This window comes from Sulfitobacter sp. G21635-S1 (genome assembly GCF_027213915.1).
Classification (GTDB): Bacteria; Pseudomonadota; Alphaproteobacteria; order Rhodobacterales; family Rhodobacteraceae; genus Sulfitobacter.
On the sequence record NZ_JAPWGV010000024.1, the window covers coordinates 1 to 56,692 of the forward strand.

General features: G+C 63.5%; 53 protein-coding genes, 1 other RNA gene and 2 pseudogenes (1 of these 56 cut by a window edge). 25 read left to right on the forward strand and 31 right to left on the reverse strand.

Translation table 11 applies throughout. The features are described from left to right. Positions 1-428: pseudogene (locus O4H53_RS20050) on the reverse strand (hypothetical protein); the annotation flags it as partial. Between the two features lie 334 nt (positions 429-762). Here O4H53_RS20050 and O4H53_RS20055 point away from each other — a divergent pair. Next, positions 763-1,797 carry a hypothetical protein gene (locus O4H53_RS20055; RefSeq protein ID WP_269366639.1) on the forward strand — a complete coding sequence of 345 codons (1,035 nt, stop codon included), beginning with the start codon at positions 763-765 and terminating at the stop codon, positions 1,795-1,797. Positions 1,798-1,821: 24 nt separating this feature from the next. On the opposite strand, the gene O4H53_RS20060 is transcribed toward O4H53_RS20055, so the two are convergent. From O4H53_RS20060 to mgtE, 6 genes are all read right to left on the reverse strand, one after another. Beyond that, a complete protein-coding gene (locus tag O4H53_RS20060) occupies positions 1,822-3,594 on the reverse strand; it encodes an SLC13 family permease (RefSeq protein ID WP_269366788.1) in 1,773 nt (590 codons plus the stop codon). Positions 3,595-3,714: 120 nt separating this feature from the next. Next, positions 3,715-4,527 (reverse strand): TIGR00282 family metallophosphoesterase, encoded by an 813-nt coding sequence (locus O4H53_RS20065; protein ID WP_269366641.1) that lies wholly within the window; start codon positions 4,525-4,527, stop codon positions 3,715-3,717. A 58-nt stretch (positions 4,528-4,585) separates the two neighbouring features. Further along, complete coding sequence (locus O4H53_RS20070; protein WP_269366643.1) at positions 4,586-5,776, reverse strand: hypothetical protein; 1,191 nt, start codon at positions 5,774-5,776, stop codon at positions 4,586-4,588. Between the two features lie 187 nt (positions 5,777-5,963). Then, the gene (locus O4H53_RS20075) at positions 5,964-6,452 is read right to left on the reverse strand and encodes a DUF2127 domain-containing protein (protein WP_269366645.1); all 489 of its coding nucleotides are present in this window, start codon (positions 6,450-6,452) and stop codon (positions 5,964-5,966) included. Beyond that, the gene (locus tag O4H53_RS20080; RefSeq protein ID WP_269366646.1) at positions 6,442-7,005 is read right to left on the reverse strand and encodes a 5-formyltetrahydrofolate cyclo-ligase; all 564 of its coding nucleotides are present in this window, start codon (positions 7,003-7,005) and stop codon (positions 6,442-6,444) included. Before O4H53_RS20080 ends, O4H53_RS20075 begins: the two co-directional genes overlap by 11 nt. After that, positions 7,002-8,405: a magnesium transporter gene (gene mgtE, locus O4H53_RS20085; protein ID WP_269366648.1), complete on the reverse strand. Its 1,404-nt coding sequence runs from the start codon at positions 8,403-8,405 to the stop codon at positions 7,002-7,004. Before mgtE ends, O4H53_RS20080 begins: the two co-directional genes overlap by 4 nt. A gap of 199 nt (positions 8,406-8,604) precedes the next feature. Between mgtE and guaD the strand changes: the two genes are divergently transcribed. After that, positions 8,605-9,909 (forward strand): guanine deaminase, encoded by a 1,305-nt coding sequence (guaD, locus tag O4H53_RS20090; protein WP_269366650.1) that lies wholly within the window; start codon positions 8,605-8,607, stop codon positions 9,907-9,909. A gap of 486 nt (positions 9,910-10,395) precedes the next feature. Here the strand turns inward: guaD and O4H53_RS20095 are convergent, their stop codons facing one another. The 4 genes and pseudogenes from O4H53_RS20095 to O4H53_RS20110 form a co-directional block, all read right to left on the reverse strand. After that, positions 10,396-11,736, reverse strand: a complete 1,341-nt coding sequence (locus O4H53_RS20095) for an 8-oxoguanine deaminase (protein ID WP_269366652.1) — start codon at positions 11,734-11,736, stop codon at positions 10,396-10,398. 114 nt (positions 11,737-11,850) lie between these two features. Further along, entirely contained in the window at positions 11,851-12,651 is an 801-nt protein-coding gene (hisN, locus tag O4H53_RS20100) for a histidinol-phosphatase (protein WP_269366654.1), read from the reverse strand. Between the two features lie 62 nt (positions 12,652-12,713). After that, positions 12,714-13,088, reverse strand: a pseudogene (locus O4H53_RS20105) (helix-turn-helix domain-containing protein). A 289-nt stretch (positions 13,089-13,377) separates the two neighbouring features. Further along, entirely contained in the window at positions 13,378-14,253 is an 876-nt protein-coding gene (locus O4H53_RS20110; protein ID WP_269366655.1) for a LysR family transcriptional regulator, read from the reverse strand. A 123-nt stretch (positions 14,254-14,376) separates the two neighbouring features. Here O4H53_RS20110 and O4H53_RS20115 point away from each other — a divergent pair, with 123 nt between their 5' ends. The 3 genes from O4H53_RS20115 (at position 14,377) to O4H53_RS20125 (ending at position 15,899) form a co-directional block, all read left to right on the forward strand. Next, the gene (locus O4H53_RS20115; RefSeq protein ID WP_269366657.1) at positions 14,377-14,607 is read left to right on the forward strand and encodes a DUF1127 domain-containing protein; all 231 of its coding nucleotides are present in this window, start codon (positions 14,377-14,379) and stop codon (positions 14,605-14,607) included. A gap of 138 nt (positions 14,608-14,745) precedes the next feature. Next, complete coding sequence (locus O4H53_RS20120; protein WP_269366659.1) at positions 14,746-15,522, forward strand: Bax inhibitor-1/YccA family protein; 777 nt, start codon at positions 14,746-14,748, stop codon at positions 15,520-15,522. A 68-nt stretch (positions 15,523-15,590) separates the two neighbouring features. Next, the gene (locus tag O4H53_RS20125; RefSeq protein WP_269366661.1) at positions 15,591-15,899 is read left to right on the forward strand and encodes a DUF1272 domain-containing protein; all 309 of its coding nucleotides are present in this window, start codon (positions 15,591-15,593) and stop codon (positions 15,897-15,899) included. A gap of 7 nt (positions 15,900-15,906) precedes the next feature. Here O4H53_RS20125 and O4H53_RS20130 read toward each other — a convergent pair whose 3' ends face one another. The 8 genes from O4H53_RS20130 to gatC all read right to left on the reverse strand — a co-directional run bounded on the left by O4H53_RS20130 (position 15,907) and on the right by gatC (position 21,712). After that, positions 15,907-16,053 (reverse strand): hypothetical protein, encoded by a 147-nt coding sequence (locus tag O4H53_RS20130; RefSeq protein WP_162792969.1) that lies wholly within the window; start codon positions 16,051-16,053, stop codon positions 15,907-15,909. A 106-nt stretch (positions 16,054-16,159) separates the two neighbouring features. After that, positions 16,160-17,242 (reverse strand): Hint domain-containing protein, encoded by a 1,083-nt coding sequence (locus O4H53_RS20135; RefSeq protein WP_269366664.1) that lies wholly within the window; start codon positions 17,240-17,242, stop codon positions 16,160-16,162. A 279-nt stretch (positions 17,243-17,521) separates the two neighbouring features. Then, positions 17,522-17,689 carry a 50S ribosomal protein L33 gene (gene rpmG / locus O4H53_RS20140; protein WP_067289923.1) on the reverse strand — a complete coding sequence of 56 codons (168 nt, stop codon included), beginning with the start codon at positions 17,687-17,689 and terminating at the stop codon, positions 17,522-17,524. Positions 17,690-17,879: 190 nt separating this feature from the next. Further along, positions 17,880-18,301: RNase P RNA component class A (gene rnpB, locus O4H53_RS20145), an RNA gene on the reverse strand. Positions 18,302-18,395: 94 nt separating this feature from the next. Continuing rightward, a complete protein-coding gene (locus O4H53_RS20150) occupies positions 18,396-19,037 on the reverse strand; it encodes an N-acetylmuramoyl-L-alanine amidase (RefSeq protein ID WP_269366668.1) in 642 nt (213 codons plus the stop codon). Between the two features lie 12 nt (positions 19,038-19,049). After that, entirely contained in the window at positions 19,050-19,808 is a 759-nt protein-coding gene (locus O4H53_RS20155) for a hypothetical protein (protein WP_269366670.1), read from the reverse strand. Positions 19,809-19,846: 38 nt separating this feature from the next. Next, positions 19,847-21,334: an Asp-tRNA(Asn)/Glu-tRNA(Gln) amidotransferase subunit GatA gene (gatA, locus tag O4H53_RS20160; RefSeq protein ID WP_269366672.1), complete on the reverse strand. Its 1,488-nt coding sequence runs from the start codon at positions 21,332-21,334 to the stop codon at positions 19,847-19,849. Positions 21,335-21,424: 90 nt separating this feature from the next. Continuing rightward, positions 21,425-21,712, reverse strand: coding sequence for an Asp-tRNA(Asn)/Glu-tRNA(Gln) amidotransferase subunit GatC (gene gatC, locus O4H53_RS20165; protein WP_114275882.1), 288 nt, complete (start codon positions 21,710-21,712; stop codon positions 21,425-21,427). A 161-nt stretch (positions 21,713-21,873) separates the two neighbouring features. On the opposite strand from gatC, the gene O4H53_RS20170 reads away from it, so the two are divergent. Continuing rightward, complete coding sequence (locus O4H53_RS20170; RefSeq protein WP_269366674.1) at positions 21,874-22,566, forward strand: metal-dependent hydrolase; 693 nt, start codon at positions 21,874-21,876, stop codon at positions 22,564-22,566. On the opposite strand, the gene O4H53_RS20175 is transcribed toward O4H53_RS20170, so the two are convergent. The 3 genes from O4H53_RS20175 to O4H53_RS20185 are packed head-to-tail and all read right to left on the reverse strand — an operon-like array spanning position 22,556 to position 24,078. Continuing rightward, positions 22,556-23,002 carry a hypothetical protein gene (locus tag O4H53_RS20175; RefSeq protein ID WP_269366676.1) on the reverse strand — a complete coding sequence of 149 codons (447 nt, stop codon included), beginning with the start codon at positions 23,000-23,002 and terminating at the stop codon, positions 22,556-22,558. The two genes, O4H53_RS20170 and O4H53_RS20175, sit on opposite strands and share 11 nt — an antisense overlap. Next, positions 22,999-23,619, reverse strand: a complete 621-nt coding sequence (locus tag O4H53_RS20180; RefSeq protein ID WP_269366677.1) for a DUF5671 domain-containing protein — start codon at positions 23,617-23,619, stop codon at positions 22,999-23,001. Before O4H53_RS20180 ends, O4H53_RS20175 begins: the two co-directional genes overlap by 4 nt. Beyond that, positions 23,620-24,078, reverse strand: coding sequence for a nucleoside deaminase (locus O4H53_RS20185; RefSeq protein WP_269366679.1), 459 nt, complete (start codon positions 24,076-24,078; stop codon positions 23,620-23,622). Between the two features lie 62 nt (positions 24,079-24,140). Here O4H53_RS20185 and O4H53_RS20190 point away from each other — a divergent pair, with 62 nt between their 5' ends. The 6 genes from O4H53_RS20190 (at position 24,141) to O4H53_RS20215 (ending at position 29,347) form a co-directional block, all read left to right on the forward strand. Next, positions 24,141-24,971, forward strand: a complete 831-nt coding sequence (locus O4H53_RS20190) for a pseudouridine synthase (protein ID WP_269366681.1) — start codon at positions 24,141-24,143, stop codon at positions 24,969-24,971. A gap of 186 nt (positions 24,972-25,157) precedes the next feature. Next, complete coding sequence (locus O4H53_RS20195; RefSeq protein ID WP_269366682.1) at positions 25,158-25,976, forward strand: TerC family protein; 819 nt, start codon at positions 25,158-25,160, stop codon at positions 25,974-25,976. Between the two features lie 44 nt (positions 25,977-26,020). Further along, positions 26,021-26,251: a hypothetical protein gene (locus O4H53_RS20200; protein WP_269366684.1), complete on the forward strand. Its 231-nt coding sequence runs from the start codon at positions 26,021-26,023 to the stop codon at positions 26,249-26,251. Between the two features lie 2 nt (positions 26,252-26,253). Next, positions 26,254-27,144, forward strand: a complete 891-nt coding sequence (locus tag O4H53_RS20205; protein ID WP_269366686.1) for a 5-bromo-4-chloroindolyl phosphate hydrolysis family protein — start codon at positions 26,254-26,256, stop codon at positions 27,142-27,144. Positions 27,145-27,183: 39 nt separating this feature from the next. After that, positions 27,184-28,380 carry a toxic anion resistance protein gene (locus tag O4H53_RS20210; protein WP_269366688.1) on the forward strand — a complete coding sequence of 399 codons (1,197 nt, stop codon included), beginning with the start codon at positions 27,184-27,186 and terminating at the stop codon, positions 28,378-28,380. A 25-nt stretch (positions 28,381-28,405) separates the two neighbouring features. After that, positions 28,406-29,347, forward strand: coding sequence for a DUF2927 domain-containing protein (locus O4H53_RS20215; RefSeq protein ID WP_269366690.1), 942 nt, complete (start codon positions 28,406-28,408; stop codon positions 29,345-29,347). 122 nt (positions 29,348-29,469) lie between these two features. On the opposite strand, the gene O4H53_RS20220 is transcribed toward O4H53_RS20215, so the two are convergent. Beyond that, positions 29,470-30,096 carry a CGNR zinc finger domain-containing protein gene (locus O4H53_RS20220; RefSeq protein WP_269366692.1) on the reverse strand — a complete coding sequence of 209 codons (627 nt, stop codon included), beginning with the start codon at positions 30,094-30,096 and terminating at the stop codon, positions 29,470-29,472. 88 nt (positions 30,097-30,184) lie between these two features. Between O4H53_RS20220 and O4H53_RS20225 the strand changes: the two genes are divergently transcribed. Further along, the gene (locus O4H53_RS20225) at positions 30,185-31,000 is read left to right on the forward strand and encodes an alpha/beta fold hydrolase (RefSeq protein ID WP_269366694.1); all 816 of its coding nucleotides are present in this window, start codon (positions 30,185-30,187) and stop codon (positions 30,998-31,000) included. A gap of 27 nt (positions 31,001-31,027) precedes the next feature. Here the strand turns inward: O4H53_RS20225 and O4H53_RS20230 are convergent, their stop codons facing one another. Next, entirely contained in the window at positions 31,028-31,741 is a 714-nt protein-coding gene (locus O4H53_RS20230) for an SDR family oxidoreductase (RefSeq protein WP_269366696.1), read from the reverse strand. 426 nt (positions 31,742-32,167) lie between these two features. Here O4H53_RS20230 and O4H53_RS20235 point away from each other — a divergent pair, with 426 nt between their 5' ends. The 6 genes from O4H53_RS20235 to dtd all read left to right on the forward strand — a co-directional run bounded on the left by O4H53_RS20235 (position 32,168) and on the right by dtd (position 36,971). Next, positions 32,168-33,292, forward strand: coding sequence for an SPFH domain-containing protein (locus O4H53_RS20235; protein WP_269366698.1), 1,125 nt, complete (start codon positions 32,168-32,170; stop codon positions 33,290-33,292). Between the two features lie 96 nt (positions 33,293-33,388). Next, positions 33,389-33,877: a cytochrome b gene (locus O4H53_RS20240; protein ID WP_269366700.1), complete on the forward strand. Its 489-nt coding sequence runs from the start codon at positions 33,389-33,391 to the stop codon at positions 33,875-33,877. A gap of 252 nt (positions 33,878-34,129) precedes the next feature. Further along, complete coding sequence (locus O4H53_RS20245; protein WP_269366702.1) at positions 34,130-34,684, forward strand: cytochrome b/b6 domain-containing protein; 555 nt, start codon at positions 34,130-34,132, stop codon at positions 34,682-34,684. 63 nt (positions 34,685-34,747) lie between these two features. Next, the gene (locus O4H53_RS20250; RefSeq protein ID WP_269366704.1) at positions 34,748-35,854 is read left to right on the forward strand and encodes a TFIIB-type zinc finger domain-containing protein; all 1,107 of its coding nucleotides are present in this window, start codon (positions 34,748-34,750) and stop codon (positions 35,852-35,854) included. After that, positions 35,851-36,525, forward strand: coding sequence for a nitroreductase (locus tag O4H53_RS20255; protein ID WP_269366706.1), 675 nt, complete (start codon positions 35,851-35,853; stop codon positions 36,523-36,525). Before O4H53_RS20250 ends, O4H53_RS20255 begins: the two co-directional genes overlap by 4 nt. Further along, positions 36,525-36,971 (forward strand): D-aminoacyl-tRNA deacylase, encoded by a 447-nt coding sequence (dtd, locus tag O4H53_RS20260; protein WP_269366708.1) that lies wholly within the window; start codon positions 36,525-36,527, stop codon positions 36,969-36,971. Before O4H53_RS20255 ends, dtd begins: the two co-directional genes overlap by 1 nt. A 265-nt stretch (positions 36,972-37,236) precedes the next feature. Here the strand turns inward: dtd and O4H53_RS20265 are convergent, their stop codons facing one another. The 4 genes from O4H53_RS20265 to O4H53_RS20280 form a co-directional block, all read right to left on the reverse strand. Beyond that, positions 37,237-38,427, reverse strand: a complete 1,191-nt coding sequence (locus O4H53_RS20265; protein WP_269366710.1) for an HlyD family type I secretion periplasmic adaptor subunit — start codon at positions 38,425-38,427, stop codon at positions 37,237-37,239. Beyond that, positions 38,424-40,655, reverse strand: a complete 2,232-nt coding sequence (locus O4H53_RS20270; RefSeq protein WP_269366713.1) for an ATP-binding cassette domain-containing protein — start codon at positions 40,653-40,655, stop codon at positions 38,424-38,426. The genes O4H53_RS20265 and O4H53_RS20270 overlap by 4 nt, the downstream gene beginning before the upstream one ends. Next, entirely contained in the window at positions 40,652-41,974 is a 1,323-nt protein-coding gene (locus tag O4H53_RS20275) for a TolC family protein (protein WP_269366715.1), read from the reverse strand. Before O4H53_RS20275 ends, O4H53_RS20270 begins: the two co-directional genes overlap by 4 nt. Positions 41,975-42,050: 76 nt before the next feature. Next, positions 42,051-45,857, reverse strand: coding sequence for an Ig-like domain-containing protein (locus O4H53_RS20280; protein ID WP_269366717.1), 3,807 nt, complete (start codon positions 45,855-45,857; stop codon positions 42,051-42,053). Between the two features lie 307 nt (positions 45,858-46,164). On the opposite strand from O4H53_RS20280, the gene O4H53_RS20285 reads away from it, so the two are divergent. From O4H53_RS20285 to O4H53_RS20305, 5 genes are all read left to right on the forward strand, one after another. Further along, the gene (locus O4H53_RS20285; protein ID WP_269366719.1) at positions 46,165-48,159 is read left to right on the forward strand and encodes a CocE/NonD family hydrolase; all 1,995 of its coding nucleotides are present in this window, start codon (positions 46,165-46,167) and stop codon (positions 48,157-48,159) included. Between the two features lie 121 nt (positions 48,160-48,280). Further along, a complete protein-coding gene (locus O4H53_RS20290; protein ID WP_269366721.1) occupies positions 48,281-49,879 on the forward strand; it encodes an ABC transporter substrate-binding protein in 1,599 nt (532 codons plus the stop codon). 16 nt (positions 49,880-49,895) lie between these two features. Beyond that, the gene (locus O4H53_RS20295) at positions 49,896-50,852 is read left to right on the forward strand and encodes an ABC transporter permease (RefSeq protein WP_269366723.1); all 957 of its coding nucleotides are present in this window, start codon (positions 49,896-49,898) and stop codon (positions 50,850-50,852) included. A 52-nt stretch (positions 50,853-50,904) separates the two neighbouring features. Continuing rightward, entirely contained in the window at positions 50,905-51,720 is an 816-nt protein-coding gene (locus tag O4H53_RS20300) for an ABC transporter permease (protein WP_269366725.1), read from the forward strand. After that, the gene (locus O4H53_RS20305; protein WP_269366727.1) at positions 51,717-53,354 is read left to right on the forward strand and encodes an ABC transporter ATP-binding protein; all 1,638 of its coding nucleotides are present in this window, start codon (positions 51,717-51,719) and stop codon (positions 53,352-53,354) included. The genes O4H53_RS20300 and O4H53_RS20305 overlap by 4 nt, the downstream gene beginning before the upstream one ends. A 793-nt stretch (positions 53,355-54,147) precedes the next feature. On the opposite strand, the gene O4H53_RS20310 is transcribed toward O4H53_RS20305, so the two are convergent. Both O4H53_RS20310 and O4H53_RS20315 read right to left on the reverse strand, forming a co-directional pair. Further along, entirely contained in the window at positions 54,148-54,981 is an 834-nt protein-coding gene (locus tag O4H53_RS20310; RefSeq protein ID WP_269366728.1) for a hypothetical protein, read from the reverse strand. Between the two features lie 6 nt (positions 54,982-54,987). Then, positions 54,988-55,179 carry a hypothetical protein gene (locus O4H53_RS20315; protein ID WP_114275911.1) on the reverse strand — a complete coding sequence of 64 codons (192 nt, stop codon included), beginning with the start codon at positions 55,177-55,179 and terminating at the stop codon, positions 54,988-54,990. A 193-nt stretch (positions 55,180-55,372) separates the two neighbouring features. On the opposite strand from O4H53_RS20315, the gene O4H53_RS20320 reads away from it, so the two are divergent. Next, positions 55,373-56,209: an alkaline phosphatase family protein gene (locus O4H53_RS20320; RefSeq protein ID WP_269366731.1), complete on the forward strand. Its 837-nt coding sequence runs from the start codon at positions 55,373-55,375 to the stop codon at positions 56,207-56,209. A 147-nt stretch (positions 56,210-56,356) separates the two neighbouring features. Here O4H53_RS20320 and O4H53_RS20325 read toward each other — a convergent pair whose 3' ends face one another. Next, on the reverse strand, positions 56,357-56,692 hold the 3' portion of the coding sequence (locus O4H53_RS20325) for an alpha/beta hydrolase (RefSeq protein WP_443069621.1). The gene runs 627 nt beyond the window's last position; 336 of the gene's 963 nt are visible here — the last part of the coding sequence; its start codon lies off the right edge, out of view; it ends in the stop codon at positions 56,357-56,359.

A 56,692-nucleotide genomic window follows, 5' to 3' on the forward strand; every position in this document is an offset into this window, starting at 1 on the left:
CCTTGCGACCCCTTCCCGGTGCCGTCGGAGCCTGAGCCCGTGCCATCCGAGCCGTAGCCGGTGCCTTTGCCGGTGCCTTTGCCGGTGCCGTCGGAGCCTTTGCCGGTGCCTTTGCCGGTGCCGTCGGAGCCTTTGCCGGTGCCGTCGGAGCCTTTGCCGGTGCCGTCGGAGCCTTTGCCGCTGCCGTCCGACCCCTTGCCTGTGCCTTTGCCGGTGCCGTCGGAGCCTTTGCCGCTGCCGTTGAACCAGTCGAAACCTTTGCCGGAGCCGTCAGAGCCCTTGCCGGTCCCATCGGAGCCTTTTCCGGTTCCGTCGGACCCATGGCCCCAGGTATGGCCAAAGAACTTGTTGGTATGGCTATGCGTGTTCCACGACGCCTTTACCGGCGTTTTCCCCCACGAGCCAAAGCTCGAAAATCTGAATGTCATATCTACTTCCCTCTTAAGAACAACTGGTCAACGCTCAAGGGCGTGCCAGAAGGGTCTGGCGCGCGGATGGAGTCCTGATCGTCAAGCGATGGTCTTGGTTACCTCAGGGCACTTGAATCGAACAAACATTTTGACGAATTTTGCCTTATTTATATGGTTTTGCCGCCTCAATCAGAAACAGTTCAGACGCATCTCCCAACATTGTTTTGCGAACCCGGCCAATGGGATTCATCCTTCCGCGAATCATCTGCATCCCCGGCCCGGGAAAGGCCATATTGTCGCCATGAAGCTGGTCTAACCGCTGTGACAAAGCGCAGATGCACAGGAAGACCCGATGACCGAAGACGCCAAGACCACCACGCGCGAGCATATTGTCAGCACCGCCGAGACCTTCTTTGGCCGCCCGGTCGAGGATGTGACGGCACCGGGCGGTGAAAGCCGGTCCAGCTTCCGTTTGCGGATCGGCGGGCGCAGCGTGATTGCCACATTACGCCCCAACTTCCGCCGCACCCACCTTGAGGCTCATGTCCTGCAGTCGCTGAACGCGCATTGCGACGACCTGCCGGTCTGCCTTGGGGTCGTGGGCGAGGTGATGTTCCAGTCCGACGTGGGCGCGCGCCGGCTGAACACCCTGATCCCGACGCTTGACAGCACCCGCCAGCTCGACCTCGCCGCAGAGGCGGTCGCGGCCCTGTTCCGCATCCACGCCGCGGCCCGCAAGACCGACCTGCACGAGATCATGCCGCATCTGGGCGCGACGGATGCCTGGGTCGAGAACTTCATCGGCGGGATCGACCAGTTGCAAGAGCTGACCGGCGGCATCCCCGACAGCTTTGACCGCAATGCCGCCTGCGCGGCGGTTGCCATCACCGGCCATCAGTTCGTCAAATGGGACTGCCGGTCCGGCAATGCGGCCATGGGCGATGACGACCGCCTGCGCTGGTTCGATTTCGAATATGCCGGGATGCGCCACGGCGCCGAGGATTTCGCCTGGCTGATCGGAGATGAAGCCTGGCCCATCGCGCCGGACCAGATGGTCGATGTGATGATCGACAGCTTCGACGCCTCCTGTGGCATCCCGCTGGAAGACTACATGCATTACCTGGCGATCTACACGACGTTCCATGCCATCCAGCGGCTGAACCTTGTCACGCGCGAGGCCGGCAGGCGCGGCTGGGCCAGCAAGCATCACATCCGCAAATATGACGACGCAGGCCGCAACCCCGCCTTTGCCGTGCATATCGCCGAGGTCGGGGCCTATTTCTCGGACCAGACCACCCTGACCGCGCCGCTGACGCAGAATTTCATCACCGCGCGCGACGGCTTTGCCGAAATCCTGGCCGAGCGGTTGGAAAAGCGCAGCGCCTGACCCCAGAACGTCCGGCGCGCCCGGTCAGAAAAAGACCGGGATCGCCAGGCTCGCCATGACCGACATCAGCAGGTTGAGCGGAACACCGATGCGCAGGAAGTCGGTAAAGCGATAGCCGCCGGGACCATAGACCAGCGTGTTGGTCTGATACCCGATGGGCGTGGCAAAGGCACAGGAAGCCGCGATCATCACCGCGACCACCAATGGGCGCGGGTCCATCCCCAGCGCCGTTGCCAGCGAAATCGCAATCGGTGTCATGATCACCGCCACCGCGTTGTTCGAGACCACCTCGGTCAGGATGGTGGTCAGCAGGAAAACGGCAAAGAGCACGGCGCCGGGCGGCAGGGTTCCCAGCGTCGGCGCTATGGCATCCACCAGCAGGGCGATGGCGCCGGAGTTCTGCAACCCGGCACCCACCGCAAGCATGGCGAAAATCAGCGCCAGCAGCCGCCCGTCGATAAAGGAAAACGCCTCTTCCGCGTCGATGCAGCCGGTGACAAGCACCAGCGCCACGGCGATCACCGCCAGCAACAGGATGGGGGCGACGTTCAGCGCCGCCAGCACCACGATCCCGACCAGCGCGCCGATTGCAATCGGCGCATGGCCGCGCCGGAACGCCCGGGCAGAGGGATGGCTGACGTCGACCATCTCCATGTCGGCGGCCAGACGCTGGATGTCCGCAGGCGCGCCTTCCAGCAGCAGGGTATCGCCCACCTTGACGATCAGATCGTCCAGCTGCCGTCCGATGTTCTGGTTCCGCCGGTGCACGGCCAGCGGATAGACCCCGTAGCGGCGGCGCAGACGCATGGAGCCCAGCGAGCGCCCCACCATCCGGCAGCCCGGCGTGATCAGCACTTCCACCGTGCGGGTCTCCACCGCCGACAGCTGATCGACGCGCTTGAGTTCCTTGTTGTTCTGCAGGCTCAGCAGTTCGGTCATCTCGGTGCGCAGCACCACCCGGTCACCGACCTGCAGTTCAACCCCCCGCAACGCGCGGCGCAGCGACTGGTCGCCCCGGATCACGTCGATCAGGCGCACACCTTCGCGTTTGAACAGGTTCACGTCCAGAACCTCGCGGCCGATCAGGTTGCTTTCGGGCGGGATCACGGCCTCGGTAAAGAACTTCATCCTGGACCGGTCGCTCAGCATGGTGGCCATGCTGTCGCGCTCCGGCAGCAGCCTGCGCCCCAGCAGGCCCATGTAAACCAGCCCGGTGAAACAGACCACCAGCCCGATCGGCAGGATCTCGAAGATGCCGAAGGGTTCAAGCCCCTGCGACCGCGCCACACCATCCACCAGCAGGTTGGTCGATGTCCCGATCAGGGTCAGCGACCCGCCCATGATCGCCGCATAGCTGAGCGGGATCAGCAGCTTTGATGCCTTGGTGCCCAGGGTCTTGCTGAGCTGCACCACAACCGGGATCATCACCACCACCACGGGCGTGTTGTTCATGATCGCCGAGGCCCCCATCACCGACAGGATCACCCCGATCACCGCCGTCTTGGGATGGCTCCGGGCATAGCGTTCGGCGGTCTGCGTCAGCACGTCCAGCGCCCCGGTGCGCACCAGCGCGCCCATCACGATGAACATCCCGGCAATGGTCCAGGGCGCGGCGTTGGACAGCACGGCCTGCGCCTCTTCATAGGGCAGGACGCCGATGGCCAGCAGGGTTGCGGCACCGGCAATGGCCACCACCTCTGTCGGGAAGGATTCGCGCAGGAACAGCACGAACATGATGGCAACGACGACAAGCGTCAGAACCGCGCTTTCGGTCTGGGAAAAACTCAGGAAGTTCAGCAAGGTGTTTCAACTTCTTCTTAGGTCAGCGCACACATTGATCCATCCGGCCGCGCCCTGCAAGCGGCACGGGTGCCGCAGGCCGCCGCCGGGGTGGCAAAAACAGCATGTCGCCTGATGTCAGGGCGTGTTCTCCTGCAACACGCCGCCCGTGCGCACCGGAACGATACGGGTCGCCCGACCGCTGCGGTCGTCGGTCTCCAGATAGACGCCGGAGAGGCTGGCCTCGCCATTCGCCGGAGTGAAACGCTCCTTCGGCATGCCGGTGATGAAACGGCGCAGGGGTTCGGCCTTTTCCATGCCGATCACGGAATGATAATCGCCGCACATGCCCGCATCGGTCAGATACCCCGTGCCCCCCGGCAGGATCATCGCATCCGAGGTCGGCACATGGGTATGGGTGCCCACCACCAGCGATGCCCGCCCGTCGCACCAATGGCCCATCGCCATCTTCTCGCTGGTCGCCTCGCAATGCATGTCCACGATGATCGCCTGTGCCAGCCCGCCCAGCGGATGGGTCTTCAGCACTGGCTCCAGCGCCGAGAACGGATCGTCATAGGGACGTTTCATAAAGACCTGGCCCAGCGCCTGCGTCACCAGAACCTTCTTGCCGTTCTGCGCCGTGAACAGCCGCGCGCCCCTGCCCGGCGCGGATTTGGAAAAGTTCAGTGGCCGGATGATGCGCGGCTCCTGCTCGATAAAGCTGAGCATGTCCTTCTGGTCAAAAGCATGATCGCCCAGCGTCAGGCAATCCGCCCCCGCCTCCAGCAGGGTTTTGGCATGCGGGGCGGACAGCCCCATGCCGGAGGTGGCGTTTTCGCCATTCACCACGATGAAATCGAGCTTCCATTCGCGCCGCAGACGGGCAAGGTTTTCAGTGATGGCACGGCGCCCCGCGCGGCCCATCACATCGCCGAGAAAGAGTATTTTCATATGCTCAGCGATAGGCCCCCGCGCGGATGAGGGCAAGAGGGGCCTTGCCGCGCGGTGCCTAAACCTCGACCGCCTGCCCGAAGACGGCAACAGCAAATGCCAGCAGCGCCAGGGCGGCAAACCAGATCGCCCTGCCCCGCGCGCCCTGCCGCTGCGCTGCCATCGCCGCAATGGCCGCCTGAAGCGCGTAATAGACGGCAAAGGCGCGCGAGGCATAGCTGATGATCTGGAACACATCCGTTACCCATGTCAGCCCCAGCCCCACCACGGTCAGGATCACATATCCCATGCGCGGCCGGATGCGCTGGCCCGACAGTTCCGCCATCAGCCCCCCTGACCCGCTGGTATCGGCCACCGCTGCGCTGAACTGCGCGGCCAGTGCCGCGGCAACCAGCAACAATGGCAAAACCGGTGTGATGACCCCCATCATCTCCACAATCGCGGTCTCGCTGAACTGCAGGTCATCGCGTGCGAAAGTGTAGGTGATCAGGACAATATAGGTCATGTAGATCGCCGCCGAGAGCCATTGCGCCCATTTCATCGACCGCACCCGCGTGTCGGTATCATAGGTCGCCCCCAGATAGCGCGAAGTCTCGAACCCCTGCACAGTCACGATCAGCCCGAAGCCCAGCGTCAGCGCCGCCCAGCCGGAGATCTGCGGATCAAGAAACACCAGCGCGCCCTGCCCGGACTTTTCGGCAAAGAAGAACCCCAGCCCGACCAGCAACCCCGCGATGATGGCCAGTTTGACGCTGACAGAAAGGTATTCCATCACCTCAAGCGATTTGAACCCGCGCGTCCATCCCACCCCGGCAATGACAAGGTAGATGGCGCTGGTCACGATCCGGGCAAAGATCACGTCATCAAAAGGCGTCAGGCTGACCGCGAAGGCCCCGAAAAGGTTGAGGTAATAGGCCACCGACACGATATAGGCAAAGCTGAGCGCCCAGGACGCCAATGTCTCGACCCCCTGGGGCCAGGATACCGCACCGGCCTCGATCGCGTGCATGTTATACCGGATCGCACCGCCCAGAAGGTAACTGCCAAGGCAAAGCGCCAGCATCACCGCAGGGGCAAGGGCTCCGTATTGATTGTCCAGAATCGGGCCCAGGACAAGAAAACCGCTGCCGATGATGGAGGCCAGCGGCGTGGTCATCGCCCGCCAGGTGGCAGAAGCCCGCAGGCCGGGCCACCACAGGACAACCCCGAAGATCGCGACGGCGGCAAGGATGGCAAGGTTCAGGATCATGTCACGGGGCCATTCATCAAGGAAAGCCGCAGCCTTGGCGGGCGAGGCTGCCGGTTTGGCCTAGAGCGATGGCCAGGGTGTTGCAAGCCTGCACGGAACGTCCGTCTAACGCAGAAGGCTGCCGTCACGACGCGGCGCGCCCTGACCCCGAAACGCCCCCGCCCGGCCTGTGCCGCAGGGCACAGCGTCAGCCCGCCTGACGGGCCCGCCATTCCCGCAGGGTCAGATAAATCACCACCACGTCGATCAGCGTGAGCACCGGCAGCACGATGCCGCCCACGTGAACCCATTCGGCGCCCTGATACAGGATGAACCCGACCAGCGTGGCAATCGCCGCCGGATAGGCCCAGATCACCCCGGCCAGAAGCGCCACCACGACGCTCAGGTGCAACGCCCCATGCATCAGGAAATAGATCGCATAAAATGTCATCTCGCCGGGCGGAAAACCATGCGCCAGCGCAATCACATGCCGCGCCAGCCAGTCGTTGGGGTCTGCCGCCAGTTCGGCCCCCACAAGCCATTGCGCAACCTCCGGCAAGTGGCGCGCCAACCCCAGGACAATGGCGATGCCTGCCGCGATCTGGACCGCACCCAGCACGCCCTTGCCCAACAGGGTGATCACAAAAATCACATGTCCGACCCGGTCCGCGCCGGTCCGTTCCACTTCAGTCAGCAACCTCGATCACCCCGGCCTCTGTCACAATCAGGTCCAGCGGCTGGTCCGTCGGCTCCAGCGGCAGGTCATCCACCTCCTGCCCCGCAAAGGCAAAGCCGATGGCCAGCGTCGGACGCTTGCCGCGCAGCATTTCAAGCGTGCGGTCATAGAAACCACCGCCATAGCCCAGACGCCCGCCCCTGCGGTTGAAGGCCAGAAGCGGCACGATCAGCAGCTCCGGTTCGAAAAACTCAGGCTCTGCCGGGATCAGCGCACCAAAGACCCCCGGCACCATCTCCGCCCCCGGCTGCCAGCGCGCGAATTGCAACGGTGTTCCCGCCGCCCTGATCACCGGCACGCCGACCGGCCCATGGGCGGCCGCTTCCGCCATCGCCGGTGTCGGGTCGATCTCGGTGCGGATCGGCATGAACCCCGACACCGGCACACCGCGATAGCCCGCCAGCACTTCACTGAGGTATCCCGCCTGCGCAGCAGTCGCCGCGTCGAACAGCGGCTTGCGCCGGGCAAAGGCCGCCTTGCGCGCTGCCGTCTTGATTTCAGCCAGATCGCTCACAGCAATACCGCCGCCGCCAGCCCCAGAAAGGCAAAGAAACCCACCACATCCGTCACTGTCGTCACAAAGGCCCCCGATGCCAGCGCCGGGTCCACCCCGACCTTTTCAAGCAGGATCGGGATGCCCGTGCCTGCCAGCCCCGCAATCACCATATTGATCACCATCGCTATGGCAATCACATAGCCCAGCGCGGGCGAGCCGAACCAGACAATGCCCACCACGCCCATGACAGCGGCAAAGATCACGCCGTTGACCAGCCCCACCAGACACTCGCGCCGGATCACCCGCCAGACGTTCGATCCGGTCAAATCCTTGGTCGCGATGGCCCGCACCGCCACCGTCAGGCTTTGGGTGCCCGCATTGCCCCCCATGGAGGCGACAATGGGCATCAGCACCGCCAGCGCCACGATCTGGGCAATCGCCGCCTCGAACTGCGAAATCACCATGGAGGCCGCAATCGCCGTCACCAGGTTGACCGCCAGCCAGGGCAGCCGCTGCTTTGTGGTCTCCACGACCCTGTCGCTCAGCGACCCCTCGCCGACACCGGCAAGGCGCAGGATGTCCTCCTCGTGCTCCTCGTCCAGCACCGCCATCGCATCGTCGATGGTGATCACCCCGATCAGCCGCCCCTCGTCATCCACCACCGGGGCCGAAATCAGGTGATACTGGTTGAAGGCATAGGCCACATCGCCTTCGTCGCGCATCGCCGGGATCACCTGAAAGGTCTCTTCCAGCAGGTCGGTCAGCGGCGTGACCCGCTTCGACCGCATCAGCTTGCCCAGCGTGATATTGCCCACCGGGTGCAGGCGTGGGTCCACCATGATGATGTGATAGAACTGGTCCGGCAGGTCTTCTTCCGGCGTGTTGCGCAAATGGTCGATCGCCTCGCCCACGGTCCAGTGCTCGGGCGCCATCACGACCTCGCGCTGCATCAACCGGCCCGCGGAATATTCCGGATAGCTCAGCGATTGCTGGACCGCCGCACGCTCCGTATCCTCCAGCGCGCCCAGGATCGCCTCCTGCTGCGCATCCTCCAGGTCTTCGATCAGGTCGACCACATCGTCGCTGTCCAGATCACGCACCGCCTGGGTCAGGACCTGCGGCGTCAGCACCGCAATCACATCCTCGCGGATGCTCTCGTCCAGCTCCGACAGGATGTCCCCGTCGAATTCCATCCCGTAAAGCCGGATCAGCCGGCTCCGGTCAAAGGCGTTGATCTGCTCCAGAAGGTCGGCAATATCCGCCGCGTGCAGCGGCTCCATCAGCTCGATCAGCTTCTCGCGGTCGTCGATGTCCACCGCATAGAGAACCGCGGCAACCGTCTTGGGCTCCAGCGCGTAATCCGAGCGCTCCGCCTCCTCTTCGGGGGCGTCTTCTTCCAATTCGACCTGATCAGACATCGCTGTGACTCCCCTTGTCTCGGGCGACCATATGCAAGCCGCACATGGGACACAATGCTTGGCCGTCGTGCCGCGCGCACCACGCGCCTGGCGTTTCGGGATATCGTTGAATCACCTGTTCGTGGCCGCTCCCTTCGGTCGAGGCGAAAAGTGATACGGGATGTTTCAAACCTGTCCCGAAACGCTGTAATGTGCCGACATGACAAGCAAAACGCTCCTGACCGGTCCCCTGCTGCGCTATGCCGGCGACCCCTTTCGCGCGCCCTGGCAAGAGGTGATCGGGATCGACACCGATGGCGCTGTCCTGCTGCAGGACGGCCATATCGCATCGCTCGGCACCCGTGCTGCGCTGATCGCCGCCCACCCGCAGGCAAAACACGTCCGCTACAGCGACAGCCACCTGATCTGCCCCGGCTTTGTCGATGCCCATGTCCATTACCCGCAGACCGCGATCATCGCATCCTGGGGCAAACGGCTGATCGACTGGCTGAACGATTACACCTTCCCCGAGGAAATGCGCCTTTCCGATCCCGCCTATGCCGCCCGGATCGCGGCCCGTTACCTCGATCTGACCCTGGCCCATGGCACCACCACCCTGGCCAGCTATTGCACCATCCACCCCCACAGCGTCGACGCCCTGTTCGACGCCGCCGCCACGCGGGGGCAGCGCATTGTTGCGGGCAAGACCTGCATGGACCGCAATGCCCCCGAAGGGCTGCGCGACACCGCGCAATCGGCCTATGACGACAGCAAGGCCCTGATCGACCGCTGGCACGGCCGGGGCCGCGCGACCTATGCCATCACGCCCCGGTTTTCCCCGACCTCCACGCCGGAACAGCTCGCCGCCCTGGGCGCGCTCTGGCGCGCCTACCCCGATTGCCTGATGCAGACCCACCTCAGCGAACAGACCGACGAAATCGCCTGGGTCGAAGACCTGCACCCCCAGGCCCGCGACTACCTGGATACCTATGAAACCCAGGGGCTGATCGGCGAACGCGCGGTCTTTGGCCATGCCATCCACCTCAAACCGCGCGAAATCGACCGGATCGCGGAATCCGGCGCCGCGCTGGTCCATTGCCCCACGTCGAACACCTTCATCGGATCGGGGCTCTTCGACATGGCAGGGCTCACCCGCCGCACCATCCCGGTGGGCCTGGCCACCGATACCGGCGGCGGCTCTTCCTTTTCGATGCTGCGCACCATGGCGGCCGCCTATGAGATCGGCCAGCTGCGCGGCACGCCGCTGCACGCGGCCCAGCTGATCTGGCTGGCCACCGCCGGCTCCGCCCGCAGCCTGCATCTGCAGGACCGGATCGGCAGCCTCCAGCCCGGAAACGAGGCCGACCTCACCGTGCTCGACCTGGCCTCGACCCCGGCCATCGCCCAGCGCGCGGCCATGGCCGAGGACATCTGGGAAAGCCTCTTCGCCACGATCATGATGGGCGACGACCGCGCCATTGCCGATGTCTGGGTGGGCGGTCAACAATGGCACCAACCCGACTGAGCTTCATTGTTCCCTAGGTCGTGTTGACATTCATTGTCGCCCACCCGCGCGAGACGGATTTTGCCGCTGGCGCCCTGATGTGAGCGCAGCAATGTGATCATTGGAAGCGAACATCCGGGATGGCAGAGGCAAAATCCGCCGCGCCCCGCAGGGGTTTCGCCAAAATTGCCCATTTCTGCGTTAAGAGAGCTTGAAATAGCTGGCTATTCCGCGCTCTCTTGCCTGGAACTGAGCAATTTTGGACTGAAACGGGTGGGCGACAATGAATGTCAACACGACCTAGAGCGCCCCACCTTAGACCTGAGACATGAATACCCTGCCGCGCCTGAGGCGCTCTCGGGACATTCATGTCGCTGGATGCTTCAGGTTAAAGGTCGGACACTTTAAATACACACCAAAGCCCAAAGCCCGCGCGGCAGTTGAAATAGCGGGCTCAGGCCCGCAACAGGCACCCATAATCGCATGCGGCGCAGCCGCGCCGCCGGATCACATCTCCGCCTGCAACCCGCGCGCCAATGCGTTCTGCCGGGCAATCGCTTCCGCCAGGTCAAACCGCACCATCTGCCCGTCCCGCACCACTGGCTGACCCTCCACCAACAGGTCCCGCACGGTTGTCGGCCCCGCCAGCAGCAGCGCCGCCGGGTCCCAGCTGCCCGCCGCCTCGATCCCGCTGACGTCCCAGATCGCCACATCGGCGCGTTTGCCCACCGCCAGCCGCCCGCATTCCGGGCGGCCCAGCACATCGGCCCCGCCTCGCGTCGCAATCTCCAGCGCCTCGCGCGCCGACATGGCATCGGCCCCCGAGACCACCCGTTGCAACAACATGCATTGGCGCGCCTCGGCCACCAGATTGCCCGCATCGTTGCTGGCCGATCCATCCACACCCAGCCCCACGCGCAGACCGCCATCGCGCATCGCGCGCACCGGCGCCACACCCGATCCCAACCGGCAGTTGGAGCAGGGGCAATGGGCCACACCGGTCCCGGTCCCGGCAAAAAGCGCTATCTCCGCCGCGTCGAGCTTCACGCAATGCGCATGCCAGACATCGGGCCCGACCCAGCCCAGATCCTGCGCATATTGTCCCGGACGGCAGCCGAACATCTCCTGCGAATAGGCAATGTCTTCTTCATTTTCCGCCAGATGCGTGTGCAGCATCACCCCCTTGTCGCGCGCCAGAAGTGCGGTCTGCCGCATCAGGTCCCGGCTGACCGAGAAGGGAGAACAGGGGGCAAGCCCCACCCGGCACATCGACGCCTCGGAAGCATCATGGAAGGCATCGACCACCCGGATGCAATCCTCCAGGATCGCCGCCTCCCGCTCGACCAGCATATCCGGCGGCAGGCCGCCCGCAGTTTCGCCAATGCTCATCGACCCCCGGGTCGGCTGAAACCGCAGGCCCACGACGCGCGCGGCTTCAATGGTGTCTTCCAGCCGCCCGCCGTTGGGGTAAAGATAGAGGTGATCGGCGCTCAGCGTGCAACCCGACAGAGCCAGCTCCGCCAGCCCCACCTGCGCCGAAATGAACATGTGATCCGGCGTGAACCGCGCCCAGATCGGGTAGAGTGTCTTCAGCCAGCCGAACAGCAACGCATCCTGCGCCCCCGGCACGGCCCGCGTCAGGCTCTGGAACAGATGGTGATGCGTATTCACCAGCCCCGGGGTTACAACACATCCCGCGGCCTCGATCACCTCGCCTGCGCTCTGCAGATCGCTGCCGATTTCCACAATCGCACCATCCCGCAGGAGCAGGTCGGCCCCCGACAGCTCGCGGCGGCTGTCATCCATCGTCAGAATATGGGCGGCATTGCGGATCAGGATTTCGGGCATGGTCTGTGTTTCTCCACGCCCGTCTCAGAATGCATTCACCTGTCGGTGGAAAACGGGCCCAGAACCGACAGGCTCCCGTTAGCAGGTGCCGGCACGGGCGGTCAAGAATGCCGCTCAATACCCCTGCAGGATCGCCAGCGCCTGGGCATGGATCCGGGCATTCGCCGCCGCAACCGCCCGGCCCCCCTCGTGGACAGGCCCGCCGCGCCAGTCGGTGACGATGCCGCCTGCGGCCTGCACAACGGCAATCGGCGCCTGGATGTCATAGGCGGCAAGCCCCGCCTCGATCACCAGATCGACCTGACCTGCTGCCAGCAAGGCATAGGCATAGCAATCCATCCCGTAGCGGGTCAGCATCGCCCCGGAGGCCACCGCATGAAACCCCGCGCGGTCGGTCTCCTCGCCCACTTCGGGAAAGGTCGTGAAAACGATCGCCTGCGACAGGTCCCGCGCCGCCCGGGTGGCCAGCACTTGCCGCCCCCGCGGCCCCGTCATCGCGGCCCCGTCCGGCGCGCCCTCGAACCGCTCGCCGATATAGGGCTGGTCGATGATGCCATAGAACGGGCCCTGCCCGTCGCTGACCGCAATCAGCACCCCCCATGTCGGGGTGCCGCTGATAAAGCCGCGCGTGCCGTCGATCGGATCCAGCACCCAGGTCAGGCCGGACCGCCCCTGTTGCACCCCGTATTCCTCGCCCAGGATACCGTCATCGGGCCGTTCCCGCGCCAGGATCTCACGCATGGCGCGTTCGGCAGCCTTGTCCGCCACCGTCACCGGGTCATACCCGGCATCAAGCTTGTTTTCCGCAACCAGGGCCATGCCCCGGAAATGGGGCAGGATCACATCACGCGCCGCATCTGCAAGCAGATGCGCAACGCGCCGCACATCGGGATCGAATGAAATCTTCGTTGTCATACCGCGTCAGTGCCAGCTTGTGCCCGCCCGCGCAAGCCTGCGGTCGCGGCAAGGCTGGCCCTTCAGGCGACGTCGCTCAGGACACGGGCAAGATCGAAAAGGCGGCGCCGCTGGTTTGCCGGAATGGCATAGTAGGATCGGATCAGGTCCATCGCCTCCTTGTCGCCCAGCAGATCATATGGAACGTCACCTATCGGAGCGGACCCGGAGGTTTCCGGTTGTTCGAGACCCTCGAAGAAAAAGGCCACCTGAACCTCCAGCGCATCGGCAATTTCCCACAATCGGGATGCGCTGACGCGGTTCGCGCCGGTCTAGTACTTTTGAATTTGCTGAAACTTGATCCCAACCATAGCTGCCAGCTTCTGTTGGGTCATCCCCGTCAGCCAGCGTCGCTGACGAATTCGTTTGCCGACGTGCACGTCTACTCTATGTGCCATGCAGATTAGATCCTAACTTACACACTTAACAACACTGAAATACGCGCTTGCGGCTACGGCGCCGGCCGCGCGTTACCTGGGCGTTCCGACAGCGGTCCACCCCAAGCACTTTACGAAATCTTCTCTTCACAGCAAAGATATTCACCACATTATTGACAGCTTGGCAGCTAACATCATGAATTCAACAAAGAAAAGATAACATAAATGTGGTGTTTCTGACACATTTTCGGTCTTCACAAGGCTTACGCCACGTAAAGCAGGCGGGAAATGCCCCCCCGCCGCCCCGCAGTCAGGCCGCGATTGACCGCTTGTTCTGCCCCTGGCTGAAGGCGCTGCGCAACAGCGCGACCAATGTCTGATGCGACTCGGACCTGTTCTGCTCCGCCCCGTAGAGGTTGATGTGCTGTGTCGGCAGTTTCGGCAGCACCCCGCCATGATCCAACACCTCCAGGTGGGGCGGCTTGGTGCCGTCGATCATGGCATGAATGGCCAGATCGGCACTGACCGCCGCCTCGACCGCGCGATCGCTTTCCGTGTCCACGGCCATCTCCCAGGGAATCTGCGCCGCATCCAGCGCGCTCAGCACACTGGGACGGAAGGTGCAGTACCGGCAGAAGGCCAGCCGCAAGGGCCGTTGCCGCCATGCCGCCCCGCCCGCTGCCCCGATCCACTCCAGGCTCTTGGTCACCAGGGTCTCGCCGCCCCTGTCGATTTCGGTCTCCGTGGTCAGGATCAAATCGCATTCGCCCTTGGCGAACTGGGCCTTGAGCGTTCTGGTGTGGGAGGCTTCAAGCTGCACGCGCACCCTTGGGAAATCGGCGTGAAACTGCTTCAGCACCTGGGGCACCATCGGGTACACGATGTCATGCGGCACACCCAGCGTGATCTCTCCCTCGAAAGCCTGATCCGTCAGCCGTTCGATGACCTCGTCGTTCAGGGCCACCATGCGGCGCGCATAGACCAGCAGCTGCTCACCAGAGGCTGTCAGGGCAATGGTCCGCCCGCTCCGGTCCAGCAGAGACAGGCCCAGCATTTCCTCCAGCCGCTTGAGCTGCATTGAGACGGCCGATTGCGTCAGATGCAGAAAACCCGCCGCGCGGGTCACCCCGCCACTGTCAGCCACCGCCATGAACGACCGCAGGGTCGTGATGTCCAGATTTCTCATATATCACCAATCTTGATGCATTGCCTAACAAACAATCGTTTTCATCATACGTCATGCCACCCTAGATATCAAGCATCCCGATGGAACCCGGAGTTTCATCACAAATTTCGAAGGATAAATGAAATGGCACAGCTTTTCGACAGCGCCTCGGGCCGGGGCCGCGCACTCAAGACCCGGCGGATTTCACTCTGGGCCCGGTTCCAGCACCTCAGGGCCATTGCCCGCAGCAGACAGAGCCTGCGTCAGCTTGACAGCCACCAGCTGCAGGACATCGGCCTCAATGCCACCGAGGCCGAAAGGGAGGCGCGGCGGTTGCCCTGGGACGCGCCGGGCCATTGGATGTCCGGTCGCTAAGGGCCGCCGATCACATGAAAGGACCGCCCCGGCGCACGCTATTACCTCTTGAAAAACAAAGGCGCAGTCCCGATATTCACCGGGATACCGTCCGCATCCCGCGTGGTAAGCAACACTTAGCCAATTGGAGGTCCATTCATGGCCGACGTGAATACAATCCGGACAGCTGCCGGAACCCGCGCCGCCGCAATCGACGAGGGGCTGCGCGCCCACATGAACAAGGTCTACGGTACAATGTCCGTGGGCATGCTGATCACCTTTGCCGCCGCATGGGCGATTTCGGGCCTGGCGGTCACCACCGACCCCTCGGGTGCGGCCGCGCAGATCGGGACGGATAAATACCTGACCGACATCGGCTATGCGCTTTATGCCTCGCCGCTGAAATGGGTTGTGATGTTCGCGCCCCTGGCCTTTGTCTTTGGCTTCAGCGCGATGATCCACAAGATGTCCGCCGCCACGGCGCAGACGGTTTTCTATGCTTTCGCGGCCGTGATGGGCATCTCGATCAGCTCGATCTTCCTGGTCTTCACCGGCTATTCCATCGCGCAGGTGTTCCTGATCACCGCCATCGCCTTTGCCGGGCTGTCGCTCTGGGGCTACACCACCAAGAAGGACATCTCCGGTTGGGGCAGCTTCCTGATCATGGGTGTGATCGGCCTGATCGTGGCCTCCATCGTGAACATCTTCCTCGCCTCCTCGGCGCTGATGTTCGCCATCTCTGCGATCGGCGTCCTGATCTTTGCGGGCCTGACCGCCTATGACACCCAGAAGATCAAGACCGAGTATCTGGCACATGCGCATCACGGTGACACCGAATGGCTGGGCAAGGCCGCCATCATGGGCGCGCTGAGCCTCTACCTCGACTTCATCAACATGTTCATGATGCTGCTGCAATTGTTCGGCAACCGCGAATAAGCCGTGCATCCTTGATGTGACATGGGCCAATCCTGCAAGGGATTGGCCCTTTTTCGTTGGAGCGACCCTTGCTTGAAATCAGACCCAATTGCGAGATGTGCGACCGCGACCTGCCCCCGGATGCGGCAGAGGCGCGGATCTGCAGCTATGAATGCACCTTCTGCGCGGACTGCGTCGAGACCGAGCTGGGCAATGTCTGCCCGAATTGTGCTGGCGGTTTTGTGCCACGCCCGATCCGCCCCCGACAGGCGCGGCGACCGGGTGTGAGCCTGACCCACCAGCCGCCCGGCACGGAGCGGCGCAGCCTGAAGTACGGGCCGGAAGACATCGCCGCCATTGTCGCCGCGACGCGGGGCATTCCGCCCGAAGACAGGTAAGGCGCGCTCAGAAAGGCTCGTAGCCGACGCTGGTAAAGCCTACACTGTCGGAATAGGTGCCGCCAAAGACCGGCGCAGGCGGCGGGCCGCCAAGTTTGCCGGTACAGGCAGAGAGCAGACCCACGAGGGTCAGGGCAGCAATCATCTTGGACATGTCGTGTTCCTTGGCAGCTTGGGACCTGCCGACTATTGCCGCTTGGCCGATCCGGCGCAAGGGCGGCCTGCCCTGCCCCTGTTCCGCGCGTCACCCGCCTCCTGAATCAAATACAGGGCCGCACCGCATCAAGCAGGATCTCCCCCGTCAGCGGCATGTTGTTCTTCCTGTGCCGGTAGGCCAGCCTGCGCGCGCGCCGCCCGGGCGCCATGGGACGGCAGGCGGGAAGATCGCTTTGCTGCCGGATGACCTCCGGCAGGATCGCGGACAGTTCCGCCCTTTCCGCCTCCGACATCGACCGCAGCGCCTGCGGCCCGGCATAAAGGCTCTCGCAGGGGGCCCCGTTGGCCATGAGGATATCATGCCGGTCCAGCAGCACATGATAATAGGTCACAGCGCCCGCCGCCTCGGCCGGGGCGACGCCATTCAGGCCAACCAGCTGCTTGGCCGCAACCAGGACTTCCGGCGCGCCGAACATGCGCGCCGCGATCTTCGAGCGCACAAGGATGCTGTGCTGGGGCGATACCAGCAGGTCCCGCTGCGGGCAGCCGGGCCCCAATGTGCCGGCGGCAATCTGAACGGGCCGGAGCCTGGGACAAGCCCTGAGCAGCTGCGCGGGCAGCCGTCTGGCACCGATCCAGCGGATTTCCTGCACGCCGCAATCCAGCGCGCGAACCCGGTCGCCCACCTGCAACTCCTCCACCGGGATCTGCCGGCCATCCTCGGCCTCGATCAACGTCCCGGCGGTGAAACATACCACCTCGATGTCGTTATCCACGGTGGAAATGACCGCCGCATCATGGCCCGCCACCGATTGTATCACCCCGGTGGTGATCGCCTGGACGTTCATGTCGCCATAGCTGTCGTTCGGGATCGCGAAGTACCGGACATCGCCGCCGTTCGACAGGGTCACGAAAACGAAGCTGAGGTTGCTTTCGCTGCCCGGCCCGAAACTCTCGGATGATCCGTCACCCAGCAGGACCGATCCCGCGCTGTCCGGCTCTTCGATCAGGTCGATGGTGTAGGAGACCCCGCCAATGGTGACCAGATCCCCGACGTCGAACTCCCCATCGTCAAGATCGGTCGATGTCATGTTGTCCACGACACCAAGCAGATTGCCGTTTTCAAGGGAATATGTCGTGCCCGACGCGATGCCGGTCACTTCGAGAAGATCGTGAATTGTCGCCATCTCTGCCCTCCCCCGTCCCGCACCTGACGGGCGGACCATCCCAGATGCGGGCTAACCCGTTGCCCCTATGCTGGCTTGCCTCAGCCATAGGGCGGCAATCTTTCGATGAGATTAACGGGGCCTGTGTCATCCGGAAGGTATCATCCGGCAGGCGTCAGCCGCCGCAATGCGCAGGCTGGCAGCGCCGCCCCGGGGGGAAGGCCGGGCACGGAAAACCGCGCCCTGAAACGCACAAAGCCGCGCGAAACGCGCGGCCTTGCAAAGTCAGTCAGCCCGATCTTACTTGATCTTGCCTTCTTTGTAATCGACGTGCTTGCGCGCAACGGGGTCGTACTTCTTGATGACCATCTTTTCGGTCATGGTACGCGCGTTCTTCTTGGTGACATAGAAGTGGCCTGTGCCCGCGGACGAGTTCAGACGGATCTTGATCGTGGTTGGCTTCGCCATCTTGCTTCTCCTGCTGCCGACCGCACCGGGGGTCTGGCGTGAATTCTGAACCCCGGCTTTTACCCGGATGCGCCTCCGAGTCAACAGCAAAAGACGCAAGAATTTCAATCCGGGGGCCGCGTTTTCAAGCGGCCGGAAAATTGCAATTTTCCGGTCCGGATTTTTCCAAAAATCCGGACAGCAGAGGAAAACGCGCGGAAGGCCTGTAAGCCGGATTTTGTCACGGGGGGCTATCCCCCGTGGATGACCATTCCTCTGACCCTGCGATTGCCCGCAGGGCTACAGCTGCCAACCCGGACCTGCTGGGGCAAAAGCGGCCCCGCCCCGGCCCGAAGGCCGGTGGCGCGCGGTCCCTATTTGGCATTGCTCCCGGTGGGGCTTGCCATGCCGCCCCTGTTGCCAGCGGCGCGGTGGGCCCTTACCCCACCTTTTCACCCTTACCCCGCCGTGGTTTCGGTTTCCCGACCTGTGGCGTGGCGGTATCATTTCTGTGGCGCTTTCCGTCGGGTTGCCCCGCCCGGGTGTTACCCGGCACCGTCTCTTTTTGGAGTCCGGACTTTCCTCCCCGTGGATCCGGCAATCGGATCACGAAGCGGCCATCCAGCCTTCCGCGCGAGCTTTGGCATAGGCGCTGAACGCGGACCGCGTCAATGGGCAGACCGGCGTGCGGAAGCATTTCGGGCATAAAGACGTGCAGCCTGATGGATCAGAGCGGCGGCAGCGCCAGATCGGCAGGGCAAAGCGGCCCGCGCCGCCAGGGTCCGTGGCGCAGGCGGGTTGCAGCCAGAAGGGTCTCAAAGGGCACATCCGCGGTAAAGCCCGCCGCCCGCGCCGCGGATCGGAACCCGGATTCGGTCACGGTTTGTGCCGCAGTCGCCGGTGTGGCCAGCGCCAGCCCCTGCCGTGCCAGCCGCGCCCAGTCGAAATGCGGGCCGGGGTCGGATTTGCGCCCCGGCGCAATGTCGGAATGGCCCAGAACCCCGGCGGCGGGGATGTCCCAGCGGGCCATCAGCCTTTTCAGCAGGGTCTCAAGCGCCCCCATCTGCGGTTCTGAAAACGGATGGCATCCGCGATTGTCCAGCTCGATGCCGATGGAGCGCGAGTTGATGTCGGCCTGACCGGCCCATTCCCCTGCCCCGGCATGCCAGGCGCGCATCTCGTCGGCCACCAGTTGCAGGGTCCGGCCGTGGTTCGAAATCAGGTAATGGGCGGAAACTTCGGCCTGCGGGTCGCAGAGGCGCGTCAATGCCGCCTCGGCGTTTTCCATCGCGGTATAGTGGATCACGATCAGCCGGGGCGTCAGCCCGTTGCGGCGCGGGCCGAAGTTCGGTGAGGACAGGCTGTCCACCCGGCTGCAGCCCTAGCCGGCCTTTGCGGCCCGGCGGAACGGGGTCGGGTCCCAGTCACAGGCAAAGCCGTCGCCATCGGGGTCCATGCCCTTGCGGTCTTTTTCCGGCCCTCCCGCCTCAAGAAAGGCGATCTGCGCCCGGTCGGGATGCGAATACTCGCCACAGGCGCGGGCGTATTTGGCGGCCTTGTTCAGGCCGATGCGGCGATAGACCTGGGTGCCGCGCTCGTGATCCGACTGCAGCGCATAGGCCACGATGTTCGGCCCGGATTCGGCCCGGTCCGGCAGCGCTTCGGGCTGGACGACCTGGTATTGCGCGCGGTTCGCAGCGATGCGCGCGGCGTCGTCACCGATGCTGCGCTGGCCGGAAACCGCGTCGAAATTGTTCTCGTTCGAGATGCCTGCGCTGTTGATGACAGCGGGCGCCGGGTTGGACGGGCTGGCATTCACGGGTTCCACGCCGGAATTGGTCGCGGCATCATTGCCCAGACCGTTGCTGGCACCGGGGCGGGTTGCCGCCAGCACGCGGGAGGTTTCGGCCGCCGTCGCTTCGGCGGAACCTTCGGCAGGGGCGGACAGCGGGGCCTCGGTCACCGAGGCGGGCGCCGGCACGGCGGAGGTGCTTTCGGCGGCAAGTGCCGCGTCGCGGGCCTGCCTCTGGGCGCGGGCACTGTCATCAAAGCCGACACCGCGACCGGAATCAGGGACCGCCGGCTGACATGCAGCCAGCATCACGCCAGCGGCGAGAGTGATAAAAGATCTTGAAATCATGGGTCCTGCTTTGTCTTTCAGACTTGTTGGCAAGGCTTCTACCACCATTTGTCCGGCTTGGCCACAAACCCGGCGCTGCGCTCAAGCGCATAGGCGGAAGACAGCAAATCGGCCTCTTCCCAGGGCCGCCCGATCAGCTGCAGACCCAGCGGCAGACCCTTGCGGTCCTGCCCCGTGGGCACCGCGATCCCCGGCAGACCGGCCAGGTTCACCGTCACCGTGAAGACGTCGTTGAGATACATCGCCACCGGATCCGCATCCGTCATCTCGCCCAGACCGAAGGCGGCGGAAGGCGTCGCAGGTGTCAGGATACTGTCGATGCCATCCGCAAAGACCTGTTCGAAGTCGCGCTTGATCAGGGTGCGCACCTTGCGGGCACGGTTGTAATAGGCGTCGTAGAATCCGGCCGACAGCACATAGGTGCCGATCATCACCCGGCGCTGCACTTCCGACCCGAAGCCTTCGGCGCGGGTCTTTTCATACATCTCGGTGATGCCGTCGCCCTGGTCCAGCCCGGCGCGGTGGCCATAGCGGACACCATCGTAACGCGCGAGGTTGCTGGAGGCTTCGGCAGGTGCAATCACGTAATAGGCAGGCAGCGCATATTTCGTATGCGGCAGCGAGATATCGACGATCTCGGCACCTGCGTCCTTCATCATCGCAATGCCGTCGGACCAGAGGTTTTCGATCTCTTCGGGCATGCCATCCATGCGGTATTCGCGCGGGATGCCGATCTTCTTGCCGCGGATGTCGCCGGTCAGCTCCGCCTCGAAATCGGGCACGGGCAGATCGGCAGAGGTGGAATCCTTGGGATCATGGCCACACATCGCCTCAAGCATGATCGCCGCGTCGCGCACGGATTTTGTCATCGGACCAGCCTGATCGAGGCTGGAGGCAAAGGCCACGATGCCCCAGCGCGAGCAACGCCCGTAGGTCGGCTTGATCCCCACCGTGCCGGTAAAGGCCGCAGGCTGGCGGATCGACCCGCCGGTGTCGGTGCCGGTGGCCGCAAGGCAGAGGTCCGCCGCAATAGCCGCCGCCGACCCGCCGGAGGAGCCGCCCGGCGTCAGCGCCGTATCGTCATTGCCGCGCCGCCAGGGGTTGACCGCATTGCCGTAGACAGAGGTCTCATTGGACGAGCCCATGGCGAATTCATCCATGTTGAGCTTGCCCAGCATGACGGCGCCCGCGTCAAACAGGTTCTGGCTGACCGTGCTTTCGTATTGCGGCAGGAACCCCTGCAGGATGCGCGAGCCCGCTTGGGACGGCACGCCCTTGGTGCAGAACAGATCCTTGATCCCGATGGGCAGGCCACACATGGCGGGGGCATCGCCCGCTTTCAGGCGCGCATCCGCAGCTTCGGCCTGCGCCATGGCAATCTCGGGCGTGTGATGGACAAAGGCATTCAGCGCCCCTGCCCCTTCAATCGCCGTCAGACAGGCCTCTGTCAGGGCCTTCGACGTGGTTTCACCCGCGCGCAGGGCATCGCGTGCCCCGGCCAGTCCCAGTTTGTTCAGATTACTCATATGTCTGTCCTGATCTCAAAAATGGGCTCCAAAATGGGCTCCGCCCGTTCGTGGCTGAAACGCTCCCCCGGAGCGTTTCCCGGACGCCGCTCACTCCACCACCTTCGGCACGGCAAAGAACCCTTCGCGCGCATCGGGCGCGTTTTTCAGCACGTCGTCCTGCAGATCGCCGTCCGTGACCACATCGGCGCGCCGTGTCAGGCGCTGCGGGGTGACCGAGGTCATCGGCTCGACCCCTTCCACATCAACTTCGCTCAATTGTTCGATAAAGCCGAGGATGCCGTTGAAGTCCTGCGCCAGCGCGGGCAGCGCTTCGGGATCGACCTTGATCCGGGCCAGTTTCGCCACGCGTGCGGCGGTGCTCTCGTCAATTGACATGAACGCTCTCCATCTCTTTGCGGCTCATGTACCCTTGCTGCCCTTCCCTCGCAAGGGCGCGGCCCGCCCATCTGCGGCATCGGGTCAAAAATACCTCCCCAAATCCATTTGGCGCGCTAGTCTTGCTGACAAAGCAGACATGAAGACAAAAGGAGAATTGCATGAACATCCTATGGCTGGGCCACGGGTCCTTTCGCATCGAGATCGAAGATCAGGTGATCCTGATCGACCCCTGGCTGACCGGCAATCCCATGATCGAAGAAGCGCAGTATGACGCGGCGCTTGCCGGTGTGACCCAGATCCTGGTCACCCACGGGCATGGCGACCATACCGGCGACCTCGACATGGTGAGCAAGCGGACACAGGCGCCGATGGCCGGGATTTACGAGCTGATGGGCTGGTTCGCGGAAAAAGGCATCGAAAACACCACCGGCTTCGGCAAGGGCGGAACCATCAGCTGCGGCAAGGTTGCCGTCAGCATGGTGCCTGCATCCCATTCTTCCTCGGTCGCGACCGACAGCGGCCCGGTCTACATGGGGTCCGAGACCGGCTTCATCCTCAAGGGCGAAAGCCATGTCATCTATTTCTCGGGCGATACCGGCATCATGGCGGACATGGACTGGATCGGGGATTACTACAAACCCGACATCGGCATCCTGTCGGCGGGGGGCCATTTCACCATGGGCATGGCCGAAACCGCCTATGCCGCCAAACGCTACTTCGATTTCAGGACGGTCATCCCCTGCCACTACCGCACCTTCCCCCTGCTGGAGCAGGATGCAGCGGCGCTGGCCAAAGGCCTGCCCGGTGTCGATGTGATCGAGCCGCAGGTGATGCAGGCGATTACTCTGTAGTCCACTTCAGCGTGGCATCCGGCGCTTCGGCGCCGGTGCCCTGCCCATAGATGACACAGCCCTCGTCCCCCTCAAACACCAATTGGGAATAGCGCCGGTCGGATGCCTCCCGCAGGGCCTCCGTCTGGAAATTCGCGCAGACCTTGAACGCCTGCGGCCCAAGGCGGGTAAAGCGGTAGGGCGCGCCGCTGGCCGGGTCGGTCAGTTCGGGTGCCTGCTCAAAACCCGAGCAATAGCGCGGCGCGTTGCTGCCCTCACTGTCCTCTTCCCGTTCCAGCACACAGCGATGATAATCCCCCAGCGTCCGCAGGTCGGCGGCGCGTTCGTTGTCATAACGCTCCATCCGGGCATAACCCGGACCGCCGGCAACCATGAACCCCGCGATCAGCCCGCCGCCGACAATCGCCAGCAGGACAACAAGCAACAGCCGGTTCACGCCGCATCCCCTTTGCGGATGTCGGCAAGGTAGAACAGAAAGATCAGCCCGGCGATGACAGCGACAACCAGCGCCTTGAGGAAGAACTGCAAGGTGAAATCACCGCTGAGAAAGGCATAGATCACCGCCACGCCATCACCCAGCAGCGCCGCCGCCGACAAGAGCAGCGTCAGATACATCAGCCAGCGCCGGATCGCGGAACGGTAAAGCGCCGGATCATCGGCCAGCTTGCCCCGCTCGCGCAGCGTCAGCCAAAGATAGACCGGTGTTGTCACGATCAGCACCGCCATCGACCAGCGAATGCGGCCGGGCCAGCGGTAGCTGTCGGTATCAAGCCAGAGGTCGATCAGCGCATGGAACAATTGCACAAGATAGACCGCGCCAAAGATCATCACCCCGAAGGTCAGCGCATAGATGAAGAAATCGCGCGCCGAGACCGTCGCCTGCGGGCGCGGCACCGGCGGCGAAAACCGGATCTCGGCCCAGGCATCCAGCGCATCCGCCACTTCCGAAGGGCTCCACCCGCTGTCGGTCAGCGCCTGCGAAATCTCCGCCCGGGTCTTGCCCGATGCCAGCGCATCGCGCACGAAACGCGACAATTGCTTGTTCACGGCCATTCAGTTCCCTTCCCTTTTTTGCGCGAAAAACGCCTTGAGCAATGCTTCGGCGGCAGTGGCATCAATGCCGTCATAGACCTCCGGCACATGATGGCACTGCGCATGGGCAAAGACCCGCGCGCCCTGCGCGACACCGCCCGACTTGGGGTCGGATGCACCATAGTACAACCGCGCAATCCGTGCCGATGCAAGGGCCGCAGCACACATCGCGCAGGGTTCCAGCGTGACATAGAGGTCATGACCCACCAGCCGCTCCGACCCGATCTGCGCACAGGCCGCACGGATCGCCAGAACCTCGGCATGGGCGGTCGGATCATGCAATTCGCGGGTGCGGTTGCCGGCCTGCGCCACGACCTGCCCCGCCCGATCCACGACCACGGCACCCACAGGCACTTCGCCCCGCGCAGCGGCGGCGCGCGCCTCCGTCAATGCCAGATCCATGAAAGAGCGAAACGTCATGACCCACCTTGGCTGCAAAAGCCGCTCTTTCGCAAGCGACGCAAACCCGCTAAGCGGAAGCGATGAACACGTCAACGCCATCCGAACCGCCCAAGGGCGACCGCATCGCCAAGGTGCTTGCCCGCGCAGGCGTCGCCTCGCGCCGTGAAGCCGAACGCATGATCGAGGCCGGCCGGGTCAGCGTGAACGGCGCGCAGATCATGTCCCCCGCCCTGAACGTCACCGCCAGCGACCAGATCACGGTGGATGGCAAGGATGTCTCGGCCCCCGAACCGCCGCGCATGTGGCTCTATCACAAGCCCGTCGGGCTGGTCAGCACCGACCGGGACGAGAAAGACCGCCAGACCATCTATGACGCCCTGCCCGAGGACATGCCGCGGGTGATGTCGGTGGGCCGGCTCGACATCAACTCCGAAGGGCTGCTGCTGTTGACCAATGACGGCGGCATCAAGCGCAAGCTTGAGCTGCCCAGCACCGGCTGGCTGCGCAAGTACCGGGTCCGGGTGAACGGACGCCCGGAAGACAAGACGCTGGAACCGCTGCGCCGCGGGCTGACCATCGACGGCGAACGCTTTCAACCGATGACGGTGACCATTGACCGGCAGCAGGGCGCCAATGCCTGGCTGACCGTAGGCCTGCGCGAAGGCAGGAACCGCGAAATCCGCCGCGCTATGGAGGCGGTGGGCCTGGCCGTGAACCGCCTGATCCGGGTCAGCTATGGCCCGTTTCAGCTGGGCGAGCTGAAAGCCGGAGAGGTCGAGGAGATCCGCCGCAAGATCGTGCGCGATCAACTGGGGCTGGAACTGGTGGATGACAGCGGCACGGCGGCGAAAAAGCCAAGAACCCTGCAGCGCCCGCAGCGGAAGAAACCGAACCGTCCACCGAAGCGCTGACCGGTATTTTTGAAAAGCCTGCCCCCTGCCGCAACCACCCGACCGATTTTTTGAAAAAATCGGACCAGACTTTTTGAAAAGTCTGCCTCCTTCCTGCAACCCGACGGCGAAAATTCCCCGTCACAGGCAATTCACATCCCGCCGCTAAATCCCTAAGACAGCATCGAAACCAGAGCGGGGGACGCCATGACCGATCTTTTGACCATCGAGAACCTGGGCAATCTGCTGGTGCTGTGCTTCCTGCAGGCCGTTCTTGGCTTTGACAACCTTCTCTACATCTCCATCGAAAGCCAGCGCGCGCCCGTCGCCCAGCAGGCGGCCGTCCGCAAATGGGGCATCGTGATCGCCGTGGCCCTGCGCATCGTGCTGCTCTTTGCCATGATACGCCTGATCGACGCCATGGCCGACCCCTTCTTCGTGCTGAACTGGGAGGGTGTGCTGACCGGCGGGGTCAATTTTGCCACGCTGGTCTTTGTCATCGGCGGTGTCTTCATCATCTATACTGCCGTCAAGGAAATCAGCCATATGCTGGCGATCGAACATCTGGGCACGGACCTGGATGCGAAATCCGGCAAATCGGCGGTGCAGGTCGTGATGCTGATCGTCTTCATGAACCTGATTTTCTCTTTTGATTCCGTGCTTTCGGCACTGGCGATCACCGATGTCTTCATCGTTCTGGCCACCGCGATCATCCTGTCCGGCCTGGCCATGCTGCTGCTGGCGGACCGGGTCACCGCCTTTCTGGAAACCAACCGCATGTACGAGGTCCTGGGCCTGTTCATCCTGCTGATCGTGGGCATTGTCCTGCTGGGTGAATCCGGCCAGGCCGCCGCCCATGCCATGCATGACCCCGCCCTCGCCCTGCGCTTCTTCGGATATGAGGTCGTGCCGATGTCGAAAACGACCTTCTATTTCTCGGTCATGGTCCTGGTGGCGGTCGAAGTGATCCAGTCCGGCTATACCCGCAAGCTCAACGCCGAACGCCGCACCGCGGCGCGGCACTAGCAAGGTCAGGGGAAACAGCCTATGTTCGTCGCAGTGAGGTCGGTATGGGCAGATTGTTTCTTTTCGCGCTCGCTGTGGGCGTTATCATTGCCATTGTTGTCATTCTGGCATCAGTCTGGAGCAATACAGTGGATCAGGGCCGCCGCGCCCTCCGGCCTTTCTTTGGCCCGACAGAGGATGGTATGATGGCCCCCAACGGTTTGCAGAAAGTCGCCTATGTCGCGCTGATCGCCCTGCTGCTCGGCACCGCCTCCGGCCTGCTGGGGGGGCTCTGACCATGGCAAAACGCTTTGGCGGCAAATACAGCCCCGACGATGCGCCGGGCAATGCCGCGGCCCCGACACCACGCACAAGGGTCACCGTTGATCCCGTGGGCGGGCGTGCCAACATCCTGTTCGTGCCTCCCGTGGTGTTGCTGGCCACCAGCTTTGGCGGCGGGGCAAGTGGCCTGACCCTGGGCATGATCGGCGCGGGCGTGCTGGCGCTGGGGGCCTGGCTGCTGCGCGAAGGGCTGCGCGCCGAGGCCGCCTTTGCCGAACGCAAGGTCGCGCGCCGTCCGGCCCTGCCGCGCAAGATCTTTGCCGCGGCCGCCGCCGGCCTGGGCACCGCGCTGGCCGTTGCCGCGCACCAGAACGGCCTGTCGGAGATACTGGCGCCCTTGCTCTTTGGCCTCTGCGCCGCCGCGCTGCACCTGGCCGCCTTCGGCATCGACCCGCTGAAATCCAAGGGGATGGAAGGCATCGACACCTTCCAGCAGGACCGCGTGGCCCGGGTGGTGGACGAGGCCGAAAAGACGCTGGCACAGATGACCGACGCCATCGCCCGCGCCGGCGACCGCCGGGCAGAAGCGCAGCTGACCCAGTTTCAGGACGCCGCGCGCACCCTGATCCGCACCGTCGAGGAAGACCCGCGCGACCTGACCGCGGCGCGCAAGTACCTCAGCGTCTATCTGCACGGTGCCCGGGATGCGACCGTGAAATTCGCCGATATCTACGCCCGGACCCGGGACAGCCAGGCACGCGACGACTACCTCGCGCTGCTCACCGACCTGGAACAGAACTTCGCCGCCCGGACCGAGAAATCGCTGCTCGACGACCGCAGCGACCTGACTGTCGAAATTGATGTGCTGCGTGAGCGGCTGTCGCGTGAAGGGGTCCGGCTCAAATGACCTGCGCCCTTCATCCAACCCTTCAAGGAAGCCCTGTATATGTCTGATTCTGTTCGTGAAAAAGCAACTCAATCCCGCAGCATGGTCGAAGAGGTAACCGCCCTCGTCCTGCCCGAACCCGCCGATGCCAACGCGGTAGTCTCGCTGGAAAAGGCAGACAAGCCCCTGGGCGACGAGATCAGATCCCGCATGGCGGAAATCGACATGAGCGACACCCAGTCGATCGTCTCCTTCGGCTCCGCCGCGCAGGCGGAACTGCAAGAGATCAGCCAGGCGATGCTGGCCGATGTGCGCAACAAGGACGTGGGCCCCGCAGGCGACAGCCTGCGCAGCATCGTCAGCACGATCCGGGGCTTTTCGGTCTCTGAACTGGATGTGCGCCGCGACCGCAGCTGGTGGGAAAAACTGCTGGGCCGCGCCGCCCCCTTTGCCAAGTTCACCGCCCAGTTCGAAAAGGTGCAGAGCCAGATCGACCGCATCACCGACAATCTGCTGAGCCATGAGCACACCCTGCTCAAGGACATCAAATCGCTGGACATGCTTTATGAAAAGACGCTCCAGTTCTATGATGAACTGGCGCTTTACATCGCCGCGGGCGAGGCAAAGCTGGCCGAACTCGACAGCACCGTGATCCCGGCCAAGGAAGCGGAGGTGAAAGCCGCCGCCGAGGACGATCAGGTGATGGTCGCCCAGGAGCTGCGCGACATGCGCGCCGCCCGCGACGACCTTGAGCGCCGGGTCCACGACCTGAAACTGACCCGCCAGGTGACCATGCAGTCGCTGCCTTCCATCCGGCTGGTGCAGGAGAACGACAAAAGCCTGGTGACCAAGATCAACTCGACCCTCGTCAACACCGTGCCGCTGTGGGAAACCCAGCTGGCGCAGGCGGTGACCATCCAGCGCTCTGCCGAGGCCGCAGAGGCGGTCCGCGAGGCCAATGACCTGACCAATGAACTGCTGACCTCCAACGCCAGGAACCTGCGCGAATCCAACAAGGTCATCCGCGAGGAAATGGAACGCGGCGTCTTCGACATCGAAGCGGTCAAACAGGCCAACGCCGACCTGATCGGCACCATCGAGGAATCGCTGCAAATCGCCGACGAGGGCAAGGCCAGACGCGCCGCCGCAGAGGTGGAGCTCAAGGAAATGGAAGCCAGGCTGCGCGACACGCTGGCCTCTGCCAAGGCGACCAAGACCGGCCTCGGCGACAGCGCCTCCACCAGCGTGCCGGGATAGAACCACGGTGCGGCGGCGAACCGAAATGCTGAAATGGGGTCTGGCGGGCGTATTGTCCGCCAGCCTGTTGGCTTGCGATGTCGCCGCCCCGGTCGAACCCTCGCTGAAACCACAGTCGCGCCCCGCGCAGGCTGCCGCCGCCGTCCCGCCCCAGGTCGCGCAGCCGACCTCACAGAAAAGTGCGGCGCTGCGCAGCTATCTCAACCAGGTGCAGGTGGCACAGCTCAGCCAGGGGTTGCTGCGCCAGGATGGCGGCGGCCTCGACACGCCCTATACCGCCTCCGTGCTGGCGCGGAACTTTGAACAGATCGCGTTTTTCAACGAATATGACGGCGCCTTTACCGGCCGTGGCGGGGCCAGCCCCCTGCGCCGCTGGGCGGGCCCCGTGCGGATGGAAGTGATCTTTGGCGACAGCGTGCCACCCTCCCAGCGCAAGACCGACACGGAAGATGTCCGCAGCTACGCCCGGCGTCTGGCGCAGGTCACCGGCCATCCGGTCTCCACCGGCGGGCGGCCCAACTTTCTGGTTGTCATCGCGTCGGAAGACGACCGCGCCGCGACCCTGGCCTCGATCTCCAGGCTTTTGCCCGGCATTTCGGCCAACAGCCTGCGCGCCCTGCGCGACATGCGCCGCGACACCTATTGCGCTGTCGCCGCCTATGCCGCAGGCCCCTCGGCCAATACCTATACGGCGGCGGTCGCGGTGATCCGCTCAGAAAACCCCGATCTGCTGCGGCTCAGCTGCATTCACGAGGAACTGGCCCAGGGCATGGGGCTGGCCAACGACAGCCCCGCCGCGCGCCCGTCGATCTTCAACGATGACGATGAATTTGCCCTGCTGACCCGTCATGACGAGTTGCTGCTGAAGATGCTCTACGATCCGCGCCTGCAGATCGGCATGAACGCGGCAGAGGCGCAACCCATCGTGCGCGAAATCGCCGAGGAACTGGCAGGCGGGCCGGTCTAGGGACATTTCTAGGGACATTCCGGCCAGGGACACTGCCCTTCCCTTGATCTGGGCCCGCGCCCAAAACACCCCATCAGTCGCACCAAAGGTGCGCCACAGAAAATCTGGCGCGCCAATGACAGCTAGGCGTGGCTCGCTTTCTGCCGCTTGTAGTATCGCGCCGACTTCGCGCGGCTTCCGCATGCTGCCATGCTGCACCACCGGCGCGCGCGTCCACGTCCGCGATCAATGAACAGCCAGGAACACCGATCACAGTTTCTCATCCGGGGCAGATCATCGCTTCGCAGCAGATCCTCGGTTGCAAGTGCGATCCGTTTCAACGGAAGCGCCATGTCGGTCTCGATGACGGGCGCACTCCAGGCATAGCTCTGGGTCCCCTTTTCGAGCCGCGCATCAAGCAGCGCGTCGCGAAGGACCTGCATCACCTGGCGGCGCTCTGGTTCCGGCCATATCTCCCCCGCCTGTTCCGCCATCAGGCAGGCATGCAGGGCTTCACGAAACGCCACCACCGCTGCCAAGGCCGCACCGGCCCCAGCCGGATCATTCAGACCGAGGTTCCGCAAACCTGCCGCCTCGCCCGGGAAAAGCACTTTCGCAGCAACCGCCCAGTTCAGAAACGCGCCATAATCCGTCAGCCGCTCGACACTGCGTTCCTTGCTTCGGCCAGCCACCGTGTTGACGAAATCAAGAACCGGATGACCTCCGACCAAATCGCCCTTTGTCCACGCGCTCTGATCCCATTCGCTCATTCCTCACCATAAAATATAAACTTGACGGTGTGAATAGCTTTGCTATCTCACCCACAAAGTAAATTAGAAGGTAAGATTGGAGGGCGCGATGGCTGGCTGGCACCTGGATGAACGTTACGAAACCTCGGCCGGTACGGTCGCAGCGGGCCAGGCAGGCGACGGACCGGACCTGGTTCTTGCCCACGGCTGGCCCTGGTCCTCCTTTGCCTGGCATCGTGTGATCCCGGCGCTGGCACAGGACTTTCGCCTGCATTGGTATGACATGCCGGGCTATGGGAAATCCGCGAAAAGCGCGGATCAGCGGACATCGCTCGACGTGCAGGGCGAGGTCTTTGTCGAAATGATGGATCATTGGGGGCTGTCCCGCCCCCGCGTGGTCGCACATGATTTCGGCGGTGCGACAACGCTGCGGGCGCATCTGCTGCAGGGATACGACTTTGAACGCTACATGCTGATGAACGTCGTTGCGATGCGCCCCTGGGGATCGGCGTTTTTCGATCACATGGGCCAACATGCCGATGCCTTCCAGGGATTGCCCGCCCATATCCATCGCGCAATCGTGCAGGCCTATATCGAGGGTGCCCTTGTCACCGGGATTGCCGCAGAAGACCTTGAGAATCTTGTTGCCCCCTGGTTGACCGAAGACGGGTCATCCAGCTTTTATCGCCAGTTCGCCCAGGCCGATGAAAAATATACCGCAGAGGTCGAACCGCATTTCGGCAAGCTCCGATGCCCGGCAAAGATCATTTGGGGTGACGCAGACCCCTGGATTCCCCTGGCGCGCGGCATGGCCCTGCACAGGCTGATGCCCGGGGCGGCATTTGCCACGATGCCGGGCATTGGCCATCTGCCACAACTCGAAGCGCCGGAAGCGGTTGTCGATCAAATCAGAAAGTTCTTCTGACCAATGCCGCTCAGACGCGATGCCGGGTTATTGGATCACCAATGAACTTATGGCGACCTTGCGCGGCTGGTTCAGTATGAAGAGGATCGCCTTGACGACCTCGCGACTGCACAGGGTGTGGTCCGGTGCCAATGTGTCCCAATCCGGGTCCAGGGGCGACTTGTCGTCAAAATCTCCCGGAAAGACCGACGTCACCCGGACGTTGGTATGCTCAAGCTCCTGCGCCAGACCGTGAACAAACCCTGCCTGCGCTGATTTTGCAGCCGCAAAAGGAACCGATGCCCCGTCAAGCGGCCGATTGGGCAGGCCATTGGTCGACACCACGGTATGGATATCTGCATGTTCTCTTGCCCTCAGCTGCGGCAACAGGTGACGCGTCAGGATCAGCGCCCCGATCGCGGCCGAGGCGATGCAGGCCTGAATGTCGATGTCCGAGACCTCTCCCATCGGCCCCGACAGCCACATGGCACCATTGTGAATGAGCCCATCCAGATCCTTGTGCTCTGCCGCCAGTCGCGCCCCGGCCTCTGTCGCACTGTCGCTGCTCGCCAGGTCACAGGTCATCGTGACGACCTGTTGGCCTGTCTCCTCAAGGATGGCGCTGGCAACATCCTCAAGGGCCGCGCTGCTGCGCGCCAGCAGGACAAGCCGCGCCCCGGACCGGGCCATTTCAATTGCCAATGCAGCACCCAGCCCGCGACTTGCACCGGTGATGGCAAATTTCCGATTTGAGAGGTTCATGTTCTTCACCTTGTTCACGCGTCTGCGGGTTCGATTGATGTCACCCTAAAAGTTCAAGCTAACTTGAGGGCAAGCATTAATATGCCCGGCAACTATTTCCGCCTTGCCAACGCTCCTGCGGGCGACGGTCGGCCGTCCCTGACACGCCCCGTCCATTTTCCTTGTCCAAGGGGATCGTTTTGCCGTGGAGCGGAACACTTTCTTAACGCAACAGGCCGCCCGGCGCATTCACATCTGCACGCAACAGGCGATTGCGCATCTGCCGGTGCACGCATCCTGTACACCCCGAGCACGGGTTGTGCCCCTACTCGCCCAACAAAACAGGGCTGTCGACCATTCTGCCAGGGGGCGGGACCGCCGCGCACCTTGATAACCCCTGCCCCGCGCCATATCCTTGTGCTGACATCCACTCCAAGGACTGACATCATGGGCATTCTCGACTTCCTCTCAGGGCAATTCATCGACGTCATCCACTGGACCGACGACACCCGCGACACCATGGTCTGGCGGTTTGAGCGGGAGGGCCATGAGATCAAGTATGGTGCCAAGCTGACAGTCCGCGAGGGACAGGCCGCCGTCTTTGTCCACGAGGGCCAGCTGGCCGATGTGTTCACCCCCGGTCTCTATATGCTCGAAACCAACAACATGCCGATCATGACCAGCCTTCAGCACTGGGATCATGGCTTCAAAAGCCCATTCAAATCAGAGATTTACTTTGTAAACACCACCCGTTTCAACGACCTGAAATGGGGCACCAAGAACCCGATCATCCTGCGCGATCCCGAATTCGGCCCGGTCCGCCTGCGCGCCTTCGGCACCTATTCGGTGCGGGTCAGCGACCCGGCCAGGTTCCTGACCGAGATTGTCGGCACCGATGGTGAGTTCACCATGGACGAGATCAGCTTCCAGATCCGCAACATCATCGTGCAGGAATTCTCCCGCACCATCGCCCAGTCCAAGATCCCCGTGCTGGACATGGCCGCCAATACCCGCGAGCTGGGCAAGCTGGTCAGCACCGAAATCTCGGCCACCGTCGCCGAATACGGGCTGACCATCCCCGAGCTCTACATCGAAAACATCTCCCTCCCCCCCGCCGTGGAAGAGGTCATGGACAAGCGCTCCTCCATGGGCGTGATCGGCGATCTGAACCGCTATACGCAGTTCCAGGCGGCCGAGGCATTGGGCCGCGAGGGCGGCGCAAGCGATGCAATGCAGGCGGGTCTGGGCGCGGGTCTGGGCATGCAGATCGGCCAGCAGGCCGCAGCAAGTGCAGGACCATGGGGCACCCGCCCCGCCGGCACAGCGGCACCGGCAGGCATGGCCCCGCCCCCGCCGCCACCGGTGGAACATGTCTGGCACATCGCCGAAGGCGGCGAGACCAGCGGCCCCTACTCCAAGGCGCGCCTGGGGCGCATGGTGACCGAAGGCAAGCTGACCCGCGAAACCCATGTCTGGACCCCCGGTCAGGACGGCTGGCGGCGGGCCGAGGATGTGACCGAACTGGCGCAATTGTTCACGGTTCTGCCACCGCCCCCGCCGCCCGGGGCCTGAGCCGACGGGCAAAAGTAACTGCTGCACGTGCAGGGAAAAGCGGCGTGCGGGCCTGTGACACAGGACCACCTGTCGGAAAACATCAGAACCACAGTCATGGCCACCAGATCCGCCTACTCCGGCTTTCAGATCACGCTGCATTGGCTGATCGCCATCCTCATCGCCGCCGCATGGTTCCTGGGCGACGGCATGGGCCGTGTCCTCGATCAGCGGATCGCGGCGGGCACCACCGGGATCGAGGGCAACACGCTGCACGTCTGGACCGGCGGCGCGGTCTTCCTGCTGGTGCTGATCCGGCTCGTGGTGCGGATGGCCTCCGGGGTGCCCGACCCGGTCGCGGGGAACCCGGACTGGCAGGACCGGGCCGCGCTCTGGGGGCATCGGGCGCTCTATCTCTTCATGATCCTGGTGCCCGCCCTCGGCGCTGCCGCCTGGTACGGCCATGTAAAGCCCGCGGCGGAAGCCCATGAAATCGCCGTGAACCTCCTGGTGATCCTGATCGGCGGCCATACACTCATGGCGCTATATCACCACTACGTGGTTCGCGACGGCACGCTGCGCCGCATGCTGCCCTTCCTGCGGTGATCCTGCAGGTTGCAGGTTTTTCCATCGGGCGCGCCGGTTTTCACCGATGACGACAGGCCGGGAAAGGGCCGGCCCTGCCGAGCCTGAGCAACCGGGAGGCACCGGTCGAAACTTTCGGCGGCTCCTGGCCGTGGCTGTACGAGAATGCTCAGAGGTCTTCATATCCATCCGGCGCTGATTGCACCGGCCTGCCTGCGTCGCCACGCAGGGCACGGGCGCCCCTGTGCCACCGCGCTTTGGCGGCTCTGAACGATGCGACGCGCCCTGAAAGACCGCCTGCCGACCCGGCGCAGCGCATTGAAAGAGATGCATTGGGCGATGGTGCCGATGCTGATCTGGTTCCTTCTTGTCACCCCGGACGATGTGCTGCCCTTCGGGCCAACCGCCTTCCAGGCCCATTCGGCGCTGGCGCTGGTCTTTGTCACGCTCTGCCTGTGGTGGACGGCGGACTACCTGCGGCGCGGTCTGGCCAGCCGTCCGGGGCCAAAGCTGCCGCCCTGGGGGCGGCTGATGCATCAATGGATGCACAAGGTGTTGATCTGGGGCCTCTTCGGGGTCGCGGTCACGGGGTTCCTGCTGGGGCTGACCTCTGCCACCCTGCTGAAGGCGGGCGGCGTGCTGCCGATCGCGCCGCCGCTGGGCCTGAGACGTGCCAATGACATCATCGGGCAGATCCACATTTACGAGTTCTACCTGCTGGCCGCGATTGCGGCGGGTCATGCGGGGTTTCACATCTGGCGGCACCTGCGCCTGCGCGACAACGCCCTGCGCATCATGGTCCCCCGCGCCCTGCACCGGTTTTTGTGAACAGCGTCTGGAAGCCCCCGCGCATCGGCGCTAACCTGCGCCAAAGACTGCACCGGAGCCCGCATGGAAGACGACCCGATATCAGCCCCCGAGGCCGAACACCGCTTTCCCTGTGACAGCTGCGGGTCCGACCTGCGCTATGATCCCGGTGCCGGACAGCTGATCTGCGATCACTGCGGCAACGAACAGCCCCTGGGCGGGGGCGGCGCAAAGGTCAGGCCGATTGCCGAACTGGACCTCGAAGCCGGATTTGCCGCGGCGCTGGGTGCGGGCGAGATGCAGGAAACCCGCGTCACCAATTGCCCGAACTGTGCCGCACAGGTCGAATTCGAAGGGCCGGACCACGCCACCGAATGCCCCTTCTGCGCCACCCCCGTGGTGGTGGACACCGGCGTCACCCGCCAGATCAAGCCCCGCGGCGTGCTGCCCTTTGCGCTGGACGAGGCGACGGCCCGCGACGCCATGTCGGCCTGGCTGGGCCGGCTGTGGTTTGCCCCTGGCGGATTGCAGGAATACGCCCGCAAGGGCCGCCGGATGCAGGGCATCTATGTGCCCTACTGGACCTATGACGCCGATACGAAATCCTCCTACAAGGGTGAGCGCGGCACGGTCTATTACGAGACACACACCGTCATGCGCGATGGCAAAAAGGTGCAGGAACAGGTCGCCAAGGTGCGCTGGCAGCCTGCCTCGGGCCGGGTGAAACGGTTCTTCGACGATGTGCTGGTTCTGGCCTCCACCTCGCTTCCCAAGCGCTATACCGATGCGCTGGAGCCCTGGGATCTGGCCGCGCTGGAACCCTATGCGCCGGAATACCTGGCCGGCTTCCGGGCCGAAGCCTATGCGGTATCGCTGCAGGACGGTTTCGTGCAGGCGCGTGACCATATGGACCGGGTGATCGAACGCGATGTGCGCTTTGACATCGGAGGTGACAGGCAGCGCATCCACGGGATCGAGACCCAGCTTGGCAACCTGACCTTCAAGCACATCCTGCTGCCGGTCTGGCTGGCGGCCTACAAGTACCGGGGCAAGACCTATCGCTTCGTGGTGAACGGCCGCACCGGCCGGGTGCAGGGCGAACGGCCCTATTCGGCGATCAAGATCGCGATTGCGGTTGTTCTTGGCCTGATCGCCGCGGCAATCATCGGATATCTGGCAGCACAGCAATGACCCAATATGACACTTTGACCGCCATCCTGCGGGCCCGCTATTCCTGCCGTGCCTTCCGCCCCGATCCGGTGCCGGATGAGACCATCGAACAGATCGTCACCGCTGCGCGGCACGTGCCGTCCTGGTGCAATGCCCAGCCCTGGCAGGTCAGCGTGACGCGCGGTGCGGCGACCGACCGCTTTCGCGACGCGCTGAGCAGGGCGGCTGCCGAAGGTACACCACCCGCGCCCGATCTTGACTGGCCCAAGGGCTATTCCGGCGCCTATGCCGAACGCCGCCGCACCTGCGGGTTCCAGCTTTATGACGCGCTGGGGATCGAGAAATCGGACCGCAAGGCGCGGATGGCACAGATGCTGCGCAACTATGCGCTGTTCGATGCGCCCCATGTGGCGATCATCCATTCCCCGGATGAACTGGGGGCCTATGGGGCGATGGACACCGGCGGCTTTGTCACCGCCTTTACCCTTGCGGCAACGGCCCTGGGTGTGGCCACCATCCCGCAGGCCGCCATTGCGGCCTATGCGCCCTTGGTCAAGGAGCTGCTGGGGATCGGTGCCGACCGTCTGGTGCTCTGCGCGATTTCCTTCGGCTATGCGGATGAGGATGCGCCTGCGAACCGGTTCCGCACCGAACGGGCCACGCCCGCCGATATCATCGACTGGCAGGACTGATGCGCGCGCTGTTGCAACGGGTGAGCCAGGCCTCCGTTTCCGTGGGTGGCGCGACAGTCGGTGAGATCGAGGCGGGTCTGCTGATCCTGGTCTGCGCCATGCCGGAGGATACCGAAGCCAGCGCCGAAGCGCTGGCGCTGAAAATCTCCAAGCTGCGGCTGTTCAAGGACGCGGCGGGCAAGATGAACCTCAGCCTGCTCCAGACCGGCGGGGCGGCACTGGTGGTCAGCCAGTTCACCCTTGCCGCGGATACCTCGCGGGGGACGCGGCCCGGATTTTCCTATGCTGCCAAACCTGATCAGGCCCGCGCGCTATATGAGCATTTCGTGGGCTGCTTTCAGGGTCTGGGCATCACGACGCAGACCGGCGCATTCGGGGCGGATATGTCGGTGGCACTGGTGAATGACGGGCCGGTCACGATCTGGCTGGACACGCAGGCAGCTTGATCGGGCGGGGCCTGGAAGCTCCGCGGATATTGACATGAGGATACCTCATCGGCTCTCGGCGTGATGCCAGCGGGCCGCCGTTCTGTGCCGAGCAGTGGGGCTGTAGCTGTAGCTGTAGCTGTAGGATGACATCACCCATTTGCAAAAGAAGACATGTCAAAAATGACATGTCATCATTTGTTGGCTGTGTCGAAACGGCAAAGCGAGGTGTCCCGCAATCCGCTGTCGCACCACTGTTCGCCTGCCGTACAGATGCGGCCCAATCCTACGGCTCGCGGAAAGCCTCGCGCGACTTGTACAAAGGTTTCAGCAGATATTGCAGCACCGTCTTTTCGCCGGTGTGCAATTCCACGCTGGCCTGCATCCCCGGCCTGATCTGCAAGGACGCCTGCCGTTCCGTCAGATGCGCGGTATCGACCTCGACCGTGACCTTGTAATGCGGGTTACCGTCGGGATCGCGGGAGCGTTCATCCTTGAAGGTATCGGCCGAAATCAGCTTCACCCGCCCCTTCAGCGTGCCGTAAATCGTGTAGTCATAGGCGCTCAGCTTGACCGTCGCCTCCTGCCCCGGACGCACGCCAGCGATGTTCTCTGGCTTCACCCGCGCCTCGACAAACAATTCCTCATCCAGCGGGATGATCTGCAATATCTCCTCGCCGGGGCGCACCACGCCGCCGATGGTGGTCACGCTGAGGTTGTTGACGATCCCGCGCATCGGGCTGACCAGAATGGTGCGGTTCAACTGGTCCGTGCTGGCCTTGAGGTTCTGGCGCAGGGTGCTGAGTTCCTTGAGCACATCGGAATATTCCTGCGCCCGGTCCAGCTCCGATTGGGTCACGATCTCATCATATTTGATGCGGGCGTCCGCATGGACCTTGCGGGCACGGGTGGCCTCGATCATCGACACGATCTTGCGCTCCAGCAGATCATCCATCAACTGCCGTTCCTTGGTGGCTTCGGCCAGAACCCGCTTTGCCCCCTCGGTCCGGGAAACAAAGTCGGATTGCCGCGCCTGCAAGAGCGCGCGTTCGGAGGCCACGATATCCGGCGTGCGCGCGGCCAGTGCCTCCGGCACGGTGAAATCGAACTGGCCCGCCAGTTCCGCCTCCAGCCGCAGACGGCGGATCTCGAAGGCCGAGATCTGGTCGCGCAGATCATCGACCGAGGATTTGAACTGTGTCCCATGCAGGCGCGCCAGCACATCGCCCTTTTCCACCACGTCCCCCTCTCCCACTGCCAGTTCGGCCAGGATGCCGCCCTCAAGGTTCTGGATGATCTGGGGGCGCGAAGAAGAAATCATCGACCCTTCCGCGCGCACGATCTCATCGACCCAGGCAAAGGCCGCCCAGATCACGAACAGCAGCACCGCCGCACCACACAGCCAGATCACCGCAGAAGGTCCGCGCATCTCGCGGCCCAGCTGCGCCTCAAGCTGGGTGGGGTTCACAAAGGTCATGCGGCATGCCCCTTACTCTTGCTGGCGATATGGTGCAGCACCTTGTCCTTGGGGCCGTCGATGGTCATCCGCCCCGCCTGAAGCACCATGGTGCGGTTGGTCAGCGCCAGGATCGGCGCGCGATGTGTCGCGATGATGGCCGTGCGACCCGCCATCCAGCCCTGCAACCGGGCCACCAGCGTGGCCTCAAGGGTCTGGTCCAGGGCCGCGGTCGGCTCGTCCAGCAGGCATATTTTCGGATCCTGCAGCCACAGCCGCGCCCATCCGATGGACTGGCGCTGCCCGATGCTCAGCCCCGCGCCATTGTCCTTGATTTCAAGGTCCAGCCCCTTGGGATGCGCCTGCACGAAGGGGCCAAGCCCCGCAAATTCCAGCGCCTTCATCAGGCGGGTATTGTCGCGTTCCAGCATGGTCAGGTTCAGGTTGTCGCGCAGGCTGCCTGCGAACAGCCGCACATCCTGCCCCAGATAGCCGATCAGTCGCCGCAGATCGCGCGGTTCGATCTGGCTCATTTCCGTGCCGTCGATCATCACCCGCCCGGTTGCCGGCGCATAAAGCCCGCTCATCAGTTTCAGCAGCGAGGATTTGCCGGAGCCATTGGCCCCCAGCACGGCAACCTTCTGCCCCGGCAGGATCGCCAGACCTTTTATGTCAACGATCGGCGCGCCGTCGTCCTCGTAGCGGAAGGTCACGTCGCGAAATTCGAAATGCCCTTTCAGCGTCTCACGCCGCAGATAGCTGCGGGTCTCATCGGCATCCTGCGGCGCCTGGGCCACCGCCTCCAGCCCGTCGAGGGCGGATTTCACATTGCCCCAGCGCGCCATCGTTCCGGCAAGCTGGGTCAGCGGCGCCAGCGTGCGCCCGGTAAGGATGCCCACGGCAATGATCGAACCCACGGTGAATTCACCGGCAAAGACCAGATAGGTCCCCATGATCACCGCCGTGACATAGGTGGCCTGCTGCACCCCCTGGCTCCAGAAGGTCAGCATCGAGGCCAGCTTGCGCTGCTCGGAGGATTTCATCGCCGACAGCATGTTCAGTTCGGACCACAGCCGCATCACGCGATCCTCGCCGCGCTGGGTCTTGAGCGTATCCAGTTCGAATATCGTCTCATGCAGCAGGCGCGAGGATTTCGCCGATGCGCCCTGGGTTTCCTGGGTCAGCCGGATCATCCGCTTTTGCAGGAAGAACCCCGGCACCACCATCAGGATGCCCCCCAGCACCAGCACCCAGACGACATTGCCCGCGATGCTGGCCACGAGGAACAGGAACACAAAGATGAACGGCAGATCCGCCAGCGTGCCTACGGTCGAGGCGGTGAAGAATTCCCGCACCGATCCGAATTCGCGCATGGCCGAGAAGACCTGGTTCGGGGCCTGCCCCCGGTTGTCCGACCGCATGCCCAGGATGCGCCCCATCAGGATCTGCAGCACCCCCAGTTCGATCTGGCGTCCCGCCCCGTCCATCAGCCGGGCGCGGGCGATCTTGATGAAAGCCTCCATCAGCAGGGCAAGGCCCGCGCCTGCGGCCAGCACCCAGAGCGTCGCTTCGGATTGATGCGGGATCACCCGGTCATAGACCTGCAGGGAAAACAGGGCCACCGCCACCGCCAGCAGGTTCGCCACGAAGGAACCCACCGCGACCTCCGCCATCTGGCGGCGAAAGCGTTCGAACTGGCCCCAGAACCAATGGGCCGGTTTGGAGTCCGTCCTGTGGGTCTCGGCCACTTTTTTCAACGGCGCTTCGGCACGCACGATCATGCCCGCAAAGAAGGGCTGGAATTCGGCAATGGGCACCTGTGCGCGGTTGTCCGTGCAGGTCTGGTCAAAGACGATCAGATCGCCGCGCGACTGCCCCAGCACCAGCAGAACCTGTCCCGATGTCATATAGGCCAGCGCGGGCCAGAGTGCGGGCGTGACGCTTTCCACCTTGGCGACCTGTGCCAGCAGGCCCAGAGATTTCAACCCATGGCTGATCGCCGCGGCCTCTGCCGCCGGCCCCGCGCCTTCGCGTGTCACGCTGCCGATGCTCTCGAAGAGGTCCCGCGCAACGGCGTCGACCCCCAGCAACCCGGCATAGGTCGTGGCCAGCCGCGCACGGGCCGCGATACGGTCCTCGAACCGGTTGGCATTCTGGGCGCGGGCCACGGCAGCAACGGGATTTGCCGGGGCAATGCGGCCCTGGTTGCCATTGGTGATGGTCAGGGTAAAGGCGCGCTTGTCGGTCAAATCTGATCCCCGTCTGCCAGCACGCCCAGAAGTCTGGCCATATCCAGCCGCAGCCGCACCACCTCGTATTTCAGGCTGACCTCGGCCTGCTGCTGGCGGGCGAATGTCTCGTAGACGCCCACCACATCCATGACCTGCCGCTGGCCCGCATCATATTGCTGTTGAAAGAGATCAAGGTTCCCCCTGGCCTGCGCCGTGAGGCGGGCAGCCTCCGTGGCCTGGCGCGATTTCGCGGCAATCTGGCTTTCCAGTTTTCGCAAGCTGCGGGCGGAATCCTCCTGCGCCTGGGCGACCCGGCGGGCGGCGGTTTCCTTGGCGGCCTCGATGGCCCTGAGCGTGGCCCCGGTGCCAAAACCGATCAGGCTGTCGCTGGTCACCCGCAGACCGACATTGGTGCTGTCCCCGACGGTGCCCCCGGCAGAAAGCCCCGGCAGCTGGCCCGCGCGTTCCACCTTGGCCCTTGCGATGCTGCGGGTTTTCTCCGCCTCGGCCAGCACTACAGGCAGCGGCTGGGCCGTACCGGCGCTGACTGCGAGCTCCGGGACGCCGCGCAGGTCGGAAACCGGCTGGATCGCCATTGCGTTCAATTCCGCCAGGGATGTCCGCGCAAGTTCCGCATTGGCGGTCTGGGTGGCGCGGATCTCGGCCAGTTTCTGGCGCAGGATATTGAGGTCGGACATGTCCGATACGCCGCCGCGCACCCGCTCGCCCATCACATATTCGAAATGCCCCATATCGCGCAGCGCCGCCTCTGACAGCACCGCTTTCTCGCGCGCTTCGGCGGCGGTGACATAAAGCGTCAGCCCGGTGTGAACGCGGTCGTTGGTATCCACCGCAAGGGTCACGGCCGCAACCTCGACATCGGCAATGGCAAATTCGCGCTCGCCCTTCTTGCGGCCATTGTCGAACAGGACCTGATCCACCACCAGGTTGGCCACCACCGACCCCAGCGAGGTCAGGCTGATGTCGGGCCCGATGCGCGGCAGCCAGTTCATGCTTGCCGCCTCGGAGCGCAGGCGGGCGGCGCGCAGCTCCGCCTCCGCCGTGCGGGAATTGGCGGCCAGAACCGCCTTTGCCACCTGGTCGAAACTGCTGCCCGGCGGCAGGGCAGAGCGGCGCGCGGCCAAGCCCTGGATAATCTGGCTTTCGGCGTTCACTACCTCGCTGTGGGTCTTCCGGCCCGGTGCCAGCGGATCGGCGAACCTGGTGCGCGAAACGATGTTGTCCGCCACCCAGCCATTTCCCATGTCGGAAAGACAGCCCGACAGGGTGGCTGCAATCGCGCAGGCCCCGAAAGCCCCTTTTACACCGTATGTCATGCCCTGCCCTCAATAGCCGGTTCGTTCCGGGGGCGCGGATCATTTGCCGCCCGCGCCTCCCTGGTCGTGTGTCGGCTCAGATCACCACTGTCACATCGTCGTCGATGTAAAGCGTGCCCTCCTCGCCCAAGGTATAGATGTCATAGCTCTGACCGTCGCGGATGGTGGACCCGGTACGCACCGCACCGGTGACCGTCACCGTATCGTCGGCACCGCCGTCGATCTGCAACTCGTTGGTGTTGGAGGACAGGTCCAGCAGCGTCGCCTCGTTGATCGTCAGATTGCCTTCTTCGGCAAAGCTCAGATCAATGGTTTCGATGTTGTAATCGCCCAGCACATCCGAATTCAGCGCAACCTCGGAGTTCACGGATTCGTCGTCCAGCACCACGTAGGTGCCGGATGTATTGCCCGCATCATCGGTGGCGGTGATCACCAGATGCGACCCGTCCGGGACCTGGGTGCCGAACTGGAAGTTGGTCTCGTTGATCTGCGGGATATCCACGGATGTGGCGTCGACCTCGGTCACCGTGCCGTTGTTGTTGACCTGGTGGACCTCGATCATGTCGTCATTGATCTCCGTCGAAATGCCCCGGATGCCGTCGCCGTCGCGGGTGTAGGAGGCGATGACCGGACCTTCGGGCGCATCGGTGTCGATGGCCAGGGTGTCCGACAGGGTTGCCACGTTGCCGACAGCATCGGTCGCGGTGACCACGATTGCCGCGTCATAGGTGCCCGGACGGATCGCGCCCGGCGGAATGGTCAGGGACCAGTTGCCAACCGCATCGACGGTTGCGCTGTGGTTTGCCCCGTCGAAGTTGACCACGACGGTTGAACCCGCCTCGACCTGACCACCCAGGTCAATGCCGGTGGCGGCCTCGGCGGCAGAGGCCACGTTGTCGGCCCCGCCTCCGGTTTCGGTCATGTTCAGCGGTACTACCTCGGTGTCGACGCGGATGCTGTCGGTCACGGTGGCGGTATTGCCCGCGGCATCCGTGGCCTGGACCGAGACATCGGCGTCATAGGTGCCCTGGGCGATCTGGCTGGCGGCATAATCGGCGATCCAGTTGCCATTGGCATCGACCACCGCGTTCACCGCCACGCCGTTCAGGGTGACCACAACAGAGGTGGAGCCGACCTCGGTCGTGCCGGTGATCTGCACACCGCCCCCGTCAGTGCGTTCCAGCCCGTTGATCACCCCGTCCCCTTCGACGATCTCGGCATTGATGCTCAGGTTGTCCACCCGGGTGTCGACGGCCACGCTGTCCACGGCCTCCAGCACGTTGCCCGCGCTGTCGGTGGTGGTGGCGTGGATATCGGCGGTATAGACGCCGGGCGCGACTTCACCTGCGGCAAAGTTCGCGGTCCAGTTGCCTGCCGCATCGGTGGTCACGGTATGGCTGACGCCCGCCATGGTCACGGTCACCGCTGCGCCGGGGTTCGAGGTGCCGTTCAGCACGACGCCGTCGCTGGCCTCTGCCGCGTTCACCACATCGTCGCCTTCGACAGGTGCGGAAGAGATCGTGAGGATGCCTGCATCCCGGTCGATCTCCACGTCCTGCGTGATGGTCTCCACATTGCCTGCCGCATCGGTGGCGACGGCGGTCATGACCGCGGTTTGCGCGCCACCCGGAATCTCGGAGGAAGCGAAGGTGACTGTCCAGGTCCCGTCCGCCGCAACCGTCGCCGCATGGGTGGCAGAGCCAAGCGTGACAAGAACGGTCGAGCCCGGCTCAGTGGTGCCGGTCATGACAAGATCCTGCAAGGCTTCTTCGATGTTGATCACGCCATCCGCGCCGCCGGTTGTCCCGGTAAAGCCAAAGTCGCGCACCAGCGTGTCGATCTCGACCTCGCCGCTGGCGGTGGAGGTATTGCCGAAGCTGTCCGTCGCCACGGCGGTCACGGTCGCGCTCACTTCGCCGGTGGGGATTTCACCCGCCGCGAAATCGCAGGTCCAGTTGCCATCCGCATCGACTGTCGCCTGATGGGTGCCGGTGCCGAAGGTGACCATGACGGTCGATCCGGGCTGCGCGGTGCCGGTCAGGGTGACACCGTCCTGGCGTTCCTCTGCGTTGACGGTGCCGTCGCCTTCGACATTATCGGTGTCGATGGTGACATCCGTCACGGTATCGACCACCAGAACATCCGAAACACTGGTGCTGTTGCCATAGGCGTCGGTTGTGACGATCTGAACGTCCGTGCTGTATTCACCGGACTGCAGCGTACCTGCCGCCCAGGTGACCGACCATGTGCCATCTGCGGAAACCGTGGTGCTTTGCGCGATGCCCGCGATTGTCACCACGACCGAGGCGCCCGCCTCCCCCGTGCCGGTCAGCGTGACGCCGTCGGCAAAGCTGGTGGCGTTGAAGAAATCGTCAACCGACTGGGTGCCGCTGGTGACCGTGATGCCGGGGGCGATCGTGTCGATCTGCACCTCGCCCGTGGCCGAGGTCGCATTGCCATAGACATCTGTCGCCACCGCCGTGATGGTCGCCATCAGCTCGCCCGTGGGCACCTCGCCCGCGACAAAGACCGCGCTCCAGGTGCCTTCGGCGGTGGCGGTCACCGTCTGGGTGCCGGTGCCGAAAGTCACCACCACAGTGGCCCCTGCATCCGCGGTGCCGGTGACAGTCACACCGTCGTCATGCTCTTCGGCGTTCACCACGCCGTCACCGCCGATGATATCGGTGTCGATGGTGACGTTGACGACAGTATCCACGACCAGCACATCGGTGATGGTATTGGTGTTGCCGAATGCGTCAGAGGTCCAGACGGTCACATCGGTGGTATATTCGCCCGCCTCCAGCGTGCCGCTTTCCCAGGTAACGGACCAGGTGCCATCCTCGGCCACGGTCGTCGCCTGCTCAATGCCTGCGATGGTCACGACCACGGCCGCGCCAGCCTCGCCGGTGCCGGTTATGGTCACCCCGTCATCAAAGCCTTCGGCGTTGAAATAATCATCCACCGACTGGGTGCCCGATGTCACCTCGATCTGCGGCGGGGTTGTGTCGATCACATATTCCGGCCCGTCCAGGACCGTGCTTTCGCCCTCGGTGGTGACGGTAACCTCGGCTTCATAGGTGCCGTCGGGCGGAAAATTCTCGTCTTCGAAGACCGCTTCGAAAACGCCGTCTTCGTCGATGACCGTTTCGACCTGCTGGTCCCCAAGGGTGACGATGACGGTACTGCCCGGTTCACCACCGCCGGTGATCACCACCTGATGCGGCGCTGAATCGTCGCCGCCAATGTCGCTGGAACTGTCCGCGTCATCCACATAGGGCGCCGCCGGACCGGTGCCGCCGCCGGTGCCGCCTGTGCCGTCCGTACCTTCGCCCGCAGTGTTACCCCCGTTGGAGCTGCCGCCGCCAAGACCGCCAAGCACTGCCGCCCCGCCGACGGCTGCTGCCGCAGCGCCCGCGCCACCGCCCAGCAATCCGCCGCCCAGAAGCGGTGCCGCGAACATCGACACTTCATCGTCGGCTGCTGCCGCATTGGCCGCCACTTCGGTGCGGCCCAGATAGATCAGATCATCGGAGGGACTCCACTTGCCCCATTCTTCCGTCGGCCCGTATTGCGCGTAAAGCTCACCGCTGCCCGCGTCGACCAGCGAAACTTCGTTCAGATAGCCGTCTGCCGAGATGAACAGCCGGTTCGCGGCACCCGATGCGTTGAAGTAATTCTCGATCATGATGACCCGGCCATCGGCCAGCGTCAGCACCAGATCATTGCCCGCGCGTTGCTGCCCGGCCAGATCGGTCTGCCTGAGATTTAGGGAAATTTCCTGACCTGCTCCGGCCTGGATGACATGACTTTTCGCCTCTGAGGCGACAACACCACGTTGCAATCCGCCCGCGTTATCGCGGACGACGAAATCTATCGTCTTCATAGCACCACCACTCTACCTCAAAGTCCTCGTTCTATGCGGGACTTCTGTAATTGATTTTATGCGTGCCAGCCGTTCTATCGCCCGTGCACGTTTTTGATGTCCCCGGGATACTCCGAAAACCCTTTTGAAACTAGTGCCTTTTTCTCGCCTTAGTTCATTTTCAACCGCAAGGTGAGAGGCTTGTGGCACAATTCCGGTCGGTCAGAGGCGCGATTGCCAATAAGTCATAGGACATATCGCGGGTGCGAAAAATGATGGCATTCTCGCAACAGTTGACAATTTCCCGGGCGCGGCAAATGTCTGACGCATGGAGATTCCTCAAAACAGCCTGCGCGACATCACCGAAGAACCCGACCTTGGCATCACACTTTCCGACGGCTGCCGCCTCTCCGCCCGGATGTGGCGACCCGCAGATGCCGATGCCGACCCGGTGCCGGTCATCCTGGAATATCTGCCCTACCGTAAACGCGATGGCACTTGTGCGCGCGATGCGCTGACGCATCCGTGGTTTGCGCAGCGCGGATATGCCTGCCTGCGCGTGGACATGCGCGGCAATGGCGACAGCCAGGGCGTGATGGAGGATGAATATACCGCCCAGGAACAGGCCGACGCGGTCGAGGTCATCAACTGGGTCGCGGCACAGCCCTGGTGCAACGGCAATGTCGGCATGATGGGCATCAGCTGGGGCGGTTTCAACGGATTGCAGGTGGCCGCCCTGGGCCCCGATCCGCTCAAGGCCGTGATCACCCTGTGCTCCACCGTGGACCGTTTTGCCGACGACATTCATTACAAGGGCGGCTGCCTGCTGAACGAAAACCTCGGCTGGGGGGCGACCATGTGGTCCTATTCCTCCCGCGCGCCGGACCCGGCCCTGCGTGCGGACTGGCGCGAGATGTGGCTGGAACGGCTTGAGGCGGAACCCTTCCTGCCGTCGGTCTGGCTGCGCCACCAGCGGCGTGACGCCTATTGGCGCCATGGTTCGGTGATCGAGGATTACCCCGCGATCAAGGCGAAGGTGCTGGCCATCGGCGGCTGGGGCGACGGCTACAAGAACGCCGTGCCGCAACTGGTGGAGGCCTTGCCGGGGGCCAAGGGTATCGTCGGTCCCTGGGTTCACAAATATCCGCATTTCGCGATCCCCGAACCGCGCATCGGTTTTCTGCAAGAGGCGCTGCGCTGGTGGGATCGCTGGCTCAAGGACATCGACACCGGGGTGGAAGACGACCCCGATTACCGCGCCTATCTGATGGACGGGGTGCGCCCCGCAACCTGGTATGAACACCGCCCCGGCCGCTGGATCGCGGAACCGAGGGGTGCCACGTCTCATCTGCCCGCCACCACCCTGCATCTGACCGACGGCGGGCTGACGGACGCCGCCGCGCCGCTGGCGGCCACCGTCTCCTCACCGCCCCATTGCGGGGCGGATGCGGGTGAATACTGCGCCATCTGGCTGGGCCCGGAACTGCCCGGCGACCAGCGCAGTGACGATGCGCTGTCCACCACCTTCGACAGCACCCCGCTGGAGGCGGATATGGATATTGTCGGCGCGCCTCATGTCAGACTGACCCTGGCCAGCGACCAGCCGCAGGCGCAGATCGCGGTGCGGCTGAACCACATCCACCCGGATGGCGCGGCAACCCGTATCACCTATGGGGTGCTGAACCTCAGCCACCGCGACGATGCAGAGGCGGTCACCCCGATGACCCCCGGCACGCCGGTGGAGATCACCCTGGACCTCGACCACATCGCCTACCGCGTGCCGGCAGGTCACCGGCTGCGGCTGTCGATATCGGATGCCTACTGGCCGCTGATCTGGCCCAGCCCCGTGCCCACGCGACTTTCGTTGACGGCAGGCCGGATCGACCTGCCCCAGCGTCCGACGCCGGGCGGGGACGAACATCTGTTCGAACCGCCGGCCGCCGCCGACCCCTGGCAAACCGAAGAACTGCGCCCCGAAGCCCACATCAGGCGGCGCGAGGTCGATATGACGACGGGCGACATCACCCTGTTCATCGAGGATGACTTCGGCGCGGTGCGTGACGCGGACCATGGCCTGATCAACGGATCGGTTGCGCGCGAGGCCTGGACCATCAACCCCGATGATCCCCTGTCAGCCCGCGGCCAATGCCACTGGACCGATGAACTGGTGCGCGATGACATTTCGCTGCGGACGGAAGCCACCTGCATGATGACCAGCAGCGCAACGGCATTTCATCTCAATGCCCGCATCGAAGCCTATGAAAACGACGAACTGATCTATGCAAGAGACATCGAAGACAACATCCCGCGCGATCACATGTAGCAAAGGCGTCACGAAAACCGCGCTATTAATCCTTGCGACAAGCTGAGAAATGCGCAAACTTGACTCATCAATCAATAAAACGGGCGGACAAGCGCCCGATTCCAAAGGGGAGTATCAAATTATGAACGAACAACTGAAACATATGACCGGTCAGGTCGCCAAGGGCCTGATGACGCGCCGCGAATTCATCGGCCGCGCCGCGGCCCTCGGCGTGACCGCGGCTGTTGCCAACACGATGCTGGCTGAGCGTGCCCAGGCCCAGGAAACTCCCAAGCGTGGTGGCATGATCCGCATCGGTTCCTCAGGTGGTGAATCGACCAACACCCAGGACCCGGCCCTGACCGCTTCGGAAGTGCCGCTGAACAACCTCTATGCCTGGGGCGAAACCCTTGTCGAAGTCAGCCCCGACGGTACGCTTGAGCCCCGCCTGTCCGAAAGTTTCGAGGCCTCTGCCGACGCCAAGACCTGGACCTTCAAGATCCGCAAGGGCATCCCCTTCTCCAACGGCAAGGACATGACCCCCGATGACGTGCTGAAGACACTTCAGCGCCATTCGAACGAAGACAGCCAGTCCGGTGCACTGGGCATCGTCAAGGGCATCGCCGACATGAAGGTCGATGGCGACTACGTGGTGCTGGAGCTGGAGGAAGCCAACGCCGACCTGCCGTACCTGATGTCCGACTATCACCTGATCATCCAGCCGAACGGCGGCATGGACGATCCCGGGGCCGCCATCGGGACAGGTGCCTATACGCTTGAAATCGACGAGCCGGGCGTGCGCCACGCCTTCAAGCGCCGCGATGACTATTGGGACAGCGAGAACCGTGGCTTTGCGGACGAATTCGAACAGCTTGTGCTGAACGATGCAACCGCACGCACCGCGGCGCTGCAATCGGGGCAGGTGCATCTGATCAACCGCGTCGATCCAAAGGTTGCCGCCCTTCTGGCACGCGCACCGAACCTTGAGGTGCGCAACGTCTCCGGCCCCGGCCATTACGTTTTCATCGCCCATATCGACACCCCGCCTTTCGACAACAATGACCTGCGGCTGGCGCTGAAATATGCCATCAACCGCGAGGAAATGGTGGACAAGATCCTGCGCGGCTACGGCACCGTGGGTAACGATATGCCGATCAACAAGGCCTATCCGCTGTTCGACGAAAGCATTCCGCAGCGCGAACATTCCATCGAGAAGGCCAAGGAACATTATGCGGCCTCCGGCCATGACGGCAGCCCGATCATCCTGCGGGTCTCTGACGGGGCCTTCCCCGGTGCGGTCGACGCCGCAGCCCTGTTCCAGCAGTCGGCGCAGGCCGCTGGCATTCCCTTGGAAATCAAGCGCGAACCCAATGACGGCTACTGGTCCGAAGTCTGGAACGTGCAACCCTTCTGCGCCTCCTACTGGGGCGGACGTCCGGTGCAGGACCAGATGTATTCCACCGCATATCTGTCCACCGCAGACTGGAACGACACGCGCTGGAAACGGCCCGAGTTCGACGCCATGCTGAAAGAGGCCAAGGCCGAACTGGACACCGCCAAGCGTAAGGAACTCTATTCCAAGATGGGCCGGATGCTGCGCGATGAAGGCGGGTTGATCCTGCCGATGTTCAACGACTTCATCAACGGCGTCAGCAATGATGTCGGTGGCTGGATCGACGATCCCTACGGTGAGATGATGTCGAACCAGGCCGCAATCAAATGCTGGTTGAAGAACGCCTGATCGGGGCGTAGCGGAGATGCACCCGATCCTGAAACTCATTGCCCAGCGCCTTGCGCTGGGCATCCTGCTGCTTTTTGCGGCCTCAATCCTGATCTTCGCCGGCACGTCGATCCTGCCCGGCGATGTCGCCCAGTCCATTCTGGGGCAATCGGCCACCCCCCAGGCGCTGGCCAACCTGCGCGAACAACTGGGCATGAACGATCCCGCCCTGACCCGCTATTTCTCCTGGCTCGGAGGGTTCCTGCAAGGCGATCTCGGCACCGCGCTGACCAATGGCCGCGACATCGCGGAAAGCCTTGGCGGACGCCTCAAGAATACGCTGTTCCTCGCCTTCTGGGCCGCTGTCATCTCGGTGCCGCTGGCGATTTTCCTGGGGCTGCTTGCCGTCCGCTACAAGGACCGCTGGCCCGACAAGCTGATTTCGGCGGTGACGCTGACCACCATTTCCATCCCGGAATTCATGATCGGCTACGTCCTGATCTACTGGATTTCGATCCGGCTGGGCTGGTTTTCCTCTGTCGCGATCATCAACGACGGCATGACGCTGGGCCAGAAACTGAACGCCATTGCGATCCCCGTCATGGTGCTGACCCTGGTGGTGCTTGCCCATATGATGCGCATGACCCGCGCCGCGATCCTGAACGTGATGCAATCGGCCTATATCGAAACCGCCGAGTTGAAGGGCATGCGGATGCTGACGATCATCCGCAAACACGCCTTCCCCAATGCCATTGCACCCATCGTGAATGTGGTGATGCTGAACCTCGCCTACCTGGTGGTTGGCGTCGTGGTGGTGGAGGTCGTCTTTGCCTATCCGGGCATGGGGCAATACCTCGTGGATCACGTCTCCAAACGTGACGTGCCAGTGGTGCAGGGCTGCGGGCTGATCTTTGCGGCTGTCTATATCGGGCTGAACCTGATTGCCGATATCGTGTCGATCCTGGCCAATCCAAGGCTGAGGCATCCAAAGTGAAAACGGCGCAGAAGAAGCGCCTGACGGCGCACCAAGCTACGGAACAGGCTATATGAAAAATATTCCCATATCCGCCATGATCGGCCTGTTCTTCACCGGCCTCTATTTCCTCATGGCCATCTTCGCCCCGCTGATCGCCCCCTACGGCATGGCCGAAACCGTCGGCGACGTCTGGGAAGCGCCCTCGTCGCAGTTCCTGCTGGGCACCGACAGCATCGGGCGGGACCTGCTGACACGCCTGATCTACGGCGGGCGCACCACGATCTTCATCGCCACGATGGCCACCATCCTCAGCTTTGTCACCGGATCGGTCCTGGGATTCTTTGCCGCCGTCTCGGGCGGCTGGATTGACCAGACGATCTCGCGCCTTGTGGACCTGATCATGTCGATCCCCTCGCTGATCTTCGCGCTGGTGGTGCTCTCGGTCATGCCAACCACCACCACGATCCTCATCGTGTTGATGGGGCTGCTCGATTCCACCCGCGTCTACCGGCTGGCCCGGGCCGTGGCCGTCGACATCACCGTGATGGATTATGTCGAGGCCGCCCGCCTGCGCGGCGAAAAAATCGGCTGGATCATCTTCCGCGAGACGCTGCCGAATGCCCTGTCGCCGCTGGTGGCTGAAATGGGCCTGCGCTTCATCTTTGCGGTGCTCTTCATCTCGACCCTCAGCTTCCTCGGCCTTGGCGTACAGCCGCCGCTGGCCGACTGGGGCGGCATCGTGAAGGAAAACAAGGAAGGCATCAACTATGGCATCCAGGCGGCCCTCTACCCGGCCTATGCCATCGCCACCCTGTGCATTTCCATCAACCTGGTGGCGGACTGGATCCTGAACCGTACCACATCACTGAAAGGGGGCAGAGGATGAGCGATCCCCTCCTCAAGGTACGCGGCCTCAAAATCGGCGCGACCATCTATCCGCCCGGCGAACGGCCCCGCGACATCGAAATCGTGCATGGCGTGGATTTCGAACTGGAAGCCGGCAAGGTCCTGGGCCTGATCGGTGAATCCGGGGCCGGCAAATCCACCATCGGCCTGGCCGCCATGGCCTATGGCCGGGGCGGTGTGGAACTGACCGGTGGCGAAGTCTGGGTCAATGGCCGCGACATCCTGCAGACCGGTGTCGGCGACGTGCGCCGCCTGCGCGGCGGCGAGGTCACCTATGTCTCGCAATCCGCCGCCGCCTCCTTCAACCCGGCCAAAAAGATCATGGAACAGGTGACAGAGGCCGCGATCCGCCAGGGCAAGTTTTCCCGCAAGGAGGCCGAAAGCCGCGCGGTGGAACTGTTCGGCAAGCTGGGCCTGCCCGACCCCGAAACCATCGGCAACCGCTATCCGCATCAGGTGTCAGGCGGTCAGCTGCAACGCTGCATGACAGCGCTTGCGCTTTGCCCCGAACCCGACCTCGTGGTGTTTGACGAACCCACCACCGCGCTGGATGTGACCACCCAGATCGACGTGCTGGCCGCCATCAAGGAAGCGATCCGCGACACCGGCGTTGCCGCGCTCTATATCACCCACGACCTTGCCGTCGTGGCGCAGGTCAGCGACCACATCATGGTGCTGCAACAGGGCGCGATGGTCGAATATGGCACCACGGACCAGATCATCAACAACCCGCAGGAAGAATACACCCAGGCGCTGGTCTCTGTCCGGTCGATCCAGCACGAGGAAAAGCAACCCACCGACAATCCGCTGCTGCGGGTGGAGAACATCACCGCGCGCTACAGGGGCACCGATTTCGACGTGCTCAAGAACGTGAACGTGGAGCTGCACCCCGGCCAGACCCTTGCCATCGTCGGCGAAAGCGGTTCGGGCAAATCGACGCTCGCACGGGTGATCACCGGCCTGCTGCCACCCAATGAGGGGCAGATCGTGTTTGACGGGCGCAACCTGTCGCCCGCGCTGGCGCAACGCAGCTACGACGACCTGCGCGAGCTGCAGATGATCTACCAGATGGCCGACACCGCGATGAACCCCCGCCAGACCGTGGGCACGATCATCGGACGGCCGCTGGAGTTCTATTTCGGCCTCAAGGGCAAAGCCAGGCAGGAGCGCATCCAGGAACTGCTGGACGAGATCGAACTTGGCGACGGCTTTCAGGACCGCTATCCGGCAGAGCTTTCGGGCGGGCAGAAACAACGCGTCTGCATCGCCCGCGCACTGGCGGCCAAGCCCAAGCTGATCATCTGCGACGAGGTGACATCGGCGCTCGACCCGCTGGTGGCCGACGGCATCCTGAAACTGCTGCTCAAACTGCAAAAGATCGAAGACGTTTCCTATCTCTTCATCACCCACGACCTGGCTACGGTAAAGGCCATCGCCGACAGTATCGCGGTGATGTATCAGGGCGCTGTCGTGCGCTACGGCTCGAAATCGCAGGTACTGGCCCCGCCTTTCGATGCCTATACCGAACTCCTGCTCAGCTCGGTGCCCGAGATGAAACTGGGCTGGCTGGAGCAGGTCATTGAAACCCGCCGCATGGAAAGCGCCGGGAATTAGGTCGCGTTTTTCACCGAAAAAACGCGACCAGTGCGACCAAGCGTCTTTTCAAAGAAAAGGCGCGGGGAGGCACCCGGTCAAGTTCAACCCCAGCGCAGCCAAGCGTTTTTCCCCGAAAAAACACGACCAGTGCGACCAAGCGTCTTTTCAAGGAAAAGGCGCGGGGAGGCACCCGGTCAAGTTCAACCCCAGCGCGGCCAAGCGTTTTTCCCCGAAAAAACGCGACCAGTGCGACCAAGCGTCTTTTCAAGGAAAAGGCGCGGGGAGGCACCCGGCAGGTCCGGGCCGCCTTGCTCCGCTTTGCCCTGCCTCTACCTGTCGCATGCCATCCGAAAGCGACACAAACCTACGGATTTTCTGATTCCTGTCGGAAGGCCGTGCCCAGCAATCCCGCCTCGAATGCCAAGCATTTCCGACCCAACCGGACCTTAGGTGAAGCGCACGCGAGGGTTCGTTATGCGGACTTTGCTGCCATCAAACACGAGCACCCAGGCCCGGAACAAGCCGAAGGCGCCGGGCCATCGCCTGCCCGCCCCTCGGGTAGGCGATTTGGTGAGGCTGGGTGTTCCCTCGTTGGGATTCATCACGGTTGAGAAATAAAGTGGCATGAACATAGCTCGGCATCGCCCACCCCGGGCAGGCGCTGGCCCGGCTGACGCCTCATGTAACTCCGGACTCTTTCCCGCCGTTCGCTGCAATTTCCGCGGATGACCGCTTCGCCCCTGCGCCTGACGTAGCACAGCGATCCGGGTCAGCATGTGACACAAAAGTCGGTTTTGCTTGGCAACTGCCCCTACCCCGCGCAGCGCGCAGCATAGGTCTCGATCAGCCGCCGCGCCGCCCGGTCCTGCGCATCCTCTGCCGGGGTGCCGTCCAGCGTCCAGACCTCCAGCGCCTCGACCAGCGGGCCGATCCCTTCACAGGGCTGCTCATAATAGAGTTCCATTTGCACCCGGTACTGCAGGATCGTGCGCCGCTGGGCCTGCGCGCGGGAGGAGACGGCGACCTCATCCGTCATCGCATAGGCCGCGCCCAGCTGTTTCCGCGCTGCCGCAAGGTCGAAGGCATCGCCCTCCGCCCCCAGGATACGGCCCTTGAACAGCGCAAGTTCAACCCGGTCGGATGCGCTGCGCGCGCTGCTTTCCAGCGTTTCCGCGATTTGCCAGGCATCCTTTGTCCGGCCCTGAAGCAACAGTTGATCAGCAAGGATCTGCGCCTCCGAGGGTTGAAAGAAATCCGGCTGCTGCTGCCAATATGCGAAAGTCTGACTGCCCAGCCGCTGCCGCAACCCCGCATTCGCCGCCTCGAAACTGCCGGCCCCCGAAATTCCATCTGCCTCGTTCAGCGCATAGGCCTTTTCGTTCAGCTTCTGGATTTCACGCAGATTGCTTTCGATTGCGCTGATCGTGGCGCGGTCCTGCCCCTTAAAGCGCAGGTAGACATCGTCGTAAAACGTGTAGCAGGCCAGCACGAAGGCCAGCGGCAGGCCGGAGAGTTTGACCCAATCCTGCCAGCTGTTGTCACTGTACCACCGCTTGTCGCGGCGGGCCTCATCTGCGGAACGCTCGAACGCGCTGAGCCGGGCGCGCAGCCGGTCGTTTTCTGCGCGCAGGTCATGATCCGGCACTGGCGCTTACCAATGTTCTGATTTTGCGTGCCCGCAACGGGCACAGTCAAATCCACCGGGAGGATCGACATAGCTGGGGCATCCGCAGCCCGATGCGGTGCATTTGCCGGTGCCCATTGTCGGTGCATCCTCGCCGGTGCCGCCTGTCCGTTTCAGCGGCAGTGTTTCGGCATCTGTCTCCAAGGTCCAATGTTTCATGAAAAACCCCCTGATTCCAATCCCGCGATGCTATCACAGGTTGGATTTTCGCCAAAGCGGGCAAGCGAGGCATTCCGGGTCAGCAAAGCACCCTTATGCCGGGCACCGCGATCACGCGGCTGTTTGACCACGGGTTACCCGTTGCACCGCACCCGCGCCTGCGATCATATGACCGCAAACAGGGAGGCCCGACATGGACAAGAAACTGCTGCTGATCATCCTTGACGGGGTGCCATACCGCAACTGGCGCCGCCTGTTCGGCAACCTCGAAGGCTGGGTGCAATCCGGCGATGCCCGCGTCTGGAAAATCCGGGCGGTGCTGCCCTCGATCTCGGCCTCCTGCTATGCCTCGATCCACACCGGCGTGGCGCCGGCCGCGCATGGTTGCACCGGGAACGGCAATGTCTTCCGGCTGGGGCATAAAGACGTGTTCAGCCAGGTCCGCGCAGGCGGCGGCGTGACGGGCGCTGTGGCGCATTCCTTCTGGTCGGAGTTCTTCAACCGCCACCCCTTCGACTATGTGCGTGACATCGAATACGACGAGCCCGACAGCGACACGATCAACCACGGGCGGTTCCACACGATGACCGGCTATGGGCAGGTCAACCAGATGACCCCCTCCGACGTGGATCTCTTTGCCACGCTCACCAATCTGTGCCTGCGGTTCGGGCTGAACTACGGCATGCTGCACACCTGTACCCTGGACAGCATGGGCCACCGGTTCTTCCACGATTGCCAGGAGATGGACCACGCCTGCGCCGTGATGGACGAGATGCTGGCGCCCTTCATCTCCAAATGGATGGCGGCAGGATATGAGATCATCGTGACCGCAGATCACGGTCAGGACGAGCGCGGCCACCACGGCGGGCGGGGCGAGCTGCAACAGGATGCGGCGCTTTATTATTTCGGCCCCGCCGAAGGCCCCCGCGCGGATACCGTGATCGACCAGTTGCAACTGGCCCCCACGATCCTGCACCGCCTTGGCGCGCCGGTCGCGGATACGATGAAGGCGGCGTCCTTTCTGAAGTGACACGCCGGGTCCCGGCGTGTTCAGAAACGCCGATCCGCTTTCTTCAAAGAAAGCGATGCCAAGGGCTCAACGCCACGCGCCTTGCCACCCCCGGAGTCTTCAAAAACTCCGGCCCGTTCTTTTCAAAAAGAACGGAATCCGAAAACCTCACATCTGCGCGTCTGCATAGGGCCAGTCGCCCCGTCCCAAAGCCGCGATCCCCTCCACCACCTTGTCAAAGAATGCCGCCGCACGGGAGGACATGGCGCGGGCGCGCAGGCAGCCATGTACCATGCCGGGCTCATTGAACCAGACCGCCTGCCCGCCAGCGCCGCGTATCGCGTCGCGATAGGCCCCGCCGTCGCTGGCAAGCGGATCACATTCCGCCGTGATCAGCACGCTCGGCGGCAGGCCGGTGAAATCCGTGTCATTCAGTGGGGCAAATCGGGGATCATCTGCCGGCGGCTCCCCTTCACCGACGCGGACCTTGAGGTAGAACGCCAG

Excerpts from the sequence above, each read along its gene's own strand:
- O4H53_RS20095 (WP_269366652.1), bottom strand. The coding sequence starts at position 11,736 with ATGCCCGAAATCCTGATCCGCAATGCCGCCCATATTCTGACGATGGAT.
- O4H53_RS20205 (WP_269366686.1), top strand. The coding sequence starts at position 26,254 with ATGGCAAAACGCTTTGGCGGCAAATACAGCCCCGACGATGCGCCGGGC.
- O4H53_RS20320 (WP_269366731.1), top strand. The coding sequence starts at position 55,373 with ATGGACAAGAAACTGCTGCTGATCATCCTTGACGGGGTGCCATACCGC.
- O4H53_RS20185 (WP_269366679.1), bottom strand. The coding sequence starts at position 24,078 with ATGACGTTTCGCTCTTTCATGGATCTGGCATTGACGGAGGCGCGCGCC.
- O4H53_RS20170 (WP_269366674.1), top strand. The coding sequence starts at position 21,874 with ATGAACATCCTATGGCTGGGCCACGGGTCCTTTCGCATCGAGATCGAA.
- O4H53_RS20055 (WP_269366639.1), top strand. The coding sequence starts at position 763 with ATGACCGAAGACGCCAAGACCACCACGCGCGAGCATATTGTCAGCACC.
- O4H53_RS20195 (WP_269366682.1), top strand. The coding sequence starts at position 25,158 with ATGACCGATCTTTTGACCATCGAGAACCTGGGCAATCTGCTGGTGCTG.
- O4H53_RS20120 (WP_269366659.1), top strand. The coding sequence starts at position 14,746 with ATGGCCGACGTGAATACAATCCGGACAGCTGCCGGAACCCGCGCCGCC.
- O4H53_RS20210 (WP_269366688.1), top strand. The coding sequence starts at position 27,184 with ATGTCTGATTCTGTTCGTGAAAAAGCAACTCAATCCCGCAGCATGGTC.
- rpmG (WP_067289923.1), bottom strand. The coding sequence starts at position 17,689 with ATGGCGAAGCCAACCACGATCAAGATCCGTCTGAACTCGTCCGCGGGC.
- gatC (WP_114275882.1), bottom strand. The coding sequence starts at position 21,712 with ATGTCAATTGACGAGAGCACCGCCGCACGCGTGGCGAAACTGGCCCGG.
- O4H53_RS20115 (WP_269366657.1), top strand. The coding sequence starts at position 14,377 with ATGGCACAGCTTTTCGACAGCGCCTCGGGCCGGGGCCGCGCACTCAAG.
- O4H53_RS20110 (WP_269366655.1), bottom strand. The coding sequence starts at position 14,253 with ATGAGAAATCTGGACATCACGACCCTGCGGTCGTTCATGGCGGTGGCT.
- O4H53_RS20240 (WP_269366700.1), top strand. The coding sequence starts at position 33,389 with ATGGCCACCAGATCCGCCTACTCCGGCTTTCAGATCACGCTGCATTGG.
- O4H53_RS20135 (WP_269366664.1), bottom strand. The coding sequence starts at position 17,242 with ATGGCGACAATTCACGATCTTCTCGAAGTGACCGGCATCGCGTCGGGC.
- dtd (WP_269366708.1), top strand. The coding sequence starts at position 36,525 with ATGCGCGCGCTGTTGCAACGGGTGAGCCAGGCCTCCGTTTCCGTGGGT.
- O4H53_RS20180 (WP_269366677.1), bottom strand. The coding sequence starts at position 23,619 with ATGGCCGTGAACAAGCAATTGTCGCGTTTCGTGCGCGATGCGCTGGCA.
- O4H53_RS20215 (WP_269366690.1), top strand. The coding sequence starts at position 28,406 with ATGCTGAAATGGGGTCTGGCGGGCGTATTGTCCGCCAGCCTGTTGGCT.
- O4H53_RS20315 (WP_114275911.1), bottom strand. The coding sequence starts at position 55,179 with ATGAAACATTGGACCTTGGAGACAGATGCCGAAACACTGCCGCTGAAA.
- O4H53_RS20220 (WP_269366692.1), bottom strand. The coding sequence starts at position 30,096 with ATGAGCGAATGGGATCAGAGCGCGTGGACAAAGGGCGATTTGGTCGGA.
- hisN (WP_269366654.1), bottom strand. The coding sequence starts at position 12,651 with ATGACAACGAAGATTTCATTCGATCCCGATGTGCGGCGCGTTGCGCAT.
- mgtE (WP_269366648.1), bottom strand. The coding sequence starts at position 8,405 with ATGTCTGATCAGGTCGAATTGGAAGAAGACGCCCCCGAAGAGGAGGCG.
- O4H53_RS20275 (WP_269366715.1), bottom strand. The coding sequence starts at position 41,974 with ATGACATACGGTGTAAAAGGGGCTTTCGGGGCCTGCGCGATTGCAGCC.
- gatA (WP_269366672.1), bottom strand. The coding sequence starts at position 21,334 with ATGAGTAATCTGAACAAACTGGGACTGGCCGGGGCACGCGATGCCCTG.
- O4H53_RS20065 (WP_269366641.1), bottom strand. The coding sequence starts at position 4,527 with ATGAAAATACTCTTTCTCGGCGATGTGATGGGCCGCGCGGGGCGCCGT.
- O4H53_RS20285 (WP_269366719.1), top strand. The coding sequence starts at position 46,165 with ATGGAGATTCCTCAAAACAGCCTGCGCGACATCACCGAAGAACCCGAC.
- O4H53_RS20225 (WP_269366694.1), top strand. The coding sequence starts at position 30,185 with ATGGCTGGCTGGCACCTGGATGAACGTTACGAAACCTCGGCCGGTACG.
- O4H53_RS20070 (WP_269366643.1), bottom strand. The coding sequence starts at position 5,776 with ATGATCCTGAACCTTGCCATCCTTGCCGCCGTCGCGATCTTCGGGGTT.
- guaD (WP_269366650.1), top strand. The coding sequence starts at position 8,605 with ATGACAAGCAAAACGCTCCTGACCGGTCCCCTGCTGCGCTATGCCGGC.
- O4H53_RS20250 (WP_269366704.1), top strand. The coding sequence starts at position 34,748 with ATGGAAGACGACCCGATATCAGCCCCCGAGGCCGAACACCGCTTTCCC.
- O4H53_RS20245 (WP_269366702.1), top strand. The coding sequence starts at position 34,130 with ATGCGACGCGCCCTGAAAGACCGCCTGCCGACCCGGCGCAGCGCATTG.
- O4H53_RS20190 (WP_269366681.1), top strand. The coding sequence starts at position 24,141 with ATGAACACGTCAACGCCATCCGAACCGCCCAAGGGCGACCGCATCGCC.
- O4H53_RS20295 (WP_269366723.1), top strand. The coding sequence starts at position 49,896 with ATGCACCCGATCCTGAAACTCATTGCCCAGCGCCTTGCGCTGGGCATC.
- O4H53_RS20255 (WP_269366706.1), top strand. The coding sequence starts at position 35,851 with ATGACCCAATATGACACTTTGACCGCCATCCTGCGGGCCCGCTATTCC.
- O4H53_RS20200 (WP_269366684.1), top strand. The coding sequence starts at position 26,021 with ATGGGCAGATTGTTTCTTTTCGCGCTCGCTGTGGGCGTTATCATTGCC.
- O4H53_RS20230 (WP_269366696.1), bottom strand. The coding sequence starts at position 31,741 with ATGAACCTCTCAAATCGGAAATTTGCCATCACCGGTGCAAGTCGCGGG.
- O4H53_RS20265 (WP_269366710.1), bottom strand. The coding sequence starts at position 38,427 with ATGACCTTTGTGAACCCCACCCAGCTTGAGGCGCAGCTGGGCCGCGAG.
- O4H53_RS20235 (WP_269366698.1), top strand. The coding sequence starts at position 32,168 with ATGGGCATTCTCGACTTCCTCTCAGGGCAATTCATCGACGTCATCCAC.
- O4H53_RS20155 (WP_269366670.1), bottom strand. The coding sequence starts at position 19,808 with ATGATTTCAAGATCTTTTATCACTCTCGCCGCTGGCGTGATGCTGGCT.
- O4H53_RS20280 (WP_269366717.1), bottom strand. The coding sequence starts at position 45,857 with ATGAAGACGATAGATTTCGTCGTCCGCGATAACGCGGGCGGATTGCAA.
- O4H53_RS20130 (WP_162792969.1), bottom strand. The coding sequence starts at position 16,053 with ATGTCCAAGATGATTGCTGCCCTGACCCTCGTGGGTCTGCTCTCTGCC.
- O4H53_RS20305 (WP_269366727.1), top strand. The coding sequence starts at position 51,717 with ATGAGCGATCCCCTCCTCAAGGTACGCGGCCTCAAAATCGGCGCGACC.
- O4H53_RS20300 (WP_269366725.1), top strand. The coding sequence starts at position 50,905 with ATGAAAAATATTCCCATATCCGCCATGATCGGCCTGTTCTTCACCGGC.
- O4H53_RS20290 (WP_269366721.1), top strand. The coding sequence starts at position 48,281 with ATGAACGAACAACTGAAACATATGACCGGTCAGGTCGCCAAGGGCCTG.